Annotated in this window: 59 protein-coding genes and 2 tRNA genes (2 of these 61 cut by a window edge); 32 read left to right on the forward strand and 29 right to left on the reverse strand. The window is 71.9% G+C overall.

Features of this window, described 5'->3' with window-relative positions; all coding sequences use genetic code 11:
* Nucleotides 1–719, forward strand: partial view of a sugar phosphate isomerase/epimerase gene (locus A4R25_RS24180; protein ID WP_043329109.1) — the 3' portion only. 289 nt of this gene lie to the left of the window's left edge; 719 of the gene's 1,008 nt are visible here — the last part of the coding sequence; its start codon lies beyond the left edge, outside the window; its stop codon occupies nt 717–719.
* A 127-nt stretch (nt 720–846) separates the two neighbouring features.
* Here A4R25_RS24180 and A4R25_RS24185 read toward each other — a convergent pair whose 3' ends face one another.
* Together A4R25_RS24185 and A4R25_RS24190 are read right to left on the reverse strand one after the other, a co-directional pair.
* Nucleotides 847–2,031: an ROK family transcriptional regulator gene (locus tag A4R25_RS24185; protein WP_064448174.1), complete on the reverse strand. Its 1,185-nt coding sequence runs from the start codon at nt 2,029–2,031 to the stop codon at nt 847–849.
* A 96-nt stretch (nt 2,032–2,127) separates the two neighbouring features.
* A complete protein-coding gene (locus A4R25_RS24190; protein ID WP_030503967.1) occupies nt 2,128–2,523 on the reverse strand; it encodes a hypothetical protein in 396 nt (131 codons plus the stop codon).
* 268 nt (nt 2,524–2,791) lie between these two features.
* On the opposite strand from A4R25_RS24190, the gene A4R25_RS24195 reads away from it, so the two are divergent.
* From A4R25_RS24195 to A4R25_RS24210, 4 genes are all read left to right on the forward strand, one after another.
* Nucleotides 2,792–2,864: transfer RNA gene (locus A4R25_RS24195), tRNA-Asn, on the forward strand.
* 174 nt (nt 2,865–3,038) lie between these two features.
* Nucleotides 3,039–5,174, forward strand: coding sequence for an MMPL family transporter (locus A4R25_RS24200; RefSeq protein WP_064448175.1), 2,136 nt, complete (start codon nt 3,039–3,041; stop codon nt 5,172–5,174).
* Nucleotides 5,167–6,402 carry an FAD-dependent oxidoreductase gene (locus A4R25_RS24205; RefSeq protein ID WP_064448176.1) on the forward strand — a complete coding sequence of 412 codons (1,236 nt, stop codon included), beginning with the start codon at nt 5,167–5,169 and terminating at the stop codon, nt 6,400–6,402. The genes A4R25_RS24200 and A4R25_RS24205 overlap by 8 nt, the downstream gene beginning before the upstream one ends.
* Before the next feature lie 125 nt (nt 6,403–6,527).
* Nucleotides 6,528–6,604, forward strand: a tRNA-Ile gene (locus A4R25_RS24210).
* 14 nt (nt 6,605–6,618) lie between these two features.
* On the opposite strand, the gene A4R25_RS24215 is transcribed toward A4R25_RS24210, so the two are convergent.
* The 7 genes from A4R25_RS24215 to A4R25_RS24245 all read right to left on the reverse strand — a co-directional run bounded on the left by A4R25_RS24215 (nt 6,619) and on the right by A4R25_RS24245 (nt 12,739).
* Entirely contained in the window at nt 6,619–7,752 is a 1,134-nt protein-coding gene (locus A4R25_RS24215; protein WP_082931123.1) for a site-specific integrase, read from the reverse strand.
* Nucleotides 7,749–7,937 carry an AlpA family transcriptional regulator gene (locus A4R25_RS24220; RefSeq protein ID WP_064448178.1) on the reverse strand — a complete coding sequence of 63 codons (189 nt, stop codon included), beginning with the start codon at nt 7,935–7,937 and terminating at the stop codon, nt 7,749–7,751. Before A4R25_RS24220 ends, A4R25_RS24215 begins: the two co-directional genes overlap by 4 nt.
* Nucleotides 7,934–9,655: a replication initiator gene (locus A4R25_RS24225; RefSeq protein ID WP_064448179.1), complete on the reverse strand. Its 1,722-nt coding sequence runs from the start codon at nt 9,653–9,655 to the stop codon at nt 7,934–7,936. Before A4R25_RS24225 ends, A4R25_RS24220 begins: the two co-directional genes overlap by 4 nt.
* The gene (locus A4R25_RS24230; protein ID WP_064448180.1) at nt 9,652–10,326 is read right to left on the reverse strand and encodes a hypothetical protein; all 675 of its coding nucleotides are present in this window, start codon (nt 10,324–10,326) and stop codon (nt 9,652–9,654) included. The genes A4R25_RS24225 and A4R25_RS24230 overlap by 4 nt, the downstream gene beginning before the upstream one ends.
* Complete coding sequence (locus A4R25_RS24235; RefSeq protein WP_064448181.1) at nt 10,323–11,753, reverse strand: FtsK/SpoIIIE domain-containing protein; 1,431 nt, start codon at nt 11,751–11,753, stop codon at nt 10,323–10,325. The genes A4R25_RS24230 and A4R25_RS24235 overlap by 4 nt, the downstream gene beginning before the upstream one ends.
* A 3-nt stretch (nt 11,754–11,756) precedes the next feature.
* Entirely contained in the window at nt 11,757–12,218 is a 462-nt protein-coding gene (locus A4R25_RS24240; protein WP_157539156.1) for a hypothetical protein, read from the reverse strand.
* 89 nt (nt 12,219–12,307) lie between these two features.
* The gene (locus A4R25_RS24245; protein ID WP_064448183.1) at nt 12,308–12,739 is read right to left on the reverse strand and encodes a hypothetical protein; all 432 of its coding nucleotides are present in this window, start codon (nt 12,737–12,739) and stop codon (nt 12,308–12,310) included.
* Between the two features lie 196 nt (nt 12,740–12,935).
* On the opposite strand from A4R25_RS24245, the gene A4R25_RS24250 reads away from it, so the two are divergent.
* Entirely contained in the window at nt 12,936–13,721 is a 786-nt protein-coding gene (locus tag A4R25_RS24250) for a GntR family transcriptional regulator (protein WP_064448184.1), read from the forward strand.
* Nucleotides 13,722–13,732: 11 nt separating this feature from the next.
* A complete protein-coding gene (locus A4R25_RS24255; protein WP_064448185.1) occupies nt 13,733–14,380 on the forward strand; it encodes a 2'-5' RNA ligase family protein in 648 nt (215 codons plus the stop codon).
* A gap of 380 nt (nt 14,381–14,760) precedes the next feature.
* Here the strand turns inward: A4R25_RS24255 and A4R25_RS24260 are convergent, their stop codons facing one another.
* Nucleotides 14,761–14,976, reverse strand: a complete 216-nt coding sequence (locus A4R25_RS24260; protein WP_064448186.1) for a hypothetical protein — start codon at nt 14,974–14,976, stop codon at nt 14,761–14,763.
* A gap of 672 nt (nt 14,977–15,648) precedes the next feature.
* Nucleotides 15,649–16,188, reverse strand: a complete 540-nt coding sequence (locus A4R25_RS24265; protein ID WP_064448187.1) for an ATP-binding protein — start codon at nt 16,186–16,188, stop codon at nt 15,649–15,651.
* Between the two features lie 593 nt (nt 16,189–16,781).
* Between A4R25_RS24265 and A4R25_RS24270 the strand changes: the two genes are divergently transcribed.
* Nucleotides 16,782–17,123 (forward strand): hypothetical protein, encoded by a 342-nt coding sequence (locus A4R25_RS24270; RefSeq protein WP_231915629.1) that lies wholly within the window; start codon nt 16,782–16,784, stop codon nt 17,121–17,123.
* Between the two features lie 226 nt (nt 17,124–17,349).
* On the opposite strand, the gene A4R25_RS24275 is transcribed toward A4R25_RS24270, so the two are convergent.
* Nucleotides 17,350–18,057, reverse strand: a complete 708-nt coding sequence (locus A4R25_RS24275) for a DUF899 family protein (RefSeq protein ID WP_064448313.1) — start codon at nt 18,055–18,057, stop codon at nt 17,350–17,352.
* A 137-nt stretch (nt 18,058–18,194) separates the two neighbouring features.
* Here A4R25_RS24275 and A4R25_RS24280 point away from each other — a divergent pair, with 137 nt between their 5' ends.
* The 5 genes from A4R25_RS24280 (at nt 18,195) to A4R25_RS24305 (ending at nt 23,145) form a co-directional block, all read left to right on the forward strand.
* Nucleotides 18,195–19,115, forward strand: coding sequence for an RNA polymerase subunit sigma-70 (locus tag A4R25_RS24280; protein ID WP_064448189.1), 921 nt, complete (start codon nt 18,195–18,197; stop codon nt 19,113–19,115).
* Between the two features lie 907 nt (nt 19,116–20,022).
* The gene (locus tag A4R25_RS24290) at nt 20,023–20,418 is read left to right on the forward strand and encodes a hypothetical protein (protein ID WP_064448191.1); all 396 of its coding nucleotides are present in this window, start codon (nt 20,023–20,025) and stop codon (nt 20,416–20,418) included.
* 290 nt (nt 20,419–20,708) lie between these two features.
* Nucleotides 20,709–21,050: a CU044_2847 family protein gene (locus tag A4R25_RS24295; RefSeq protein WP_064448192.1), complete on the forward strand. Its 342-nt coding sequence runs from the start codon at nt 20,709–20,711 to the stop codon at nt 21,048–21,050.
* Nucleotides 21,047–22,111: a serine protease gene (locus tag A4R25_RS24300; RefSeq protein WP_082931125.1), complete on the forward strand. Its 1,065-nt coding sequence runs from the start codon at nt 21,047–21,049 to the stop codon at nt 22,109–22,111. Before A4R25_RS24295 ends, A4R25_RS24300 begins: the two co-directional genes overlap by 4 nt.
* On the forward strand, nt 22,111–23,145 hold the full coding sequence (locus A4R25_RS24305) for a hypothetical protein (protein ID WP_124778941.1): 1,035 nt from the start codon (nt 22,111–22,113) through the stop codon (nt 23,143–23,145). The genes A4R25_RS24300 and A4R25_RS24305 overlap by 1 nt, the downstream gene beginning before the upstream one ends.
* A gap of 51 nt (nt 23,146–23,196) precedes the next feature.
* Here A4R25_RS24305 and A4R25_RS24310 read toward each other — a convergent pair whose 3' ends face one another.
* Nucleotides 23,197–23,988, reverse strand: a complete 792-nt coding sequence (locus tag A4R25_RS24310) for an aminoglycoside N(3)-acetyltransferase (RefSeq protein WP_064448195.1) — start codon at nt 23,986–23,988, stop codon at nt 23,197–23,199.
* A gap of 568 nt (nt 23,989–24,556) precedes the next feature.
* Here A4R25_RS24310 and A4R25_RS24315 point away from each other — a divergent pair.
* Entirely contained in the window at nt 24,557–25,141 is a 585-nt protein-coding gene (locus tag A4R25_RS24315) for a GNAT family N-acetyltransferase (protein WP_043329118.1), read from the forward strand.
* 5 nt (nt 25,142–25,146) lie between these two features.
* On the opposite strand, the gene A4R25_RS24320 is transcribed toward A4R25_RS24315, so the two are convergent.
* Both A4R25_RS24320 and A4R25_RS24325 read right to left on the reverse strand, forming a co-directional pair.
* Nucleotides 25,147–26,334 (reverse strand): aromatic acid exporter family protein, encoded by a 1,188-nt coding sequence (locus A4R25_RS24320; protein WP_064448196.1) that lies wholly within the window; start codon nt 26,332–26,334, stop codon nt 25,147–25,149.
* Nucleotides 26,335–26,384: 50 nt separating this feature from the next.
* Entirely contained in the window at nt 26,385–26,852 is a 468-nt protein-coding gene (locus A4R25_RS24325) for an SRPBCC family protein (RefSeq protein WP_043329119.1), read from the reverse strand.
* A 160-nt stretch (nt 26,853–27,012) separates the two neighbouring features.
* Between A4R25_RS24325 and A4R25_RS24330 the strand changes: the two genes are divergently transcribed.
* A complete protein-coding gene (locus tag A4R25_RS24330; protein ID WP_064448197.1) occupies nt 27,013–27,783 on the forward strand; it encodes a GNAT family N-acetyltransferase in 771 nt (256 codons plus the stop codon).
* Between the two features lie 15 nt (nt 27,784–27,798).
* On the opposite strand, the gene A4R25_RS24335 is transcribed toward A4R25_RS24330, so the two are convergent.
* Complete coding sequence (locus A4R25_RS24335) at nt 27,799–28,491, reverse strand: hypothetical protein (protein WP_373888015.1); 693 nt, start codon at nt 28,489–28,491, stop codon at nt 27,799–27,801.
* Between the two features lie 47 nt (nt 28,492–28,538).
* Here A4R25_RS24335 and A4R25_RS24340 point away from each other — a divergent pair, with 47 nt between their 5' ends.
* Nucleotides 28,539–31,679 (forward strand): BTAD domain-containing putative transcriptional regulator, encoded by a 3,141-nt coding sequence (locus A4R25_RS24340; protein WP_082931126.1) that lies wholly within the window; start codon nt 28,539–28,541, stop codon nt 31,677–31,679.
* A 7-nt stretch (nt 31,680–31,686) separates the two neighbouring features.
* On the opposite strand, the gene A4R25_RS24345 is transcribed toward A4R25_RS24340, so the two are convergent.
* Entirely contained in the window at nt 31,687–32,511 is an 825-nt protein-coding gene (locus A4R25_RS24345; protein ID WP_064448199.1) for an ABC transporter permease, read from the reverse strand.
* Complete coding sequence (locus A4R25_RS24350) at nt 32,508–33,464, reverse strand: daunorubicin resistance protein DrrA family ABC transporter ATP-binding protein (protein ID WP_043331034.1); 957 nt, start codon at nt 33,462–33,464, stop codon at nt 32,508–32,510. Before A4R25_RS24350 ends, A4R25_RS24345 begins: the two co-directional genes overlap by 4 nt.
* A gap of 126 nt (nt 33,465–33,590) precedes the next feature.
* On the opposite strand from A4R25_RS24350, the gene A4R25_RS24355 reads away from it, so the two are divergent.
* Entirely contained in the window at nt 33,591–33,974 is a 384-nt protein-coding gene (locus A4R25_RS24355; protein WP_043329122.1) for a hypothetical protein, read from the forward strand.
* A 9-nt stretch (nt 33,975–33,983) separates the two neighbouring features.
* Here A4R25_RS24355 and A4R25_RS24360 read toward each other — a convergent pair whose 3' ends face one another.
* Both A4R25_RS24360 and A4R25_RS24365 read right to left on the reverse strand, forming a co-directional pair.
* On the reverse strand, nt 33,984–34,505 hold the full coding sequence (locus A4R25_RS24360) for an SRPBCC family protein (protein WP_064448200.1): 522 nt from the start codon (nt 34,503–34,505) through the stop codon (nt 33,984–33,986).
* 3 nt (nt 34,506–34,508) lie between these two features.
* Complete coding sequence (locus A4R25_RS24365; protein ID WP_104115004.1) at nt 34,509–34,817, reverse strand: helix-turn-helix transcriptional regulator; 309 nt, start codon at nt 34,815–34,817, stop codon at nt 34,509–34,511.
* Nucleotides 34,818–34,904: 87 nt separating this feature from the next.
* Here A4R25_RS24365 and A4R25_RS24370 point away from each other — a divergent pair, with 87 nt between their 5' ends.
* The gene (locus A4R25_RS24370) at nt 34,905–35,834 is read left to right on the forward strand and encodes an LLM class F420-dependent oxidoreductase (protein ID WP_064448202.1); all 930 of its coding nucleotides are present in this window, start codon (nt 34,905–34,907) and stop codon (nt 35,832–35,834) included.
* A 301-nt stretch (nt 35,835–36,135) separates the two neighbouring features.
* Here A4R25_RS24370 and A4R25_RS24375 read toward each other — a convergent pair whose 3' ends face one another.
* Complete coding sequence (locus tag A4R25_RS24375; RefSeq protein WP_064448203.1) at nt 36,136–36,543, reverse strand: hypothetical protein; 408 nt, start codon at nt 36,541–36,543, stop codon at nt 36,136–36,138.
* A gap of 67 nt (nt 36,544–36,610) precedes the next feature.
* Between A4R25_RS24375 and A4R25_RS24380 the strand changes: the two genes are divergently transcribed.
* Nucleotides 36,611–37,837 (forward strand): FAD-binding protein, encoded by a 1,227-nt coding sequence (locus A4R25_RS24380; RefSeq protein ID WP_064448315.1) that lies wholly within the window; start codon nt 36,611–36,613, stop codon nt 37,835–37,837.
* A 1-nt stretch (nt 37,838) separates the two neighbouring features.
* Here A4R25_RS24380 and A4R25_RS24385 read toward each other — a convergent pair whose 3' ends face one another.
* The gene (locus A4R25_RS24385) at nt 37,839–38,978 is read right to left on the reverse strand and encodes a site-2 protease family protein (protein WP_064448204.1); all 1,140 of its coding nucleotides are present in this window, start codon (nt 38,976–38,978) and stop codon (nt 37,839–37,841) included.
* A 151-nt stretch (nt 38,979–39,129) separates the two neighbouring features.
* Here A4R25_RS24385 and A4R25_RS24390 point away from each other — a divergent pair, with 151 nt between their 5' ends.
* Nucleotides 39,130–39,744 (forward strand): DUF6082 family protein, encoded by a 615-nt coding sequence (locus tag A4R25_RS24390; protein ID WP_064448205.1) that lies wholly within the window; start codon nt 39,130–39,132, stop codon nt 39,742–39,744.
* Between the two features lie 31 nt (nt 39,745–39,775).
* Here A4R25_RS24390 and A4R25_RS24395 read toward each other — a convergent pair whose 3' ends face one another.
* Together A4R25_RS24395 and A4R25_RS24400 are read right to left on the reverse strand one after the other, a co-directional pair.
* Entirely contained in the window at nt 39,776–39,982 is a 207-nt protein-coding gene (locus tag A4R25_RS24395; protein WP_064448206.1) for a DUF397 domain-containing protein, read from the reverse strand.
* Nucleotides 39,983–39,995: 13 nt separating this feature from the next.
* Complete coding sequence (locus A4R25_RS24400; RefSeq protein ID WP_064448207.1) at nt 39,996–40,832, reverse strand: helix-turn-helix transcriptional regulator; 837 nt, start codon at nt 40,830–40,832, stop codon at nt 39,996–39,998.
* A 270-nt stretch (nt 40,833–41,102) separates the two neighbouring features.
* Here A4R25_RS24400 and A4R25_RS24405 point away from each other — a divergent pair, with 270 nt between their 5' ends.
* The 4 genes from A4R25_RS24405 (at nt 41,103) to A4R25_RS24420 (ending at nt 42,425) form a co-directional block, all read left to right on the forward strand.
* A complete protein-coding gene (locus A4R25_RS24405) occupies nt 41,103–41,417 on the forward strand; it encodes a DivIVA domain-containing protein (RefSeq protein WP_064448208.1) in 315 nt (104 codons plus the stop codon).
* On the forward strand, nt 41,414–41,668 hold the full coding sequence (locus tag A4R25_RS24410) for a hypothetical protein (protein ID WP_043329135.1): 255 nt from the start codon (nt 41,414–41,416) through the stop codon (nt 41,666–41,668). Before A4R25_RS24405 ends, A4R25_RS24410 begins: the two co-directional genes overlap by 4 nt.
* Nucleotides 41,669–41,733: 65 nt before the next feature.
* Nucleotides 41,734–42,018: a hypothetical protein gene (locus tag A4R25_RS24415; protein WP_121685563.1), complete on the forward strand. Its 285-nt coding sequence runs from the start codon at nt 41,734–41,736 to the stop codon at nt 42,016–42,018.
* Nucleotides 42,015–42,425 carry a type II toxin-antitoxin system VapC family toxin gene (locus A4R25_RS24420; protein ID WP_043329139.1) on the forward strand — a complete coding sequence of 137 codons (411 nt, stop codon included), beginning with the start codon at nt 42,015–42,017 and terminating at the stop codon, nt 42,423–42,425. The genes A4R25_RS24415 and A4R25_RS24420 overlap by 4 nt, the downstream gene beginning before the upstream one ends.
* Nucleotides 42,426–42,438: 13 nt before the next feature.
* On the opposite strand, the gene A4R25_RS24425 is transcribed toward A4R25_RS24420, so the two are convergent.
* The 3 genes from A4R25_RS24425 to A4R25_RS24435 form a co-directional block, all read right to left on the reverse strand.
* Complete coding sequence (locus A4R25_RS24425) at nt 42,439–42,858, reverse strand: PIN domain nuclease (RefSeq protein WP_064448209.1); 420 nt, start codon at nt 42,856–42,858, stop codon at nt 42,439–42,441.
* Nucleotides 42,855–43,064, reverse strand: coding sequence for a type II toxin-antitoxin system VapB family antitoxin (locus tag A4R25_RS24430; RefSeq protein ID WP_043329142.1), 210 nt, complete (start codon nt 43,062–43,064; stop codon nt 42,855–42,857). The genes A4R25_RS24425 and A4R25_RS24430 overlap by 4 nt, the downstream gene beginning before the upstream one ends.
* Before the next feature lie 72 nt (nt 43,065–43,136).
* The gene (locus A4R25_RS24435) at nt 43,137–43,988 is read right to left on the reverse strand and encodes an alpha/beta hydrolase (protein WP_064448210.1); all 852 of its coding nucleotides are present in this window, start codon (nt 43,986–43,988) and stop codon (nt 43,137–43,139) included.
* A 137-nt stretch (nt 43,989–44,125) separates the two neighbouring features.
* Here A4R25_RS24435 and A4R25_RS24440 point away from each other — a divergent pair, with 137 nt between their 5' ends.
* The 5 genes from A4R25_RS24440 to A4R25_RS24460 all read left to right on the forward strand — a co-directional run bounded on the left by A4R25_RS24440 (nt 44,126) and on the right by A4R25_RS24460 (nt 48,473).
* Nucleotides 44,126–44,869 (forward strand): SDR family NAD(P)-dependent oxidoreductase, encoded by a 744-nt coding sequence (locus A4R25_RS24440; protein WP_043329146.1) that lies wholly within the window; start codon nt 44,126–44,128, stop codon nt 44,867–44,869.
* Nucleotides 44,870–44,978: 109 nt separating this feature from the next.
* A complete protein-coding gene (locus A4R25_RS24445) occupies nt 44,979–45,863 on the forward strand; it encodes an ABC transporter ATP-binding protein (protein WP_064448211.1) in 885 nt (294 codons plus the stop codon).
* Between the two features lie 16 nt (nt 45,864–45,879).
* Entirely contained in the window at nt 45,880–46,677 is a 798-nt protein-coding gene (locus A4R25_RS24450; protein WP_043329148.1) for an ABC transporter permease, read from the forward strand.
* A 21-nt stretch (nt 46,678–46,698) separates the two neighbouring features.
* Complete coding sequence (locus A4R25_RS24455; protein ID WP_064448316.1) at nt 46,699–47,856, forward strand: sensor histidine kinase; 1,158 nt, start codon at nt 46,699–46,701, stop codon at nt 47,854–47,856.
* On the forward strand, nt 47,853–48,473 hold the full coding sequence (locus A4R25_RS24460; protein ID WP_064448212.1) for a response regulator: 621 nt from the start codon (nt 47,853–47,855) through the stop codon (nt 48,471–48,473). The genes A4R25_RS24455 and A4R25_RS24460 overlap by 4 nt, the downstream gene beginning before the upstream one ends.
* 6 nt (nt 48,474–48,479) lie before the next feature.
* Here the strand turns inward: A4R25_RS24460 and A4R25_RS24465 are convergent, their stop codons facing one another.
* Together A4R25_RS24465 and A4R25_RS24470 are read right to left on the reverse strand one after the other, a co-directional pair.
* Entirely contained in the window at nt 48,480–49,370 is an 891-nt protein-coding gene (locus tag A4R25_RS24465; protein WP_043329151.1) for a L,D-transpeptidase family protein, read from the reverse strand.
* Between the two features lie 73 nt (nt 49,371–49,443).
* Nucleotides 49,444–50,889 (reverse strand): alpha-amylase family protein, encoded by a 1,446-nt coding sequence (locus A4R25_RS24470; protein ID WP_064448213.1) that lies wholly within the window; start codon nt 50,887–50,889, stop codon nt 49,444–49,446.
* A 239-nt stretch (nt 50,890–51,128) separates the two neighbouring features.
* Here A4R25_RS24470 and A4R25_RS24475 point away from each other — a divergent pair, with 239 nt between their 5' ends.
* The 3 genes in view from A4R25_RS24475 to A4R25_RS24485 are tightly spaced (at most 16 nt apart) and all read left to right on the forward strand, a layout consistent with a single transcriptional unit that may run on beyond the window.
* A complete protein-coding gene (locus tag A4R25_RS24475; RefSeq protein ID WP_231915620.1) occupies nt 51,129–52,883 on the forward strand; it encodes a hypothetical protein in 1,755 nt (584 codons plus the stop codon).
* Nucleotides 52,880–54,349, forward strand: a complete 1,470-nt coding sequence (locus A4R25_RS24480) for an NADH-quinone oxidoreductase subunit NuoF family protein (protein ID WP_064448215.1) — start codon at nt 52,880–52,882, stop codon at nt 54,347–54,349. Before A4R25_RS24475 ends, A4R25_RS24480 begins: the two co-directional genes overlap by 4 nt.
* A gap of 16 nt (nt 54,350–54,365) precedes the next feature.
* Nucleotides 54,366–54,676, forward strand: the 5' portion of a protein-coding gene (locus A4R25_RS24485; RefSeq protein ID WP_064448216.1) for a redoxin family protein. The gene runs 274 nt beyond the window's last position; the window shows 311 of its 585 coding nt (coding positions 1–311); its start codon is at nt 54,366–54,368; the stop codon falls past the right edge of the window.

Below are 54,676 nucleotides of genomic sequence, written 5' to 3' on the forward strand. Positions count from 1 at the left end.
GGGGCGACGGCGAGCCGGAAGGGGTGCGGCAGCGGGCCGCCGAGGAGATCAAGGACACCGCGCGGGCGGCGGCGAAACTCGGCGTACGCACCGTCGTCGGCTTCACCGGCTCGTCCATCTGGCACACGGTGGCCATGTTCCCGCCGGTGCCACCGGCCATGATCGAGCGCGGCTACCAGGACTTCGCCGACAGGTGGAACCCGATCCTGGACGTGTTCGACGAGGTGGGCGTGCGGTTCGCGCACGAGGTGCACCCCAGCGAGATCGCGTACGACTACTGGACCACGAAGCGCACGCTGGAGGCGATCGGGCACCGGGAGGCGTTCGGGCTCAACTGGGACCCGTCGCACTTCGTCTGGCAGGAGCTGGACCCGGTGAACTTCATCTTCGACTTCGCCGACCGGATCTACCACGTCGACTGCAAGGACGCGAAGGTCCGTACCGGGGACGGCCGCCGCGGCCGGCTCTCCTCCCACCTGCCCTGGGCCGACCTGCGGCGCGGCTGGGACTTCGTCTCCACCGGCCACGGTGACGTGCCGTGGGAGGACTGCTTCCGGGCGCTGAACGCGATCGGCTACGACGGCCCGATCTCGGTCGAGTGGGAGGACGCCGGCATGGACCGCCTGGTCGGCGCGCCGGAGGCGCTCCAGTTCGTCCGCCGCCTGGCCTTCGACGCCCCGAGCGCCGCCTTCGACGCCGCCTTCAGCAGCCGCGACTGACCCTGTCCTCGCCCCGCCCTCCTCTGCCCCGCGATCTTGCAGTTGCGGCCCTCCCGAAACGGGCATAAGTGGCATCACGTGGACCGCAAGTGCAAGATCGACGCGGTGAGGGCGGGGTGGGGCGGGGTCAGCGGGCGGCGTAGGTCTGGGTGCTGACCAGGTGGGCCGCGCCGATCAGGGCGGCGGTGTCGCCGAGGTCGGACAGGACGATCGGCAGGCTGCCGGTGGCCAGCGGCGTGGAGCGCCGGTAGACCACGCCCCGGATCTCGGCGAGCAGGACCGGCCCGATCCCGGCCGGCGCGCCCCCGATGATGACGATGGCCGGGTTGACGAAGCTGACCAGCCCGACCAGCACCTGCCCGAGCCGGCGGGCGGCGTCGCGGACGATGGTCTGCGCCGCCGGGTCGCCCTCGGTGGCCGCCGCCGCCACGTCGGCCACCGCCAGCGTCCCGGCCGCGGCCAGCCGGTCCGCGAGCACCGTCGAGCGCCCGGTCCGCGCGGCCGTCACCGCCTCCCGCACCAGCGCGGCATCCCCGCAGTACGCCTCGACGCACCCGTTGTTGCCGCAGCCGCAGAGCGGCCCGTCCTCGCTGAGCTGGAGGTGGCCGATGTCGCCGGCCCCGCTGGCCGCGCCCCGGTAGAGCGAACCGGCGAGCACCAGCCCGCAGCCGACCGCGTCGCCCAGCTTGACGGCGAGGAAGTCGTCGAACGGGCGGCCGGTGCCGGCGTGCCGTTCACCGAGGGCCATCGCGTTGGCGTCGTTGTCGACCTGCACCGGGCAGCCCAGCTCGGCGGCGAGCGTGTCGCGTACCGGGAAGCGGTGCCAGCCGGGCAGGGCCGGCGGGGAGACCGGCGTGCCGTCGCGGACCTCGACCGGCGCGGGCAGCGCGACACCGACGCCGGTCAGCGACGTCAGCCCCGCCTCGACGCGCAGCTTGCCGAGCAGCTCGACCATGCGTCCGACCACCACGTCCGGGCCGAGCCGGACGTCCACCGGCTCGTCGTGCCGGGCCAGCGGGTTCAGCTCGCCGTCGGTGAGCGCGACCCGCAGCGTGCCGCCGCCGACGAGCACTGCGCCGAACCGGACCTGCGCGCCGATGCGCAGCAGCGACGACCGTCGCCCGCCCCGCGAGGCAGCCGGGCCGGCGCTCTCCACCAGGCCCAGCGCGGTCAACCGGTCCACCTCGGCGGCGAAACGGGCCCGCGGCAGGCCGAGGAGGTCGGTCAGCTCGACCCGGGACCGCGGGCCGTCGTCGCGCAGCAGGCGCAGCAGCCGCGCCTGATCCGCCGTTTCCGGTCCGACCATCGGCATGTGGTCACCTCCCCACGGAGAATGTGCCACATCGGCGCCCGAGCACACGGGAGCGGGCCGGTCACCCGGAGGTGACCGGCCCGCTGTCCGCTTGCGTCAGAGCGTGTTGCCGGTGGACGGCTTGGTGCTCGTGCCGGTCGTGGTCGAGCCGGACGCGCTGGTCGAACTGGTCGAGCCCGTGCCGTTGGCGCTGCGGCTGCCGACCGCGGCCGGCGTGCCCGCGAACGGCTTGTCGGCCTCGGTCATGCCCGGCTTGCCACCGTTGCCGGTGGCGAGCTTCTCACCCAGCTTGGTCTGCCCCAGCTTGTCCTTGCCCTCGGAGTAGAGCCGGGTCGCCTGGGCCTGCGCGACCCCGGCCGCCTCCTGGACGGTCGGGTGGTCGAGCACCTTGCGCCCCCGGACCACCAGCTCCTCGTACTTCTCCCGGCCGGCACGGGCGCCCAGGACGAATCCCGCAGCCAGCCCGCCAAGAAACATGATCTTTCCGCGCATGGCGGCTCCTTCCGTACCTGACGCTCTTGCCGATTTCCGCCGGCTCGGCGGAACGACCATCTTGCGCCTGCGTTCTCTGTCGACGGCTAACTACCCATCCTGCTCTCCGCTCATGCCTCCCTGTGCCGAGATGACGATTTGTCCGTAATCCTGGCGCGTCCGCCGGCCCGGTCCTCCTCCGGTAACCCCCTGGCGCACAACCCCCCGATGTCCTGTACTCTTGTCCCCGTCGCACGGAGCGGAGAGATCCGATCCGAGCGGTGCACGGTCCCCTGTAGCTCAATTGGCAGAGCAGCCGGCTGTTAACCGGCAGGTTATTGGTTCGAGTCCAATCGGGGGAGCTTCGCTCCACGTCACGCCCGTCGGCCCTGCCGGCGGGCGTTTCCCGTTCCGGCCCCTCGCGTGTCCCGGCTGCCCGGTTTCCGCCCGCGAGTCGTCACTCGCCCGGCAGGATGGTCGGCGTCGACCTAGACTCCCGCTGCGTCGATTGTTGCGTCGATTCGAGGACGGTGGAGATGGCCGCAGGACGCAGCCGCTGGACCGCGACGCTGATCGCGGTAGCCGTGGTGCTCGGCTGGCTGATCATCGGCGGCGTCGCCGGGCCGTACTCGGGCAAGCTCGGCGAGGTCTCCACCAACGACAACGCCTCCTTCCTGCCGGCCGACGCCGAGGCCACCCGCGCGCAGGACCTGGCCGCCGGATTCGTCGACCGGGAGACCACGCCGGCGCTCGTGGTCTACGAACGCGCCGGTGGCCTCACCCCGGCCGACCAGCAACGGATCCAGGCCGACGCGGCCCGCTTCGCCGACGTACCGGGCGTGGTCGGCCCGCTGCCGCCACCGGTCGTCAGCCAGGACCGGCAGGCCGCCCAGGTGATCGTGCCGATCGACAGCGGCGAGGGCGAACAGATCCGCGCGGTGGTGGAACGCCTGCGCGACATCGCCGGCCCGGACCGCGACGGGCTCACCGTCGACGTCGCCGGACCCGCCGGGCTGCTCGGCGACCTGATCGAGGTGTTCGGCGCGATCGACGGACCGCTGCTGCTCGTCACCCTCACCGTGGTCCTGGTCATCCTCCTCGTCGTCTACCGCAGCCCGGTGCTGTGGATCTTCCCGCTGCTGGCCGCCGGGATGTCGTACTCGCTGGCGGCCGTCTTCGTCTACCTGCTCGCCGACCACGACATCGTCAAGCTCAACGGGCAGGCGCAGGGCATCCTCACCGTGCTCGTGTTCGGCGCCGGCACCGACTACGCGCTGCTGCTCATCGCCCGCTACCGGGAGGAACTGCACCGGCACGAGCGGCCCTGGGACGCGATGAAGACCGCCTGGAAGGGCGCCGCGCCCGCCATCGTCGCCTCCGGCGCCACAGTCATCGTCAGCCTGCTCTGCCTGCTGCTGTCCAGTCTCAACTCCAACCGGGCGCTCGGCCCGGTGAGCGCCGTCGGCATCGCCGCCACGCTGCTGGTGATGCTCACGTTCCTGCCCGCGCTGCTGGTCCTCGGCGGCAGGTGGGCGTTCTGGCCCCGGCGGCCCCGGCACGACGAGGCCGACCCGCGCGCCGAGCACGGCATCTGGGCGCGGATCGCCGGCTTCGTGGCGCGCCGCTCCCGTACGGTCTGGGTCGTCACCGCCGTGGCGCTCGCCGTGCTCGCGATCGGGGTGACCCAGCTCGGCGCCACCACGCTCGGCCAGTCCCAGCTGTTCACCCAGCGCACCGACTCGGTGGCCGGGCAGGAGGTCATCGACAGGCACTTCCCGGCCGGCACCGGCAGCCCCGCCACCATCTTCACCACCCAGGACACCGCGCGGCAGGTCGCCCAGGTGGCGCAGGGCGTACCGGGAGTCGCCTCGGTGCTGCCGCTCGGCCAGCGCGGCGAGAACGCGCCGCCCGACCCGAACGCGCCCCCCAAGGTGGTCGACGGGCGGGTGCAGCTCAACGTCACGCTCGCCGACGCGCCGGACAGCAACGGCGCCGAGCGGACCATCCGCGACCTGCGCGAGGCGGTGCACCGGGTGCCCGGCGCGGACGCCGTGGTCGGCGGCTTCACCGCGATCAACGTGGACACCGCCGACGCCTCCGTCCGCGACCGCAACGTGATCATCCCGGTGGTGCTGCTGGTCATCGCGGTCATCCTGGCCGTGCTGCTGCGCGCCCTGGTCGCCCCGGTGCTGCTGATCGCCACGGTGGTGCTGTCGTTCCTGGCCACGCTCGGCCTCTGCGCGCTGCTGTTCAAGTACGTGTTCGACTTCCCCGGCGTCGACCAGTCGTTCCCGCTGTTCGCGTTCGTCTTCCTGGTCGCGCTCGGCATCGACTACAACATCTTCCTGATGAGCCGGGTCCGGGAGGAATCGGTACGCCGCGGCACCCGCGCCGGTGTGCTCGTCGGCCTGGCCGTCACCGGCGGCGTGATCACCTCCGCCGGCATCGTGCTCGCCGCCACGTTCTCCGCGCTCGCCGTACTGCCGCTCGTCGTGCTCGTCGAGCTGGGCGTGGCCGTCGCCGTCGGCGTCCTGCTCGACACCATAGTGGTCCGCTCGCTGCTGGTGCCCGCGCTCGCGTACGACATCGGGCCGAAGGTCTGGTGGCCGGGCCGGTTGTCGCGGTCGCACCGCGAGGGCGACCGGGCCGGCGCGGGGGTGGACCGTGCCTGACACCGACGTGGTGGTCGTCGGCGGCGGCCTGGCCGGTCTCGCCGCCGCCCGGAGGCTGCACCGGGCCGGCGTGCCCTGGCGGCTGCTGGAGGCGAGCGACCGGCTCGGCGGGCGGGTCGCCACCGACCGCGTCGACGGGTTCCTGCTGGACCGCGGCTTCCAGGTGCTGAACACCGCGTACCCACGGCTGGCCGGCCTGGTCGACGTCGGCGCCCTCGGAATAGGCTGGTTCACACCCGGCGTCCTGGTGCGCCGCGGCGACCGGCTGGAACGACTCGTCAACCCGCTGCGCGAGCCCGCCGGCGCGCCCGCCACGCTCACCGCCGGCATCGGGACACTGACCGACCGGCTGCGCTTCGGCGCGCTCGCCGCCGGCTACGCGACGCTGCCGGTCGGGCGGCTGCTCAACACACCCGAGACCAGCGCCGAGAAGGCGCTGCGCCGGGCCGGGCTCTCCGACACGATCATCGAGGAACTGCTCCGGCCGTTCCTGTCCGGCGTGCTGCTCGACCGCGAGCTGGCCACCTCCAGCCACGTCCTCGCGGTCATCATGCGCTCCTTCGCCCGGGGCCGCATCGGCCTGCCCGCCGACGGCATGGCGGCGCTGCCCCGGGCGCTCGCCGCGCCGCTGCCCGCCGAGCTGATCGACCTGAACACCCCGGTCACCGAGGTCGCGCCCGGCCGCGTCCGCACCCCGTCCGGCGAGATCACCTGCCGCGCCGTCGTGGTCGCGGCCGACCCGCCGGCGGCGGCCACGCTGCTGCCCGGGCTGCCGAGGGTACGCATGCACGCCTACACCACCTACTACCACCGCACCGGCACGGCGCCACTGGACGAGCCGATCCTGCTGCTCGACGGCGACCGGCGGGAAACGATCGCCAACACGGTGGTGGTGAGCCGGGCCGCGCCCACGTACGCCCCGGATGGCCAGCACCTGGTCGCCACCTCGGTGGTCGGCCCGCAGACCCCACCCGAACCGGTGATCCGCCGCGAACTGGACCGCCTCTACGGCCGCTCCACCGCCGACTGGACCCACCTCACCACCATCACCGTGCCGGACGCGCTGCCCGCCGCCCCGCCGCCGCAGGGCCGCCTGCGCAAGCCGGTCGCGCTCGGCGGCGGCCTGTACGTGGCCGGGGACCACCGGGACAGCCCGTCCATCCAGGGCGCGCTCGCCAGCGGCTGGCGCACGGTCGGCGCCGTCATCGCCGATCTCCGGCGCGCGTAGAGCCGTTGGCCGGTGGGTTGCGCGTTGTTATCCTCGCGTAGCCCATCGTGCTGTCGCGGTAGTCTTTCCGCCCGGCCGGTGGTGGTCCGCGAAACGATCGGCGGGTTACGATCCGGCGCGGTGACGGGGCGGTAGCTCAGCCGGTTAGAGCAGGGGACTCATAATCCCTCGGTCGCGGGTTCGAACCCCGCCCGCCCCACCAGCCGTTTTCCCAGCTCAGCCATGCTGGGGACGACCCAGGCGAACCGCGTCCAGGTCCGGACCCAGGCTCACAGTCCGCACTGAGTCCGCAGCGGCACGACCCGCCGCCCGGTCGAGGCGATCCGCCACCTGGTCCAGGTCGTCCTCGAACAGGTCCGCGTACACGTCCAGCGTCATGGCCGCCGAGGCGTGCCCGAGCATCCGCTGCACCGCCTTGACGTTGGCGCCCTCAGCCACCGCGAGACTGGCCGCCGTATGCCGCAGCTCGTGCGGAGTCAGGCCCGCGAGCCCGACCGACACCGCAGCCCGATCGAAGACGCGGCGACGGAAGTTGTTGTTACGCAACACCTCGCCGGTCGGGGAGGTGAACACCAGCTCGTCACCGGAACGACCGGCGATCTGCGCGGCGATCGGCTCGACCAGGAACCGGGGGAGCGGCACCGACCGCCGCTGATGAGTCTTGGGCGTACCGAACACCGCCCGACCGTTGACCTCGGTCACCGACTCCGCCACCAGCAGCCGGCGCTTCACCAGGTCCACCCGCCGCACGCGCAGCGCGGCCAGCTCGCCCCACCGCAACCCGGTGTAGGCCAGCACCCGGATGATCAGCCCGTGAGGCTCTGCCGCTGCCGCCAGCTCGCCCACCTGGCCGTGCGACAGGAACACCTTCTCAGCCCTGCCGATCCGTGGCAGCCGCACACCTGACGCGACGTTGCGAGTCAGCCGACCATCCCGAACGGCGAGGGCCAGCAGCAGCGAGAACACCCGGTGCGCTTGCCGAACGGTGGACGGCGCAAGACCGGCCTGCGTCATCCGGCGCACCCACTCACCAACGTCGGCGTGCGTGACTGCCGAAAGCGCGACGCGTTCCCACACCGGAAGCACCTGCCGGCGCAGAAGACTGCCGTACCGCTGGCGAGTCGACGGCTTGAGCTGCACCTGATTGGCGAACCACCGGGCAGCCCAGTCACCAACCGTGACCCGCGACAGAGCCGGATCCACCCACTCACCGCGGGCAAGTGCCGTCTTCATCGAGGCATGCCACCTGTCGGCGTCGACCTTGCGGTCAAAGTGCCGAGCGTGCTCCCTGCCGGCGGCATCCCGGTACCGAGCACGCCACTTGCCGTTCGGCCGCTTGACCACGCTCACCGCTCTGCCGCCTCATCGAGCCAGGCCCGCACGTCGACCGGGTCATAGCGCAGATGACGGCCCACCTTCCGGGCACGCGGCCCCAGACGCCGATACCGCCACTGGTACAGCGTGCTCACCGGCACGCCCAGGAACGTCGACACGTCCTCAGCCGTCCACAACGGCTCGATGGTCCCGGTCTTCATACTGCTCCTCCCTGAGCGGTGGCGGTTGCCGAAACGTCGGGCGGGTCGGCGGCGGCGCGTCTGGCGGCGTCGAGCTGGGCGCGCCATTGGATGCGCTCGGAGATGGCCCGCAGGACCCGGTGGCCGATCGGTGGGACGTCGGGGTCGGTGGGCTTGGCGAGTTCCCAGGCGTGGCGTTGCTCGCCGCCGGCCGGGGCGGTGTCGGCGTCGGTGGTGATGCCGAGGAGGGCTTTGACCCAGTCGCGGCGGTCGGCCCGGTGGTCGGTGAGGGTTTTGCCGGACCACTGGCGGGAGATCAGGACGCGGCGCCCGCCGATGCCGAGGGTGTCGCGCTTGTGGACCTTGTTCTTGCAGTTGCCGGGCTTCAACCCGGGTCGGGCCTTCTTGGGCTGGATGCCGTAGAGCAGCCAGTTGGCGCACCGCTCCGAACACGGCGTGTGCCGCAGTTCCTGCCAGAGCCGTTCCAGGTGGGCGCGTTGCCGGCCGGTGGTGGCCTCGTGGCAGTCGGCGGCCTGCTTGGTGAGGTACTTGGTGATGTAGCCGACGCACCGATCCGCGTCCTTGGTCCCGGCGAGCACACCCTTGGCGTCGACCTGGCTACCGAAGCGGACGACGTGCACCGGTTGGGCGTCGGGGTCGGCGTCGACCAGGTCCAGGGCGTCATCCCACGACGGCAGGAGTCGGCCGGTGGTCGGGTCGGTGTAGCCGGCGGCGTCGGCGTCCCATCGCGGCGCCCGCCCCGGTTCGTAGACCAGCTCGTCAACGGGCGGCCACCACACCTGGTGATACGTCGCAGCGGCGACCTGGCGCACGAGGGCGCGGGGGATCGTGCCGCGCATGGCGAAGTGCGCGTGCGGAGCGAGACGGCGTTGCGGCTCGACCGCGCCCGCGTACTGCACGTTCCAGCCGACCGCCCGGCGCAGGTTCTGCCAGAACCGGTCCAGGAGCCGGGGGAAGTGCACCGCGTCCCACGCGGCCCGCCGGTAGTCGTAGGTGTCCGGGTCGACGGGCGTGCCGTCGGAGTGGACGCGGCCGTAGGAGCCGAGGGTGAGGGTCAGGAACATCGACGGCCGGAACACCTGCCCGCCGCGACCGGAGTAGGTCCGCCCGAGCGTGCGGTTTTCCACGGGCAGCCGGGGCAGGTCCGGTGCGTCCTGGCGCCGCTTGGTCGAGCGGACCCGCCGCTTGCCGTCGCCGTCGTCGGAGTCGTCGCTGGCGTGGGGTGGGGCAGGTCGGCCGCGCATGCCCTCGGTGGTGATCTCGGCTTCCAGTTCCCCGATCGCATCGTCCAGGTCGGCGACCTGATCCCACTGCGAGGCGCGGGCGGCTTCGTCGCGGGCGAATTCCAGGTGAGCGCGGGCGACGATCAGCGCCTGTTGCGCCTCGGTCGCCGGCCGGGGGCCGGGGTCGGGTTCGTCGTCCCGGTGCCAGCCCTCGCGGATCTGCTGCTGCCGTAGCCGGCGGGCGCGGGTGGCGCAGGCGGGGCACTTGGCTTCCTGCGTGGCGCCGCACGGCAGGTCGATCACCTCGGTCTGCCCGGAGCCGAGGTCAGTGCGGCGCAGGGATACGGGGCGGGTACAGACGCCGTAGTCGGCGGCCAGATCCTTGACGACGTCGATGGAGCGGGGCATGAGCATGCGGGCGGCCCGGGAGCCCGGCCTCGGAGAATCCGCCGGGGTGGCGGGTTCGAGGCCGGGCAGCGTCGGAGTCAGCGTCATCGGCCCACCCCCAGCGTCGGGACGCCGTTGCGGCGGGCGAACGCAGATGGCGGAACCGGCGCGAGCGGACCCTGACGGATCGGCTCGACGGGAGCCGGGCGGGTCGGCTCGGCGGGGTCGGCGTCGACCAGGGCGACGGGCTCAGGCACGACCGGGACGGGAGCCGGCGGGACGGCCGGAATCGGGGCGGGGGCCGGCGGCGGGACCGGGGCAGGAGCCGGCGGCGAGACCGGCCGGGCCGGAGCCGGGGTCGATGCGGGCGCAGTGGCCGCCGCCGGGGTGGTGAGCACGAGCTTGGACAGGCCCATGAACGCCAGCGCCGGCACGGCCGACAGCAGCCAGCCGGTGGGGCCGGGCTTGGCCACGGCGAGCTGCGCGGCCAGGGACAGGAGCACGGCGGCGACGAGGAGGAACAGCGGGTAGCCGACCGGCTGACGGTTGCGGCGTCGGCGGCGGATGGTCAGCAGCGCGGCGACCGGGACGAGTTCGGAGATGACGGCGTTGGCCCAACCGAACCACGCCCCGGTCCCGGGCGGAGAGTTGTCGAGGGTCCATTCCTTGACGTGGGTGAACGACGCGGCGCCCGCGAAGCCGGCGACGGTGAGCAAGATGACGACGAGGACCAGGCCTTCAACACGGTCGGTGCGGGTCGCGGTGGGGTGAGGCTTCATGCGGCACCTCCGAGGACTTCGCCGTCGATGACCCGCAGCCGGCCGTAGGTGTGGGCCATGTCGCGGATCTCGTCATCGGTCAGGTAGGAGAAGCGGACCCGCATAGGGGTGGGGTCGCCGTCGATGACCACGAACGCCACCCCCGGCAGGCTCTGCGGGATCCGGTCGCACAGCGCGCCCCGGTCCCGCATCCCCTCACCGAGGACCAGGTCCACCTGAGCGGCTTCGGCCAGGCGCAGGCCGATGCGGGTGGGGAACAGGTCCCGGAACGGCAGCACCTCCTTACGCGGATCCTGAATCGCCGCGACCACGTGCACGCCGACCGCCCGGCCCTGCGAGAGCAGGATCGACAAGGCGGCCTTGACGCGGTCCTTCAACTGCCGGTCAGTCAGGTACGCGGTCAGGTTTGCCAGCTCGTCAATCACGACGACGATCAGCGGCTCATCCGGCGTCGGGACGTGCTGGCGGGTACGGCCGTAGAGCTTCCCGGCGCGGTCCTTTGCGACGGTGGCGGCTTCCTCGATCAGCTCGACCATGGCCGGGTAGTCCTTGCGGGCGAAGCGGGCGAACATCGGCGCACCCATCCCCAACTCCATCCCGCCCTTGGGGTCCAGGCCCCAGAGCTGCACGAGGCCCGAGGTGACGCCGTTGGCCAGGGAGCGGACCACGGACCAGATGACCGAGCCCTTCCCCGCACCCGTGGCCCCCACGACGAGGACCTGCGTGCCGAACAGGCGAAGGTCGTAACCCTCGCCGTCCTCACGCCGGCCGACCGGCAAGGCGGTGAACTCCGGCACCGCAGGCACCGGCAGCGGGCGGACGAGCTTGGCGAGGGGGTCACCGCGGAACAGGTGCAGCAGCACCACATCCGGCCGCGACCCGGGGACCGCCTTCACCTGGCGGACGCCGAAGGTATGCGCGAGGCGTTCGGCGACCTTGGCGAAGTCGTCGGGGATCTGCCCGGTGACCATCCGCACCGTCACCACATCGACGCCGCCCGTGCACTGCACCTTGCGCAGCACCGGCAGCACCGTGTGCGCGTCGAAGGAGACGGCCAGCTTCGCCGTGACCATCGCGGCGTGCCAGTTGCGCCGGTACAGCCAGCGGCGGATGCGAGCCAGGATCGGCCACCACCCGAACCGCAGCCACGACGACCGATGCCCGAAGCCCCACCCGGCGGCGACGACGGCGACCAGGACCACGACGCCGACTGGCCCAGCCCAGCCGAACCGCAGGTACAGCCAGGCGAAGAACACCACCGGGGCAGTGACGTACCAGAACCGAACGAGCACCACGGCCAAGCGGGCGAGGCCCTTCAGGGTCCACCACGACAGGGCCAGCCACAGCGGGATGCGAACGAACGGAGTCCGCACGTTGAGCGGGGCAGCGTCGATCCGCTCACCCCGGATCACGTTGACCAACGGCATACCTCAGCCCTCCCCACCAGCAGCGGCGAACAGGAAGCCCTGACCCGGCGAGCCGCCACGGCGGCGAACCACCCGGCGGACCGGACGCACCGGTCGGGCCGGCATGAGTTCGGCAAGGTCGACCGGCCCCGACTGCGGGGCGGGAACGTGGCGGGTCATGGTCGGAAGCCACCGGCCACGGCCGAGCACCGCGCGCAGGTCGACCCGGTCGGACACGTGCGGGGCGATCAGGTCCGGGTCAAGGTGGCGCAGCTTCACCACCGTCCGCGCCAGAGCAGCAGCAGCGGCGGAAATCTCGACCAGCACGGCCACCCGGACGGCGTCGGACGGGACGGTGGTGTAGACCTCGCGGACCGCCCGGATACCGGAACCGGCGAGGCGCATCACGGTACGGCGGTGGGTCGTGCGGCGGGGGGCGGGGCGCGGGTTCCCGACGATGCGGGCAGCGTCAGCTAGCGTGGGCATCAGCCCAACTCCTTCCAGGGAGAACGGGTCAGGGCGCGGGGCGGGAATCGACTTGGCGGTAGAGGCCCGCCCCGCGCGTCGAGTTCTGGTCAGGCCGCCTGCTTCGTCGCGGCGGCGGTCGGCTCGGTCATGGCGCCCGCGCGGATCGACCACGCCTGACGCGCCCGGCACTTCCCCGAGCCCTTGCACCGCTGGCTGTCGACGTACGGCGTCAGGGTCACGTCCGAGAACGTCACCGCCGGCGGATAGCCCGGGATCTTCGACGCCGGCGGAACCGGCTGCACCGGCGCGGCGATCTTCACCTTGACCTCCTTCGACCCGCCGAACTTCCCGGCCTCCGGGTCCAGGTCCAGCACCTTGACCACCCACAGCCGCTCGCCCGTGTCCTTGTCACGCGCCTGGTCATCGCCCTGGCCGCGCTTGTCGAAGTCCGTCACCGCTTCCACACCCAGGCACAGCGCACCCGCCGGGAAGACGTAATCGAACGGAACCGGAACCTTGATCGAGTTCGGGACAGCCATCTCGGCACTCCTTGGTGTCGCCGCCGGCCCTCTGCCGGTCTTGGCGGGTCCGAAGACCTATAGAGGACTGTAGGTGCTCACCGCCCGGTCATCAAGACCTCTATAGGACGATGTTGCCGAGAAGTGTGGTCGGCATCAGCGCTACCGTGGTCAAGAGGGGTAGACCTCCATAGGACCGGCCCAGGATGGGGCAGACATGACGGACGACCTTGGTGCAAAGGCACCCAAGTACTTGCAGATCGCGGCCCAGCTACGCCGGGAAGTCCGCGACGGCAAGTTCAAGCCGGACAACCGGCTTCCTGCTGAGACCGCTCTTGCAGAGCGCTTCCGAGTCAGCCCGATCACTCTCAGGAACGCCATTGGCGTGCTTCGGGCCGAAGGGCTGATCGAGTCCCGTCACGGCGTCGGCACGTTTGTGCGCGAGAGCCGCCGGCTGCACCGTCGATCCCGCGACCGCTACGGGCGGGCGCGCAAGGATCAGCGGCTGCTCACCTCGCATCTTCGGCATGAGATCGTCTTTGCCGGACGCGTCCCGGTGCCCGCGCACATCGCCGAAGTGATGGACATCGAGCCGGGCACCGAGATCGTGGTTCGCCGTCGCAACCTCTACGACCGCGAGACGGGCAAGCCCGAGGAGATCGGCGCTAGCTACATCCCGGCCGAATTTGCCGCTGGCACCTACCTAGAGGAACCCACCGTGGTCCCCAAGGGCCTGTTCCTGTGCGTGGAAGACCTCAGCGGCAAGCGCTACACGAGCGCGCGAGACCAGTGGGTGGCCCGCCTTCCTACCGCCGATGAAGCCGCGGCCCTTGCGCTCCCCATGGGTGCCCCGGTCATGCACGTCATCCACACGGCCCGAGCCGAGGACGGCAGCATCCTCGAAGTATCAGAGTCCGTATGGCCGGCCGACCGAATCATGGTCATCGACGACTACCGGGTAGAACCAACGGCCACCGAGCCCGAAGCGCCCTCGGAAGTCTGACAGGAGAAGTCGTGTCATTCGCAGACCTTGCACCCGGGCAGCACGCCGGCCACGTTCGCGACCACTGGTGGTGGCGGCCCGGTTGGCGTGTCGGGCGCCGCTTCTACGCCTTCCATGTGACCTTCGAGGACCAACCCGAGCTGTACCGCCTGGCGGACTCGTACCGGTCGGCGCTGGCCGCAGCTCCCCCCGCAACGCTGATCCCGGATCAGTGGCTACACCTCACCATGCAGGGCATCGGCTTCACCGACGAGACCAGCGAAGCGACACTGTCCGCAGTCATCGAGGAAGCGGGCAAGCAGCTCGCGCGACTGCCCGCGGTCGCCGTCGAGTTCGGGGAGATCGTTGTGGCTGACGAGGCAATCGTCATGCCCGCGTTGCCTGCCGAGCCTGTCCAAGGGCTACGAGCCGCTACCCGGACCGCCATCGGGCACGTCGTCGGTGAGGACCAGGTCCCCGAGGACCCCAGCCGATACCGGCCTCACGTAAGCGTCGCCTACCTGACTACCGATGGCCCATCCGAGCCTTACGTCCAGGCGGTGCAGTCCGTGGCTCCTGAGCCCGCCACCGTCTCGATCAGCCACGTAGATCTCATCGAGATGCACCGGGACCGACGCATGTACGAATGGCGAGTCGTCGCTCGGATTCCGCTCGGCTAGCCCGTGGCAGTCTGCGTTGCCGAATTCCGCTCTATCAGATCAAGGCGGCCCGCAAGCGGGCCGCGCCGGCCGCGCTCGGCCTGCTGGCGGCGCAAGCGCCGGCATCGGCCGGCGCGCCGGCCGTTAAGAGCCTTTGCCTCCGGCGGGGGGCCAGACGACTCCGAGATGGAGTTGCCGAACGGTTCAGGTTCGTGGGTGGTGGGATGCCATCCCGCCAGCCACCGACCCAGGCAGAGCCGAGCAGACCAGGGCCAGGGTGACAAGGTCGTTCGTCCGATAGGGCGCTCCACCTTGTCACCCTGGCCCTGGCCCGCTCCACGGTGTGTGGGTCGGCGGCAGACGGGATGGCAGATATGAGGTTGTCGGAGCGTGAGGTGCGCCTACAGGCCGGTGCCGCCGTCGGGCATCTTGTTCCTCTCCGACATGCCGGAGGCGAAGCGCTCTGCGTCGCGCCGATGCTGTTCGCTGGCGGCTCGGCGGGAAGCAGTCGAATCCACATCCGAAGAGAGCTGATTGCGCTGCCGCCGACTTAAGAGAGCGACGATTCCGCCAGCCAGCACCAAAAGCACCACGAGAGAAACCACCACCGTCGTCATACCATCGACGCTACGTCACGCGCGCCACTTTTTGCCATCACCGATGGCCGTACAGCCATCCGTACAGCCAAGCCGGCCGACCTGCCCGGTCGGAGGCCGACCAAAGGCGACATGACGAGCAGGTCAATGGCGGTCACCGATACTGGCCGACAGCGGGCTTGATCTTTGCAATGCAGGTCTGGCGAGCGCCGTTCTCGTGGCGGGGAGCAGTCCGCATCCAGTCCGCAAGAGGTCGACGGACGGTGGGGGAGTGGTGAGAGACGTCGAGAGGTGTTTCCGCTGGTAGGAGCCCACTCGGGCAGGTCACCGGGTCGCCCATCTTGATCTCATAATCCCTCGGTCGCGGGTTCGAACCCCGCCCGCCCCACCAAGCCGTTTCTCCAGCTCAGCCATGGTGCCGACGGCTCGGGTGCACTGCGTCGAGGTCATGGCCGCCTTCACATTGGCCCCTCCGCCACCGCGACACTGGCCGCCGTTGTGCCGCAGCTCGTGCGGCGTCCGGTTCGCAAGCTCGATCGACGCCGAAGCCCGGTCGAAGACCCGGCGACGGAAGTTGTTGTTACGCAACACCTCGCCCGTTGGGGATGTGAACACCAGCTCGTCACCGGGGCACATCAGTGGGCGTCGGGACGTGCGGTCTGCCGATGGGTGGTTGGTTCGGAATCCTTGGTGTCAGGGGACCGACGGTGGCCAGCGATGCCTGCGCCAGTCCTCCCACGTCGCGAATTCTTCCGGCGGGCAGTCGACGGGTTCACTGCCGTCGAGTTCCCCTTCGGTCGGGATGCTGATGAGGGCAGCCCACCTGTCGAGTTCCTCGTCGGACATGTGCCACGTCGTGTGCGGCTCTTCGGTTTGGCGTTGGTCGAGTCGTCTCCGTTGCTCGGCCGGTGGGAGTTCGAAGTAGCGCATCTCCACCGCCGCGCCGAGGTCGGCAGCTGCCTGCCGTAGCGCGGAGCGCTCATCTCGACCCCAGAGACCGAAGTCGATGACGACGTTGATGCCGAGATTGAGGGCGCGCAGCCCAATCTCGATGAGCCGTCCTTCGATCACGTCCGAGGCCGACGGCGGGTTCGCGAGGCCGTACAGGGCCTTTACCCACTCGTCCTTCGTGAGGCGAAGAGCCTGCTCCTCGACTTCTATGCGCCGCGCTTCTGTGGTCTTCCCGGTGCCTGGCAGTCCTACCGTCAGGAACAGAGTCGGTCGTGTCGTCATCGTTTCCCCATCTGAACGGTCGCGCCATCATCGCTGACGCTCGCTCATGCCGCGACCAGCGCGTAGGTGTCGCCGATCAGTTGGCGGACGGGTGTCGCGCATCAGCCGACGGAAGACAAGAGTTCTACACCGCGAACTGCCGAATTGGCCTCTTTAGGATCAAGGCGGCCTGCTGGCGGCGCAAGCGCCGGCATCGGCCTGGCCGGCCGGCCACGCTGACGGGGCCTACCAAGGGCTTGAAGGGCTGTGAGGCGGGACGATCGGCGTAGGCGTCGCTCCCAGTTGAGGTTGGGGCGATCGGCTGCCGCGCAGCGGAGCTGCTTGCCCCCGGCCTCTCGTAGGTCGCCGAATGCGGTTTGACGACGATGAGGACCAGGGCGTGAACCGTCCCCGGGTGCCCGATCCTCTACGCCACCCGCCCGGCATCAAGGGCGCTGCGCGTCGGTATGCCGATGGCCTACAGCCATCCTTGACCCCAACCGGGCACCGCAGTTTTTGGCACCTATCCGGGGGACGGGGGCAGACTGGCGGCTATCCGTCGAGGATCTGGACGGTCTGCGACGGCATCTTGATCCAGAGGGGCAGCCTTGGATGTGAACCGCGACGAATCAACGGTGACCGTCCCACTTGACCGGGCGATTGAGGTAGCTCGCTTCCTTGAGTGCCTCACCCGCTCGATTGACCGGATCGGTTCAAGGATGGCAGGCGGCCATGCAGACGCCGAGACCGTCGACCGCTTCATCGACGAGTGGCTGATCGGCCCTCAAGCGTCTCGGGCGCGAAGGGTCCTATGGGATGCCATCAGTCAGGTGATCGGTGAGGAGGCGGTGGAGGGAATCGCTGAAGCAGTGCCCAGATTCCCGGACGCCCCACCTGATGAGGTGGGACGGCTTCGACAGGAGCTGTCGGCGGGGCAGAAGGCGCTCGATGGGTAGCCGCCTCTTGCGGGACGAGAGGCTTGCGGGCAGTTCGCACCCAGTCCGCAAGAGGCCGACCGCCTCTGGGGGAGTGGTGAGAGATATCGAGAGGTGTTTCCGCTGGTGAGAGCCCCATTCAGGCAGGTCGCTGGGTCGCCCATCTTGATCTCATGATTCCTCGGTGGCGGGATCGAAACCCGCCCGCCCCACCAGCCGTTTCCCCAGCTCAACTACGATCAGGACGTCATCGCGGTGCGACGCCGGGGCGCGACCATTGCGCGGTGGGGCGGCCGTCGAGACGCCACGGGTGCCCGGCGACCCGCGGCCAGCCTTCAGGCGAGTTCTCCCAGTTCTCCTGCCGGCCGTACACCGTGAGATCCAGAGCGTGGTAGGTGGTCGTCAACGCCTCCACGCCCCGCCCGGTGGTCCAGTAGGTCTCGTAGACCTTGTCGCCGTCGCGCAGGTAGCACGCGATGAACCCGAAGTGACGACCGTCGGCCAGAGCCGGGTCGGAGTCTTTCGCCGAATACCAGGGGAACCGGTAGCCCATGAACTCCGCGAACGGGGCGCTTTCGTCGTAGGGACCCTCGCAGAAGACGGCGTAGGTGACGTCCCGAGCATGCAGGTAGTCCAGCGTCTGCATGTGACAGGTCGAGAAGGTGCACCCCTCACACTGATGCTCGTACGGATTGCCGTCGTGCCACATATGGAAGTAGGCGATGAGCATCCGGCGGCCCTCGAACACCTCCACCAGTGGGGTGTCCCCGCCCGGGCCCCGCACCGTCACCGTCGGCATCAAGGTCATCGGTAGCTGACGACGAGCGGCTGCGATCGCGTCTCCTTCGCGGGTGTGGGCCTTCTCCCGTACGAGCAGTTCGTCGCGCTTGCGCAGCCAGGTCTCCCGGTCGACGACCGGGGGCGCGGCGGCGCTGGACGCGGGGGTTGCCGTCATGGCTGTCTCCTTCGTGGAGTGGGGATCGGTCACAGGTACAGACGACCGAGTCGGCGAGTGTCATCGGTGACCGATGACGGATGCGGTCCGCGGTCGTCAGTACGGTTGTGAGCACCACTCAGCCCCGGGGAAATCACATGTCCGACTCGCCTGACGAGCAGGCGGTCTGGCTGCAGCGCGCCTTCGACGAGCACCGGCGTGAGCTGCACCTCCACTGCTACCGCCTCGTCGGGAACGTCACCGACGCGGACGACCTGGTGCAGGAGACCTTCCTGCGTGCCTGGCAGGCTCGCCACCGCTTCGAGGGTCGGGCGTCGGCGCGCACCTGGTTGTACCGGATCGCCACGAACGTCTTCCTCGACAGCCGCAAGGCGGCCGGTCACCGGACGGTGCCGTACGGTGATCCGCTGGAGTGGTCCACCGAGCTCGGTCCCTATCCCGACGCCCTGCTGGCCGACGACGCGCAGGCCGGTCTCGCCGCTCGGGAGACCGTCGAGCTGGCCGTGATCGCGGCGCTCATGTACCTGCCGCCGCGGCAGCGGGCGGCCTTCGTGCTGCGCGACGTCCACGGCTGGACGCCGCAGGAGATCGCCGTCGCGCTCGACACCGCCGTAGCGGCCGTCAACAGCCTCCTCCAGCGGGCCCGCCACACCCTCCGGGGGCGCGCTCCGTCGGACCCGAAGGAATGGCGCCGCCCGCAGCTCACCAGTGAGGACGAAGAGATCCTGCGCCGCTACGCCGACGCGAAGGACCCGGAGACGATACGGGAACTGCTCGCCGAGGACGTACGGATCACGATGCCGCCCGAGCCGCCGGTCGTCGGGATCGACGCGGCCGCGGAGTTCCTCGGCCGACCGCTCGACTGGCGTACCTTCCCCACCTCGGCCAACGGGCGCCCGGCACTGATCAACTATCTCCGCCGGCCCGGCAGCCGGCACTACGAGGCGTTGGTCGTCGACGTACTCCGGATCGAGAACGGGAAGATCGTAGAAAGCAACGCCTTCATCGGTGCCCGTCACGTCGCCGCCTTCGGCATGCCCACCACGCTCGAGGCCTAGACAAGTAAGCCTCAAGCTCAGGATTCCTACGAACTCGGCGGCGTGGTTCCGTCGCAGGGGACACCGACACCTAGTTGTACGTGCGCCGTCTGCCCCCGCGACGTGATGGTGAGCGGTAGGCAGGCCGGCCGCGCAACCCACGTGCCGCCGACGAAGGCCAGCCACTGAGGTCGGTCATCGACAGGTGCGCAGGCGCGCACGTGGGCGCTCACGGCCGGCACCACTGACGAGCCCCATCCGAGACGCGCCTTGTCCTCCCAGCCGGATGCCACCCGAAGATCGACCACTGCGCCGCCGCGTACGACCAGGCCCCATTTGGCGAACAGCCGGGCTGCCGGGTCCGGTTGCCCCGATTCCGCTACTTGAAGCACCGGCCGGGCAGGTACCGCGACGTCCTCTCCCACGAGCCGATAACCCGCCGGCGGTTCCGTGATCGTATCGACCGATTTGGTGCACGACTCCTGCCCGGCGCCCACGTCAGCTGACGGGGTCGCGCTGGGGTCGGTGCCCAGAGACGCAGTTGGCGTGGGTGGTCTGGCCCCACCCTGGCCGGTACCGCTTGAGGACGTACAGGCTGCCGGCGCCGCCATCAGGAAGATGCTGAGCGGCCACCACACCATGCGGCTGGTCCTTCTCACGCGCGTCACCTCCTGAACGGCGAGGCCATCACCGGTAAGGGCACGACTCGTGAAGCGTCACCGTACCCGAGGGCGGGTGCGTTCGATGCCGCCCATCTGAGCCTGCGGCAGCCCGACCAGCTAGACGCGGGCCAGTTCCGCGATGTGCGGACCCACCGCGGAGATGAGCTGAGGCGAGGAATGGTTGGCGGCATCACCGCCTACGCTGCCGGGATGAAGGCGGAAGCGGCGCCGGCCATGCCGACGGCGGACATCGACAGGAGACGGGCGTGAGCAGGCGAAAGGTCTTGCTTGTGGCCGTCGGCCTACTGATCGCGCTGCTGCCGTGTGCCCTGGCCTGGAGGTCACTGTGGCCGGTCCGCATCGACGCTCTGTGCGGCGTTTTCCAGTCCCGGCAGGGTGGGGTCGTCAAGATCGAGCCAGACCGTTCCTTCACGGTCTCTGCGGCCGTGTTCGGTCCGAACGACACGGTTTCCGGGAGCGGCCAGCTGCGCCCGGGTGACCTGGCAGCGGACGGCCATCTAATCCTGACGATGAAGGATGCCAAGGTAAGCCTTGAGCTGGATACGCGGCGCAGTTGGCGAGGGAATGTGAGCCTGTGGCACTGGGCCGACGACCCGGACACCGGGGAACGCGAGACCTTCGTCCAGAAGTCTGCCTGCTAGTCCGCGTCCAGTCCGCAGGGGTCCACCAGGAGTAGTGATCGATGCGAGATGCCGTAAGGCATCGGCCCAGTCCTCAGTAGAGCGCGATATTCGACCAGAAGTCGTGTTGCTGACATCCGAACCGGCCGAATGCCTGATCCTGGCATCAGTGCGCGAACGCCAGGATCTTTTTCAAGCCGGTTGAACGATCCTCGCAAGTTGCGGGTGTGCTGCCGGTCGATCCTCGACGCATTGTCGCGTCGTCTGCATTGTCCCGCTGACCTCTTTTTCCTTCCGTCCGAAGGAGTGCTGTGCCAGTTACCAGGCAATTCGCGGTGCATGGAGCGGATCCGGTCCTCATCGAGGTCAATGGCCAGGACCTGGATATTCGTGGCGAGAGCGCCGGCATCGGACCGGTGGGCCGCAGCGGTCGTACCGAACCGAGATCCTTCGAAGAGTCCCTTCGGAGCGTACGCGCGGCGGCTCTGGAGGCCATGCGCGTGTTCCGCGAGGACCTGGGGCCGAGCGAGGTCAAGCTCACCTTCGCGGTGAAGATGACGGCTGAGATGAACGCCGTCATCGCGAAGACCGCGTACGAAGGAAACCTCGGTGTCGAACTGGTCTGGCGACGGGAAGACTCCGCACCGAAATGATCACCTCCTCTGAACCCTGGCGGCTGCGGATCCGAGCCACGACGAATGATGGTGCTCCGTCGGAGGTGCTGGGAACCGCATTCGTCGTGGCGCCGGGCGTGGCCCTCACGTGCGCTCACGTGGTCGAGGGCCGGGTCCGGTGCTGGGCGGAGGCGCCGGGGGGCTGGGGCTCGGGCCAGGTCTGTTCCACCCGCTACGCGGTGCCGGGCTGGAGTCCGGGCCGGTACGACGGGACCGACGTGGCAGTCGTCGACGTGCCGGAGAGCTGGCCTGCGGCGCCGCTCGGGCCCAGTGCGCCGCCGCGGCCGGAGACGCCGCTCGACGCGCTCGGCTTTCCGGAACAGTATTCGGCGGCGGACGACCGCGGTCAGCGGACCCGGGTCCAGGTCATCGGGCCTGATGAGACCGGGAAGCTCATCCAGGTGAACGGTCTGCCCGGATTCGACGGCCAGATCCAGCGCGGATACAGCGGCGGCCCCGTTGTCGACGTCACGTCGGGCCGCGTCGTCGGCATGGTTTCGACCGCCGACATGGACAAGAGCCTGCGGATCTCGTGGATCATCCCGCTCGCCACGCTGGCTGAGGCCTGGCCGCCGTTGGCGGACCTGCTCCCGGAGCAGATCCGCGTCGACCCGGAATTCGTCGAGGCGGTCGCTGCTCTCAACAATGGGGCGTACGCGCGGGCCCTGGAGCGCTTCAACACGCTCGTGAACATGTATCCACGCGAAGTCGATGTCTACTACTACCGGGTGCTGGCCGCTCTCGGCGGCCGACGCCCCGGCGGGTACCGGTACGAGGTGATCCGGGCGATGGAGAATCTGCTGCAGATCGGCATTCAGATCGAGCCCGGCTATACGAGCAACCATTTGCGAGCCCTCTGGGCGCTGATCATCGAAGACTACTACGAAATCCGTGGCATTCCGACCGACCGTTCCAGGCTGCGCGGCCTTCAGGCGGCGCTGTCGGGCGTCCGCAGTGATCGCGCCCGCGAGATCATCAACCACGTTCCTGCTGTCGAGTGCCCGACCTGGCAGGGGCTCAGCCGAAACCAGGGGATCTGATGCATCCTGAACAACGCGCAGAGCGAGCCGGCAAGTATTTCGCGCCCGAACCGTCCACGCCGGTAGCCCAGTACGTCAAGCTGGCATTCGGTGGCGGACTCCTGCTGATGGCCCTGGTGATGTTCGCCGTCGGTGACGCGGCGATCTGTCTCGGATTCCTCTGTGGGGTCGGCGGCGCCGTGCTCGTCGTCCTGGGGCTCATCGGGCTCTTGAACTATGCGGAGGCGCGCCGGCGCGCCTATCCCCGGGCGACCGATCAGGAGATGGACGCCTGGCTGTACGGGGCCGAGGAAGCCATCGCGCAGATGGGCTACCGGCGGCTGAACATCCACCCCACCGAGCTTTCCCAGGGCAGGCAGCCCTATCTCGTCTTCTACGGAATCCCCGAGCTGTTCTCGGTTCTCCCGTTCCACTGGAACAGGGGACGGGACGGCAAACTCCGCTACTCCGCGTACAAGATCATGATCGTCTACATGTCGAACTGGCGCCTGCCGGTGTACGAGTGCGTGCTCGACATCGCCACCGGGTTCACGATCCGCGACTCCACGAAGGAGTACGCGCTCGGCAACGTGGACGGGATGGAGACGTCCGCGGACCGGGTGAGCGTCTTCAACGAGCAGTGGAAACCCGGCTCCGACGGCAACAGCGGCGGGGTCTTCTCGGGAGCCATCGGCAACGGGCCGAACATGGGTGCACAGTTCGGGCACTACACGCAGCGCCAGATCATCAAACTGCTCGTCTCCGGCCGGGTGGCTGTCGACCTCTGGCTGGGGATCGCGCCCAACGAGGCGATGGGTATCCAGGGTGTGACGGAGCCGTCCTCCGTGGACAGGATGATCTCCCAACTCCGCGAGCACTTGCGGGAACACAGCGGCGCCGCGTATCCCGACGCGCCCGCGGCGTTGAGTGGACCCGCTGTACCGTCGGGTGCGGACCCGACCGCGCTGTTGATGCCGCCGCCGTCCGAAGGCCACACGACCGAGCCGCTCCGCCAGCGTCCTCCTGGCGAGGAGAACGAACAACGCCCCGCGTGAGTCGAGCGCCTCGTCCGTCGTGCGAGTCCGGGCGGCGGACGGGGACGGCGATCAGCCCGTGCGGTTGGTGGCCATCCACGCGGTCGCGAAGTCGACCTGGGCGCGTTGGCGCATCAGCCTGGCCGTCGCGCTGCCGACCCGGCCGACCGTCGCGCCGCCGGTGGCCTCGAAGTCGGCGCCCAGCCGGTCGAAGTCGTCCTCGTCGGTGACGACGTCGGTCCACGTGGTCCACCGGCTCGTTCCGTCCGGCAGCCGTACCGCCGAACCCGTCACCGCCCGCGGCGGCGACGCCTGCCGCCATTCCGCCAGGTGCAGCGAGGTGTTGGAGCTGTGTTCGCAGCCGAGCAGCAGCACCTTGCCGCCGAGCCGGTAGACCGCGCCCAGCGGTGAGCCCTCGCCCAGCGCGTCGTCGAGGCGGTGTCCGTCCACGACATCGGCGGCGTGCGCGCCGAGCGCGGCGAACGACACCTGCGGATGGTCGCTGCGGCGGGCGCCCGGCCAGGTGCGTACCGTCTCGGCGACGGCGCCCATCCACCGGCTCGGCGTGCGCGCCGGGTCGAAGCCCGGGGTGTGCTCGCGGATGACGGGCCACCACGCCTCCGGTACGGGCGGATGCCGCCACCCGGCCGGATCCGTGTTCTCCGGCGTGTGCGTCGGCACCACGAGGGTGCCCTCCGAACCGAGCGCCTCCAGCAGCGCCAGCACCACCGCGTGGGTGCCCCCGGCGACGAACCCGAGACTCCGGTACGACGAGTGCAGCAGCAGGACGTCACCGGAGGTGACGCCGAGCGTGCGCAGGTCGTGCGCGATCGAGGCGACGGTGTGCGGTGCGGCCTGGTCCACGCGGCGCAGTGTAGGCGAGGCCCTGAGCAGGATTCTCGCCGATTCCGGGATAGCGGCGGCGTGCCCGCGCGTCTGTCACTGGTGAACGAGGAGACGAGGGCGGTGCGGTGGACGAGGACGAACGGGCGGTGCTGGCCGAGTTCGTGGCGAGCCGTGCGCCGGCGCTGATACGGGTCGCCTACCTGCTCACCGGCGGGGGATGCCGGTTCACGTAGTCGCGGGCGCGGGGGGAGCGGATCACCCTAGTACTGGTGCGGCATGCGGTGATGGCGAGCAGGTGCGCCTCCCGGTTCCACCCGGCGTGGTCGAACGCCCAGCCCGCCCAGGTCGCGTACACGTGGAAGACCTGGCTCTGACCCGCGAACCGCAACCCCGCGACGCCGATCGGCCGGTCCGGGTAGGTGTCCCGGCACACCCAGGCCGTTCCCGCGGCGTACGCCGGAAGACGCCCGCTGCCGTCACTGCCACCAGCGCACCCTAGCCGAGCGGCCACGTGACGCGTGGACCCTCGCACGTGCCGATCTGAACCCGATTGACATGTGGGGTGGTCGGCGGGGGAGAGTCGGGCATGCGCTTTCAGGTGTCCACACCGCCCGCCGTTCCCGCCGGTACGTTGGCCGCCGGCCCGCAACCGACGTTGCCCGCCGAGGGCGGCCTGGTCCTGCGCCCCTGGGCGGACGGGGACGCGCCGACCGTCCTGGCCGCGTACCAGGATCCGGAGATCCGCCGCTGGCACACCCGCCGGCCCGCGTCGCCGGAGCAGGTCCTCCAGTGGTTCGCCCACTCCCGTCGATCGTGGCAGGAGGAGACGGGCGCGAGCTGGGCGGTGACCCGGGGCGACGAGGTGGTGGGGCGCATGACGTTGGGCGGCGTCAACCTCGACGACGGCGAGGCCGCGTGCGCGTACTGGGTGGTTCCGGCCGCCCGCGGCACCGGCGTGGCCTCCGGCGCGCTGCGGGCGCTGAGCGCGTGGGCGCTCGCGGACGGCCGGCTGCACCGGCTCTGGCTGGACCACTCGACCGGCAACGTCGCGTCGTGCCGGGTGGCGGTCAAGGCCGGGTTCCGGCTGGAGGGCACCAAGCGCAGCGCGGCCGTGCACGACGACGGACGGCACGACATGCACCTGCACGCCCGCGTACGCGGGGACGACTGACCGGGTCACGACTGCGCGGCGGCCACCTCCCGGATGCGCCGCAGCGCCTCCTCCCGCTCCATCCCGGTCGCCTGGAGGATGTCGCTCGCGGCGGTCCGGACCTGCCCCACGATCACCGTGCCGGACAGCCCGGTCCCGGCCAGCTCCGCGCGCGTCGCCGCCGCCACCGCGCTCAGCGCGTGCCGGCGGGCGTCCTCCGGACCCTGGTCCGCGAGAACCTCCTCCTGTACGGCGTGCACCGCCGCGCCGAGCGCCTCCACGGCGTCCGGCAGGCTCTCCGGGATCGGCTCCCCGTCCTCGATCAGCACCACGGCCCGCCGGGCCAGCACCCGGGTGTTCCAGACCGCCTGGTCCACGTCCGGCGCGCCGAGCTGGTAATGCTGAACGGATTGCCGCCTCGGCCACCGGGCCGGGGCGAGGTCGACGGTTTCCTTCGCGCCGCCGAAGACGTCCCAGAACCGGCCCAGGTCCGTGCCGATCGCCTGCGACCGGCTCAGCGCCCGGTCGGCCAGTTCGTGGTCGCGTCGCCGTAGGGCGGTGGCGGTCGCCGCGAGCTGGTCGGCGAGCTGCCGCAACGTCGGCGCGGCCACCCGCCGCATGACCCGCAGCGGGTTGATCGGCACCAGCAGCAGCGTCACCACCAGGCCCACGCCGCCGCCGATCAGCGCGTCCACGAAGCGGGGGAACTCCAGCGTGTGCCGGGACGAGGAGAGCGCGCCGAGCAGCACCGCCGTACCGCTGGCGTTGCCCACGATCCCGCCCCGCGTACTCAATGCCAGCGCGACCAGGACGGACGCCGCGACGATCACGCCGGTCTGCCACACCCCGGCGCCGACGGCACCGATCAGCAGGTCCGACACGATGATGCCGAGCGTCACCCCGGCGAGCAGCTCGACGGTGTTGGAGAGGCGCCGTCCGAACGACGAGGTGATCACCGCGACCGCGGCCGCCGGGGCGAAGATCGGGCTCGGCATGCCGGTGACCCAGCGCGCGACGGCCCAGGCCAGCGCCGCCGCCAGCCCGGCCTGCACGGCGAGTACGGACTTGACCCGCAGCTGCTGCATCCGGTCCCGCCCGGCGGCCCGGCCGCGCTCGTTCACGCGCTCCCACGCCTCGTCGAACCGTTCCGCGTCCAGGCCGGCGCGCCGCGACGACCCCCGCCGGCCGCCGCGCCCCTCCCGCTGCCCGGTCACCGCCGGCGGCTACCCGCAAAAACCGCCGCCAATCCCGGCGTCCGCCGAGGTCAGCCGCCCGGTTCGAGGTACGCGGCCAGGTGCGCCAGCGAGGACGCGATGCCCTCCTCGTGCACCGCCTGGTCGATGCCCGGTGGTACGCCGGTGGCCGTGACCGTCACCTCGGTGCCGTCGCCGGCCGCCGCGAGGTGCCAGGTCATGGTCATGGTGCCCGCGTACGCGGGGTCGTCGGCCTGGAACACGGCGGTCTGCACGACCCGGCGCGCCGGTACGAGTTCGGCGAACCCGACGTCGACCACGTCGGTGGCGTCCGACGTCTTGCCCGGGCTGCCCGCCGGATCGAGATAGGTGAGCACCATCCGGAACCCGCCACCGGGCCGAGGATCCCACCGCTCGATCCGCCCGCGCATCCCGTCCGGCGGCAACCAAGCCTCCAGGGCCGCTCGATCCACGAGCGCCCCGTACACCGCTGCCGGCGCGGCCCCGATCGTCCTGCTGCCCCGATCGACCCTGCTCACCCCCCAACCCTAGGCGCCTCCCACCGCTCGCCGGTCCCGCCCGACGCCGATCTTGGAGTTGTGGCGGTTGACAAATGTCACCGAGTAGGGCGATTCAGGCACCACAACTCCAAGATCGGCGGGGAAGCGGGGGCGGGGCGCGCCGGGTACGCTGCCGCGAATGCCGGTACTACCGCACCCCGACGCCCCTGACGACTCGCTGCTGTTCGATGCCGACGACGTGCCGCTGGCCCGGATGCGGCTGCGGGACGACGACGGCACGCGGGTCGCGGCCGACGTCCGGGCGCTACCCGGGGCGCCGTTCACCCGGCTCGTCGCGCAGGTGCGGCGTGACCTCGCCGGGCATCGGCTGGAGACGCCGGACGAGGCGCTGGCGGCGGCGCTGGTGGCCGACGGGCTGAAGCTGAGCCGGGCCGCCACTGACATGCGGCACGACCTGACCGACGTGCCCGAGCCGGTGGCGCTGCCGGACGGCTGGTCGCTCGGCGCCCCCGGCTGGGACGACGACCTCGCCGCAGGGCTGGACGCGGCGTACGGCCCGGACCACCCGGACGGCCGCTGGCAGCCCAGCGACACCGAACAGGTGCGGGCGATGTTCGACACCGGTGAGCCGGTGCCGCCCCTGGTGCCCGCCTCGGCCCGGCTGATCGACCCGGACGGCCGCAGCGCCGGGCACGTGCTGTGCGCCGGGCCGGTGCCGTGGACCGACGACGACTGCGTCTGGATCCTCAACCTCGGTGTCGCGCCCCGGGCACAGCGGCGCGGGTTCGGGCGGGCGCTGCTCGTCCACGCGTTGCGCGGGGCGCGGGAGGCGGGGCTGCCGTCCGTCGGCCTGTCGGTGGTCGACGGCAACCCGGCCCGCAGGATGTACGACGCGGCCGGTTTCCGCGTCCTCACCCGGGTGCTCACCGTCCGGATCCCCGACGCGTAGCCCGCCGGGGAACCTTCAGGCGCCGGTGAGCAGAGGGTGGTGCTCGGACCAGAGCCAGCGCAGGTAGTCGCGTAGCCGTTCCGGGGTGGCGATCCACCCCTGGCCGGGATAGCGGAGCAGACGGCTGACCTCGCCGGCCACCAGGTCGTACCCGGCCGCGCCGGTCTCCGGCACCGGGGCGTCCGGTGCGACAGCCACTGGTAGCGGCACCATCGGGATCCGCAGGCCGGCGTCGTCGCAGGCCCGCAGCACGGTGAGATAGACCCGGACCAGGTGGTACGGCGAGACGACGAGCGCGACGCTGCCGATGCCCAGCGCCCGTACCTGCTCCACGACCCAGGTGGCCTGCCGGCCGGTGCCGGTGACCGGCTCGGCCTGGAGCACGACCCCGTCGACCCGGCGCAGACCGAGTCCGCGCAGCCGGTCCAGTGTGAGCGGGCGGTACGTCCGCTCGGCCGAGTCGGTGTTCGCCACCAGCAGGTGCCGCAGCGCCGGGCCGGTCTCCCAGGCGCGGATCGCGTCGGTGAGACGCCAGTCCTCGCCCTGGCCGGTGGCCACCACCAGCGCGTCCACCCGCTCGGCGGCGCGGTGGGGGAGCGTGAGGACCATCGTGACCGCCTCCAGCACCGCCAGGAGCCGGTCGGCGGGGACGTCCGCGAACGCCTCCGGCCCCACGAGCCGTGGCAGCGGGCGGGACACACTCGTCACGCCCGCGATCTTGCCACCATCGGTTCGCCGGCGGGTGAGAGAGTGGCATGGTGCGGGTGGGGATCCTCGGGCCGCTTGAGGTCCGCGACGGCGACCGGCCGCTCGACGTCGCCGGGGCGCGGCTGCGGGCGCTGCTGATCCGCCTCGCGCTGGACCCGGGCCGGCCGGTGAGCGTACCCGCGCTGGCCGAGGCGCTCTGGGGCGACGAGCCGCCCACCGACACCGCCAACGCGGTGCAGACGCTCGTGTCGCGGCTGCGCCGGGCGGTGCCCGGGCTCGGGGTACGCAGCAGCCCGGCGGGCTACCGGCTCGACCTGGACCCGGACGACGTGGACGCCGGGCGGTTCGAGCGGCTGACCCGGCAGGGGCGGGCGGCGCTGCGCGACGGGGACGCGGCGACGGCGCGGACGACGTTGCGCGACGCGCTCGCGCTGTGGCGGGGGCCGGCGCTGGCCGAGGTCGCCGACGCGCCGTACGCGGCGGCAGCGGTGGCGCGGCTGGCGGAACTGCGGCTCACCGCGCAGGAGGACCGGATCGAGGCGGAGCTGCGCGCCGGGCGGCCGGAACTGCTGGTCGCCGAGCTGGAGGAGCTGACCGCCGCGCATCCGCTGCGGGAGCGGCTGGCCGAACTGCACCTGCGTACGCTCGCCGCCGCCGGGCGGCCCGCCGAGGCGCTCGCCGCGTACGAGCGGATCCGGCAGCGGCTCGCCGACGAGCTGGGCGTCGACCCGTCGCCGCAGTTGCGGGCCGCGCACCTGGAGCTGCTGCGCGGCGAGGCGGCCCCGCCGCAGCCGACGGCCGTGACGCGGGGCAACCTGCGGGCCGCGCTCACCACGTTCGTCGGGCGCGACGAGGACCTGCGCCGGCTCACCGGGCTGCTCGCCGGCAACCGGCTGGTCACCCTGCTCGGGCCGGGCGGAGCCGGCAAGACGCGGCTGGCGAGCGTGGCGGCGGGCCGGCTCGCCGACGGCGTACCCGGCGGGGCGTGGCTGGTCGAGCTGGCACCGATCACCGACCCGGCGGACGTGCCCCGGGCCGTGCTCGACACGCTCGGGCGGCGGGACCGGAAGCTGGAACCGGTACGCCAGCCGGCCCGCGACACGCTCGGCCGCCTGGTGGACACGATCGCCACCGACGAGACGCTGATCGTGCTGGACAACTGCGAACACGTCGTCGAGGCCGCCGCCCGGCTCGCCGAGGACCTGCTCGGCCACTGTCCGGGGCTGCGCGTGCTGGCCACCTCCCGGGAGCCGCTCGGCATCGTCGGCGAGGTGCTGGAACCCGTACCCCCGTTGCGGCTGCCACCGGCGGACGCCACGCCGGGCGACGCGCTCGCGTACCCGTCGGTGCAGTTGCTGCGCGACCGGGCCGCCGCCGTGCGGCCCGGGTTCGCGGTGACCGGCGAGAACGTGGCGGCAGTGGTGGAGATCTGCCGGCGGCTCGACGGCCTGCCGCTGGCCATCGAACTCGCGGCGGCGCGCCTGCGGACGCTGTCGCCGCGGCAGGTCGCGGCCGGTCTGGACGACCGGTTCCGGCTGCTGACCGGCGGCAGCCGCACCGCGCTGCCCCGGCACCGCACGCTGCGGGCGGTGGTGGACTGGAGCTGGGGGCTGCTCACCGACGACGAGCGGCAGCTCGCCGAACGGCTCGCGGTCTTCCCGGCGTCGGTCACCGCCGACTCGGCGGCCGGCGTCGCCGGCCCGGCCGCCGTCGCGCTGCTCGACGCGCTCGTGGACAAGTCGCTGCTCCAGGTGGTCGGCGACGGGCGGTTCCGGATGCTGGAGACCATCCGGGAGTACGGGCTGGAACGGCTCGCCGCCGCCGGGGCGTCGGCCGGGGCGCGCGCCGCGCACGCGGCGTACTTCCGGGAGCTGGTCCGGACCGCGGAGCCGCACCTGCGCACGGCCGGTCAGCTGCCGTGGCTGCGGCTGCTGGAGGCGGAACGGGAGAACATCGTCGGCGCGCTGCACTACGCCTGCGACGCCGGTGACGCCGACACCGCGCTGCGCATCGGCGCGGGGCTGGCGTTGCCGCTGGTGATCTGGGGCGACGGCGGCATCGGCGGTGACGTGCTGGCCCGCGCGCTGGCGCTGCCCGGCCCGGCCCCGGCGGAGGAGCGGGCGGTGGTGCTCGCCATCCGCATCGGTTCGGAGCTGGCAGGCGGCGAGCGGGGGCCGACGCCGGAGCAGATCGCCGAGCTGACCACGACCCTGCGGGCGGTGGAGGGGACCAAGCATCCGATCGTGGGGCTGCTCGCGCCGATGCTGTCGATCTTCGACGACGACACGGCGGCCGGGATCGCGGCGATCGACCGGGCGCGCGGGCATCCCGACCCGTGGACCGACGGCACGCTGCTGGGGGTACGCGGCAAGTTCAAGGAGAACGACGGCGACGCCGACGGCATGCTGCGTGACCTGACCGACGCCGCCGCGGAGCTGCGCGCGGTCGGCGAGCGGATGAGCCTGTCGCACGTGCTCAGCGAGTACGCCGACGCGCTCACCAAACGCGGCGACTTCGAGGCGGCGACCGCGGCGCTGGAGGAGTCGGTGCGGCTGGCCCGGGAACTCAACCCGGCCTCCGAGCCCGGCTTCCAGCTGATCTGGCTCGCCGCCATCCGGGCCCGCTCCGGCGACGTGGCCGGCGCCAAGGCCGAACTGCGCCGGTTCGTGACCGACCGGGACGGCCGGGACGGCGCGTTCGGGCTGATGATGCTCGGCAGCATCGCCCGCTCCGAGGGGTCGCTGGACGAGGCGCAGGAGTGCCTCGCCGAGGCGACGCGCCGCCAGGACGAGACGCCGTTGGCCGCCCCGCAGTTCCGTGCCCTGCTGCTGACCGAGACGGGCCATCTGGCGCTGGCCCGCGGTGACCTGCCGGGTGCGCGTCGCTGTCTCGACGATGCGACCACGCGCAGCCTCGCCGCCCGGGACATGCCGGTGGTCGCGATCGTCACTGTCGGCTGGGTGGCGTTGGCGGTGGCCGATGGCCGGTACGAGCGCGCGGCCGAACTGCTCGGCGTCTCCGACTCGCTGCGCGGGCGGCCGGACCGCTCCAATCCCGACGCGCAGCGGCTCGCCGAGCGGCTGCGCGCCGAGCTGGGCGAGGAGAGCTACGCCGCCGCGTACGCCCGGGGTAACGGCCGCAGCCGGGCCGACGCCCTCGCGTTCGTGGGCGGCGACCCGGCTGGATGAGGCGCCCTCAGGCGCGGCGGCGGTAGGCGCGGACGGCGAGCGGCGCGAACACCGCGATGATCGCCACGGTCCAGAGCAGCGACCGGGTCACCGGCCCGGCCACCGGGCCGCCGATCATCAGACCCCGGGCCGCCTCCATCACGTCGGCCACCGGGTTGACCCCGACCCACCACTGCAACCAGCCGGGCAGCGTGTCCGTCGGCACCATCATGTTGGTGCCGAAGGTCAGCGGGAACAGCAGCAGGAACGCCGTGCCCTGCACCGCGCCCGGGCTGCGCATCAGCACCCCGAGCAGCACGCCGATCCAGCTGACCGCGAACGCGAACGCGATGGTCAGCAGGCAGGCGGCGAGCGCGGACAGCGGGTCGGTGCCGATCCGGAAGCCGAGCGCGTAGCCGAACCCCAGCAGCACCGCGATGGAGACCACGAACCGGACCAGGTCGCCGACCACCGAGCCGACGAGCGGCGCGGACCGGGCGATCGGCAGGCTGCGGAACCTGTCGAAGACGCCCTTCTCGACGTCGGTGTTGAGGCTGACGCCGGTGGCGATGGACGCGAACAGCACGGTCTGCACCATGATCGCGGGCAGCAGGAACTGCAGGTACTCGTGCTGCGAGCCGGCGACCGCGCCGCCGAGCAGGTAGACGAAGATCAGCACGAAGACGACCGGCTGGAGCGTGACGTCGAGCAGTTGTTCCGGGGTCCGGATCGTCTTGACCAGGCTGCGGCCGGCCAGCGCGAGACTGTGCCGGACCAGCCCGAACGGACGGGCGGAGGCGCGGGGCGTGCCGGTCCGGGGCGGCGGCGTCGCCGTACGGGTCGTCGTGGTCATGCCGCCACCTCCGCCTGCTCCTCGGCGCCGTGGCCGGTCAACGTGAAGAACACCTCGTCGAGGCTGGGCAGCCGCAGCGCCAGCTCGACCACTCCGATGCCGGCGTCGTCGAGCCGGCGGACCACAGCGGTGAACGGGGTGTCGTCGTCCACCGGCACGGTGAGCACGCCCGGCCGGGGCAGCTCGGGATCGGTCCCGGTGGCGGCGCGCAGGATCTCGGCGACCGCGCCGATCCGGCCCGGATCGGTCGGCCGGACCACGATCGTCTGGCTGCCGGCGATCCGCTTCAGCTCGCCCGGCGTGCCGTGCGCGATCACCCGGCCGTGGTCGATCACCGAGATCTCGTCGGCGAGCGCGTCGGCCTCGTCCAGGTACTGCGTGGTCAGCAGCACCGTCGACCCGTCGTCGACGAGCGAGCGGACCACGCCCCACATCTCCTCCCGCTTCGCCGGGTCCAGCCCGGTCGTCGGCTCGTCCAGGTAGATCACCTCCGGCCGGCCGACCAGGCTCGCGGCCAGGTCCAGGCGGCGGCGCATACCCCCGGAGTACGTCTTGGCCGGGCGTCCGGCCGCGTCGGTCAGGCCGAACCAGGCGAGCAGCTCCGCCGCCCGCGCCCGCGCCTCGTGGCGGCTCAGGTCGAGCAGCCGGCCGATCAGCACCAGGTTCTGGGTGCCGGTCAGGTCCTCGTCCACCGAGGCGTACTGGCCGGTCAGCCCGATCAGCCGCCGTACCCGGGCGGCGTCGGTGACCACGTCGTAGCCGCCGACAGTCGCGCGCCCCCCGTCCGGGCGCAACAGCGTGGCGAGGATCCGTACCGCAGTGGTCTTGCCGGCGCCGTTGGGCCCCAACACCCCCAGCACGGTCCCCCGGCGTGCGGCGAGGTCGATCCCGGCCAGCGCGGTGGTCGTACCGAACCGCTTGACCAGGCCCTCCGCTTCGAATGCGTAACTCATGACGCCGACGATGGCCGGGGCCGCTGGCACCGGGCGCACACGCCGCGCACACCGCCGTGTGCGCGGCGGCGAAATCGAGTACGCGTGCTCATTCGCCAGCCCCGCCGGCCGGGCAGGATCGAAGGCGTGACGACGAGACGTACGCTGCTCGGCGGTCTGTTCCTGGCGCTGGCCACGGCCGGCGCCTGGGTGGCCTGGCTGAGCTGGGAGTCCGGCTGGACCGTGGACCCGCAGACCGGCGACATGAGCGGGCCGTACGCGGTCTGGCAGGTCGCCGCCGCGGTGCTGACCCTGGGCGCGCTGGCCGCCGTCGCCGGCTGGTGGCTGAACATCTGGCTGGTGGCGACCGTGATGACAGTGGCGTTCACCGTTCCGTGGGCGGTGCACGCCGCCTCGACCGACGACACCGGCCTGTGGGCGGTCGGGGCGGCGCTGGTGGCGATCGGCACCACCATCGGAACGACGCTTGTCGGCGGCGCCGCCGGGTGGCTGCGCCGCCGGACCGGGTGACCGCAGTCGTCAGTCGCGGTTCAGGCGTTCGGCGTACGCGTCGCGCAGGTCCGCCCAGCCGAAGTCCTTCGCCTCCGCGCCCCGGATCGGGCCGACCGGGTCGTCGTCGAGCAGATGCGCGGCGACGTCGAGGCAGATGTGCCAGCCGGCGGCAGTCATCGGGGCGAGGTCGGGACCGCCGACCCGGTGCCGCAGCGTGAGCGTGGTGCCGTCGCCGTTGGCGGCCAGCTCCCAGCGCAGCAGGTCGTCGCCCCAGGTGTACTCCAGCAGGTGCGGCCGGTCGGCGCGCAGCACCCGGGCCGGCGCCGGGTAGCTCTGGTCGCCGTCGACGGCGCTGAGTACGGCGTCGCCGGGGCGGCCCAGGTCACGGTCGGCCAGGAACGGCGCCCACTCGGCGAGCCGATCCGGGTCGGTGAGCGCGGCCCACACGGTTTCCGGCGGGTGCCGCAGGTCGCGGACGAAGACCAGTTCGCTTTCGGGTGTCAGCCTCACCCGGGCGAGTGGGCCGGGGCGGAACGTGGCGCGGTCCATCTGTCACTCCTGACTGTCGAGATGGCGTTCCAGGGCGTCGAGATGCGTGGTCCACATCGACCGGTAGGGCTCGAGCCAGTCGTCGACTGCTCGTAGCGGCGCGGTGTCGACCCGGTAGATCCGCCGCTGCGCGGCAGTACGGCAGGTGACCAGGCCGGCGTCGCGGAGCACGCGCAGATGCTTGGAGACGGCCGGCTGGCTCATGCCCAGCGCGTCCACCAGCTCGCCGACGCTGCTCTCGGTCCGGCGCAGCCGGTCCAGGATGCGGCGCCGGGAGGGCTCGGCCAGCACGGCGAAAGCGTCGACTGTCACGCCTTCAATATGCCTCATCGGTTATATGCTCGGCAAGGAATGGCAGGTCGCGCTGCCCCGCCCCGGCCGGCTCCATATGCTCGGGGCATGGAACTGCGGATCTTCACCGAACCCCAGCAGGGCGCCACGTACGACCAGCTCCTCGCCGTGGCCCGGCGCGCGGAGGAGACCGGCTTCGCCGCGTTCTTCCGCTCCGACCACTACCTGAAGATGGGCTCGGTGAGCGGTGACCCCGGCCCGACCGACGCCTGGACCACGCTCGCCGGGCTGGCCCGCGACACCACCCGGATCCGGCTCGGCACGCTGATGACCGCCGCCACGTTCCGGCTCCCCGGCCCGCTGGCGATCACGGTGGCGCAGGTCGACCAGATGAGCGGCGGCCGGGTCGAGCTGGGCATCGGCACCGGCTGGTACGCCGAGGAGCACACCGCGTACGGCATCCCGTTCCCGCCGCTGGGGGAGCGGTTCGACCGGCTGGAGGAGCAGCTCGCGGTGATCACCGGGCTCTGGTCCACCCCGGCGGGCTCCACGTTCGACTTCCCCGGCACGTACTACCCGGTCAGCGACTCGCCGGCGCTGCCCAAGCCGGTGCAGAGCCCCCGCCCGCCGATCCTGCTCGGCGGCATGGGACCGAAGCGCACGCCCCGCCTGGCCGCCCGGTACGCCGACGAGTTCAACCTGCCGTTCGTCTCGGTCGAGGACACCGTCACGCAGTTCCAGCGGGTACGCGACGCCTGCGCCGAGATCGACCGCGATCCGTCCACGATGGCTTGGTCCAACGCGCTCGTGCTGTGCTGCGGCCGCAACGAGGCCGAGGTGAAGCGGCGCGCCGAGGCGATCGGTCGTGACCCGGACGAGTTGCGCGCCAACGGCGCCGCCGGCACGCCCGCCGAGGTGGTCGAGACGCTCGGCCGGTACGCCGAGGCGGGCAGCTCCCGGGCCTACCTCCAGGTGCTGGACCTGACCGACCTGGACCACCTGGAGCTGGTAGCCGCCGAGGTGATGCCCCACATCTGACCGGGGTTGGCGTCCCCCGCCCCGCCTCCCGCCTCCCGCCTCCCGTCGAGATCTTGGTACGGAACGGCCCCTATAGGGGCCGTTCCGTACCAAGATCTCCAGCGGTCCCACCTTGCGGAACAACAATCTCGCGTTACGGGAGGCACTCCCGCGCCGCCCCCCACAAACCCCGCGATCTTGCGGTTGCGGCCCTTCCGGTGCCGGATTTACGGCTCTTGTCGGGGCGGCAACCGCATGATCAACGGCGGTGTGGACGCCAGAACTCCAAGATCGTCGCCGAGTCGCGTGGGCGGCGGGCGGGTCAGCTTGTTGTGGCGCGGCGGACCGTGTCGAGGCGGCCGTCGCGGTCGCTGTCCAGGTACGTCACGTCGGGTACGCCGTCGCCGTCCAGGTCGATCTGCACCACGTCGGCCACACCGTCGCCGTCCAGATCCGTGACCACCTCGACGGAACCGTCCAGGTGCCGGGTCACGATCGACCGGCCCGCCCCCTGGCGCGGCGGCGGCCCCGGGTGGGGCACCGGCGCGGGCTCGGGCTCCGGCGTGGGCCCCGGAACCGGGGCGGTCGCGGCGGGCGTCACCCCCACACCGGCGGGTCCCACACCGGCGGGCGGCATCTCCGCAGCGTCGGGGTCCACGCCGGTCGGGTCGATCTCCTCCTCCGACGGGTACACGTCGCCGCGGAGGCTCGGGTCGCGGTAGCTGCTCATCCCGCCAGGATTCCCGCCGAGTGGCCGGGGCAACCCTGCCGGCGCATGATGGCGGATGATGCAGCGCATGACGGACACGAACTGGGCCGGAAACGTCAGCTGGTCGGCGCGTACCCGATCGCGGCCGACCTCGACCGACGAACTGCGGCGGCTGGTCGCGGAGGCCGACCTGGTCCGGGCCGTCGGCACCGGCCACTCGTTCAACCGGCTCGGCGACACCACCGGCACCCAGATCGCGCTGGACGGCCTGCCACCCGCCGTCGCGCTCGACCCCGACCGCGGCGCCGTCACCGTCGCGGCGGGCGTCCGCTACGGCGACCTGGCCACCGCGCTCCAGGCCCAGGGGTACGCGCTGGCGAACCTCGCGTCGCTGCCGCACATCTCGGTGGCCGGCTCGGTCGCCACCGCCACCCACGGCTCCGGCGCGCGGAACCGCAACCTGGCCGCCGCCGTCGCCGCGCTGGAACTCGTCACCGCCGACGGCGACCTGATCACCGTCGACCGGGCCGACCCGCGGTTCGCCGGGCTGGTGGTCAACCTGGGCGCGCTGGGCGTGGTCACCCGGCTCACGCTCGACGTGGTGCCCACGTACGAGATCCGGCAGCACGTCCGTCTGGGCCTGCCCCGCGCCGCGCTGGACGAGGCGCTCGACGCCGCGTACAGCGTCAGCGTCTTCACCTCGTGGCGCTCGGAGCGCTTCGACCAGGTGTGGGTGAAGCAGTACGCCGACGAGGCCCCGCCGCCCGCCGACTGGCTGGACACGGTGGCCGCCGACTCGCCCCGGCACCCGGTGCCCGGCATGTCGCCGGAGCACTGCACCGCTCAGCTCGGCGAGCCGGGGCCGTGGCACGAGCGGCTGCCGCACTTCCGGCTCGGCTTCACCCCCAGCAGCGGCGAGGAGCTGCAGTCGGAGTGGCACGTGGCCCGGGCCGACGCGTCGGCGGCGCTCGCCGCGCTCGACCCGGTCGCCGACCGCATCGCCGCCGTGCTCCAGATCTGCGAGCTGCGTACGGTCGCCGCCGACGAGCTGTGGCTGAGCCCGAACTTCCGGCGCGACTCGCTGGCGCTGCACTTCACCTGGATCGGCGATCCGGTCGCTGTCGCGCCGGTGCTAACCGAGGTGGAGGAGCGGCTCGCCCCGTTCGCGCCGCGCCCGCACTGGGGCAAGCTGTTCGAGCGCGATCCCGCCGCCGCGTACCCCCGGCACGCCGACTTCGCCGCGCTGCTGCGCGAGTTCGACCCGAAGGGGAAGTTCCGCACCGCCGAGATGGACCGCTACTTCCCCCGGGACTGACTCAGCGTCCGGCCGGCATCTGCTGGCGCAGGCTGCCGCGCTGCACCGCGCGGCTGATGTCGCTGGGCGAGACGATGCCGACAAGCTGGTTGTCGACCACCACGAGAGCGCGGCCGTCGGTGCACTCGTTGAGCCGGGGCAGCAGGTCGGTGAGCTGCTCGTCCGGGCGGGCGAGCACCAGCTCGTCGGCCCGGCAGGACACCTCGGCCAGCGTGGTCGACGCACGGCGGTCGGCCGCGATGCCGCGTACCCGATCGAGCGTGACCAGACCGACCGGCCTGCCGTCGACGGTCAGTGGGAGCGCGGAGTGCCGGTACGCGAAAAGGTAGTGGTCGACGAAGTCGGCCACTGTGAGGTCGCCGGACGCGGTCTGCGGCTGCGGCGTCATCACGTCGCCGACCCGGATGCCGCGCAGCGCGTCGCCCATCCGGGCGGCGCGTTCCTCCTGGCCGGCGGCGCCGAGCAGGAACCAGCCGATCAGCGCCAGCCACAACCCGCCGAACCCGGCGCCGGTGAAGAACCGCCACAGCCCCAGCCCGATCAGCACGACGCCGAGCACCCAGCCCGCGCGGGCCGCCACCACCGACGCCTTGGTTCGGTCGCCGGTGAACTTCCACACCGCCGCGCGCAGCAGCCGCCCGCCGTCCAGCGGGGCGGCCGGCAGCACGTTGAAGATCGCCAGCAGTACGTTGATGCCCGCCAGCCAGGCCAGCGCGCCGAGCAGCAGCCCGTGCCCGCCCGCGGCGGCCACCGCCACCGCGATCGCCGCGAAGAACACGCCGATGATCAGGCTGACCAGCGGCCCGACCCCGGCGATCCGCAGCTCGGCGCCCGGGTCCTTCGCCTCGCCCTTCAGCTCGGCGACACCGCCGAACAGCCAGAGCGTGATGCCCTCGACCTCGATGCCGTTGCGCTTGGCGACCACCGCGTGCGCCACCTCGTGGGCGAGCAGGCCGAGGAAGAAGACCACGGCGGCGGCCAGGCCGGCCGCGACGTAGGCGACGGGGGAGTGACCGGGGTACGAGGCGGGGAACAGGCTCGCCGACAGCGCCCACGCGATCAGCACGAAGATGACCAGGACACTCCAGTTGACGCCGACCGGTACGCCGGCGATCCGACCCAGACGGAAACTCGCCCTCATGTTTCCGTCATACCCGGCGCACCCACCCGCACACCAGAACCTGCCGCACGGCGTGCCGGTTCTGCGGTGGGTGCAGAGCCAGGAGGATCGGGGTGCCAGGTGGCGGCGCGTTCGATTGATCAACTTTGATGGGAGAACTAGCCTTGCGTAGATGAGGAGTGTTCGCGGCGTAGCCGTCTGGGCGTTGTTGGTCTTCTTGGGAGGGCTTGCGCTGCTGCTCTCCCCGCCCCTGATCGACTACGCCTTCGATCCGAGTACCGACTGGGAGCGCTTGGCGAATATCGGCCAAGCCTACGGCTCGGTCTCCATGCTTCTGTCCGCGCTGGCTCTCGTGGGTGTGGTCGCCACCACCATCAGTCAAAACAGGCAGGACCGCATCGCATTGGAATACGCGCAACGTGACCAGCACGCCTTGTTGCTCAAGATGGCCATAGATGATGCCGTGCTGATGGAGTGCTGGGGGTCGCTGACCCAGGACCCTGCCCCTGAACGGCGGAGGCAGCGGGCCTACATCAATCTGATCCTCAACTTCTGGGCCACGACCTGGCAACTGGGCGGGATGCCTGAGAGCCAGTTGCGAGGACTGCTGGCGGCTGACATCTTCGCCACCGAGATCGGCTTGAGGTTCTGGGAGCAGGCGCGGCTTACGCGGAAGGTCGTGCACGCGGGGGCGCAGCCAGCAGCGTTCGACCGGATTGTAGAGGACGAGTACCTGCGCGCCCTGGCGAAGCTACGAAGCACGGAGGCTTCGGGCGTTGGATCGTAGGGTCAGGGTGCGCAGGCGATGCCTGCCGCGTTCAGTTCCGGAACGTCTCGTGCTTGACGCCCGCGACGAAGGTCGACCAGGCTGCCGGGTCGAAGGCGAGGATAGGACCTCGCGGGTCCTTGCTGTCGCGTAGCCCGACCACGCCGGGCAGGTTGTCGGCGACCTCGACGCAGTTTCCGGAGCCGTTGCTGCGGGTGCTCTTGCGCCAGGTCACCGCCGCCTGGTTGGCCTCTTCCACCCGCGCCGTCCTCTCATAGCTCGTCGATCGCCCCCAGGATCAGGTCGTGCGACTCGCGGGCGCCGGCCGCCGTGGCGACCAGGTGCTCGAAGACGCGGCTGTACTCCCTGACCTGTTGGCCTTCGAGGTAGAGGCTACCCGCGCGGGTCTCGACGTAGACGACCCCCGGATCGGCCGGCTCGGGGAAGGTCAGCACGCTGAAGGCACTGCCCATCGACCCGTACTCGCCCGCGCCGAAGGTCAGGATCTGAATGGTGCGGCCAGGTCGGTCGGCCTCCTCGGCCAGTCGCCGCAACTGCGCCGCGAACAGCTCCGCGCCGCCGACCGGCCGCCGTAGTGCGGCTTCGTCCAGCACCACCCAGAGCTTCGGCGGAGTCTCGGTGTCCTGTCGCCGCATGCGCAACTCCACCCGCCGGTCCACCTCGTCGGTCGGGGCGTCCGGGTGCTCGGCGCGGATGATCGCGCGGGCGTAGTCGGCGGTCTGGAGTAGACCCGGAATCAGTTGTGGCTCGAACGCGCGGATCTCGGACGCCTCGGCCTCCAGCCCGACGTAGACCTCGAACCAGTCCGGCAGCACGTCGTCGTACGCCTGCCACCAGCCGCGCTTGCGGGCATCGCGGGCGACCTGGACGAGCGCGTCCACCTCGTCGCCTTCCACCCCGTACAGCTCAAGAAGTCCACGGGCGACCGGCGGCATGACGGACACCTGGGCGTTCTCGATGCGGCTGATCGCCGACTTCGAGATCCCCACCTCCTTGGCGGCCTGGTCGGCGGTCATGCCGGTCTGCTCACGGAGGCGACGGAGGGCAGCGGCCAGGCGTCGACGTCGGACGGTCGGGCTTCCAGTCATGCCGGTCAGTGTGGCGGAAGCGGACGAGCTTCGCAATGACATCATCCCGAATCGGGAGTTGCGCAAAGGGTGCGGTCCACTGCACGATGAGTGAGTGGCCGGATCGGCTGGGTCATCGGGTGTCGACCTGGGCCACGCGTTGTGCCCTGCTGACGTACTGCTGGTCGAAGGCTGCGGTGGCAGGTGCCGGGGTGGGTCCGCCGGTGCGCGGCGGGCCGGTGGGCCCGCCCTTCCACGGTTCGATCTCGACGGTGAGGGGCAGGTCCTGTCATGCGCGTCTTCCTCCGGCGTGTCCGGCGTCGCCGGCGGTCGGTCCTCGGATCGACCTGCTACCGCTCGTCCACCTACCAGCCCCTGCGTCCGTGGCAGGTCCGTGAGCGGAGCTTCCGGACGACCCAGCTGGGCCGGCGCGGGCTCGATCCGCAGGAGGTGCGGGAGTTCCTCGACCGCGTCGCCGGTGACCTGGCCACTGTTTACGACGCGCTGGCGCAGAGCCGCCGGGAGACCGACCGGATCAAGAACGCGCTGCGTCGCTGGCAGTCGGAGCAGGCCCGGGCCCGCAACGAACGGGGGTACGACAGGTGACCGAGCGCTGGGTGATCCACCTGCCGGTCGTCGTCAACGACCTGCTTTCCGCTCAGCGGCTGGCCCGGGTGGTGGCGCACTGGTCGCACGTCCTGCCGCAGACCGAGCCCGGCGGCACCACGGTCTCGGCGGAGGACGACCAGAACGTCCGCCACTGGGTGTTCTGCGACCTGTTGCTATCCGGCGGGCAGCGGTGTCTGCTCCGGCCCGGACACGACGGTGAGTGCTCCCGGCGGTTCCGGCCGCGATGAGCACCCGCTCGACCGGCACCGCGTGCCGCACCGAAAGCGGAGTATGCATGAGCTATGGTGAGAGTATGACGCGGCGCATCACGATCAGCCTGCCCGACGACGTGGCCGAGTACGTCGAGCGGTCGCAGGGCACGACGTCCGGCTTCATCGCCGACGTGCTCCGGCGGAAGATGCGAGCGGACGGTCTGCGTGCCCGATGGGCTGAGCACGGCTATGTGGTGACCGACGAGGACGTCGAGCGGGCTCGCCGGAGGCTGGCACAACAGCCGCCGATCACCGACGAGCAACACGATCGGAACATGGAGTGGCTACGCCAGTTCGGGGACGGTGACGGGGCGGCTGCCGCGTGAACGGGCTCGTCCTGGACACGTCCGCACTGCTCGCGTACGCCGCTGGGGACAGCGTCGAGCCGGGTGCGCTGCTGACCCTCGCGCAGGAGGATCCCGAGCAGGAGGTGTGGATCCCGGCGCTGTGCCTGGGGCAGGCGCAGCTTCAGGTAGCGGGTACTCCGGCCGCCGATCTGCTGGACCTGCTCCTCGACACGGACCGGGACATCCGGATCGCGGTATACGACGGTCCGACCAGCCGGCGGGTGGCCCGGATCGCGGCGAGCCGCAAGGTGCCGCTCGACGTGGCCCACGCGATCGCCACCGCCGTGCTCTACCGGTGCTACCTGGTCACACGGGACGTCGGGACGGTAGCGGCGGCGGCCCCGCCCGACCTCGAGGTCCTCGACATCTCCGACTCCTGGGAATGAGGACCGTAGTCGGTCAGTCGGCCTTTCCGGCCGGGACGACCCACGTCGTCGGCTGGCCGGTGATCGCGGTGATCAGGTCGAAGTCACCGTCGTAGTGCAGAACGGTCACGCCATGCCGTTCGGCCGTCGCGGCGATCAGCAGATCGGCCATCGAAAGCGCGCGGTGGTTGCCCTTGTGCAGCGCCTGCACCTGGACGTCGATCGCACGATCCCAGATGTCGTCCGGCATGGCGAGCCAGTCGAAGCCGCGAAGCAGCCATCGAGCGCGCTGCGCGTCCTTGGCCGAGCGGGCGCTGTGCACCACCTCGATCTCGACCGCCCCGCAGACCGCCAGCAGACCGCGCTCGGACAACTCGTCCAGGACGGGTGCCACGGCGGGCTTCGGCCACCTGGCGAGCGCCGACTTGTCGAGAAGGTAGCGCTCCCGCGTCATGCCGCTTCGGGCTTCGACGCCTGCTGCGGGTCGGTGAGGTCCGGCAGGCCGCCGCTCTTGAGCCAGTCGGCGAACTCCCGGCGCTTCTCCCGGTTGACCACTTCCTGCAGCGCGGCGTTGACGGTGGCCTTCTTGGTGCCGGTACCGAGGATCTCGGCGGCCTCGGCCAGGAGGTCGTCGTCGACGTCAAGGATGGTCCGGGACACGTGCGCCTCCTCGTCCGAGCACTCGAACGAGGTGATGATATCAATTTTCGCTGATCTTGATATCTTCGTCGGTCAACGCCGTCGAGGGGCCTCGGCGACCACTGTCGGGGAATACTCGTTCGCCGCCTCGACCGCCCACTCCAGCGCGTAGTCCGCCTCCTCCTCCCAGCCCGGTTCGCCGCCGACGAAGTGCGACCGGCCGGGGAACTCCCGGTAGCCGGTGAGCGCCGTCGAACTCCGGTAGAGGTTGGCGATCGAGCTGGCCAAGGACGCGGGCACCACGTGGTCCTCGCCGCCCGCGGTGATCAGCAGCGGGGCGCGGTCGCTGCGCTTCTTGTCGATCTCGGTGGCGGAGTTCGGGTCCAGGTTGGCGAACGCGGCCTCGAACAGCACGTGCCCGGCGCCCGGTACGGCGTACCGCTCCCAGGCGGCGTCGGACTCCTGCTGGCTGATGGTGTTGCCGAAGGCGTACCGGAAGTCCTCCGGGGTGAACGGCACGGCGCGGTGCCGGTTGGCCGGGTTGTGCAGGATCGAATACCCGGAGCGAAGCGTGCTGGGCGGCAGCTTGAGCACACCCCGTACCGGCGCGGGGTGCACGGCGACCACCGCGGCGCCGAGGCGGCGGTCCGCCAGCAACTGGGCGATCAGGCCGCCGAACGAGTGGCCCATGATGATCGGCGGGCGCGGCAGGCCCTTGACGATCGCCGCGTAGTGGTCGGTGATGTCGGCGATGCGCTGCGCGGCGATCGGGGCCGGGTCGGCCCGCAGCTCCTGCACCTCGCGGTCCATCCCGGGCCAGGCGGGCGTGAGCACCTGGAAGCCGCGCGCTGAGTACCGCTGCGCCCAGTGCTCCCAGCTCCGCGAGGTCATCCAGAGCCCGTGGATGAGCACGATCGTGTCGACCCGTCCCGTCGGTGCGCTCATGTCCGCCTCCCCGTTTCGCCGCTGGACGGCCCGCGCGTACCCGGACTGGGCGCCGGCAATCCTGCCTGACCGGCCGGACAGGAATTGACGGCTGACCCGGATGATCAGCGTCCTGAGTCGACTGTCAGGATGACGACATGACGGTCAGACTTGCCGACAGGGTCGCCCTGGTGACGGGCGGGAGCCGGGGTATCGGCGCCGCCGTCGCGCGCCGGCTGGCCGAGGACGGCATCCACGTCGCGTTCACCTACCGCACCGCGCAGGACAGCGCGAAGTCCGTGGTGGCCGAGATCGAGGCGTACGGGCGGACCGGCCTGGCGATCAACGCGGACAGCGCCGACGCGACGGCCGTGATCGGCGCAGTGGACCGGACCGTCGCCGAGTTGGGGCGGCTGGACATCCTGGTCAACAACGCCGGGGTGTTCGCGGGTGGGCCGATCGAGTCGGTCAGCCTCGACGCCCTGGACCGGGCGATCGCGGTGAACGTGCGCGGGGTCTACCTCGCCACCCAGGCGGCGGTACGCCACATGGGCGCGGGTGGGCGGATCGTCAACATTGGCAGCAGCTTCGCCAGCCGCGTCCCGGCACCGGGGGTGAGCGCGTACGCGATGACCAAGAGCGCCGTGAACGGGCTGACCCGGGCGCTCGCCCGCGAACTCGGTCCGCGTGGGATCACCGTCAACCTGATCCTGCCCGGCTCGACCGACACCGACATGAACCCGGCGGACAGCGCGGGCGCGGACGGGCAGCGGTCGCACATCGCCCTCGGCCGGTACGCGACCCCGGACGACGTGGCGGCGACTGTCAGTCACCTGGTAGGCCCCGGCGGACGGCACGTCACCGGCGCGTCGATCGCGATCGACGGCGGCGCGACGGCCTGAGCGGCCCCAGAGCTTCCGGCGTCGGCGGCGTGACCGCCTGACAAATGTCACGGCCGGAAGGTGACTGCCGCTCCGGGGAACCGGACACCGCACGCCGGAGCATCGGGACATGACCGATTCCGCACCGGCCGTGGACCTGGCCGGACTCACCAAGACCTTCGGCCCGGTGACCGCCGTCGACGGGCTCGACCTGCGGATCGCCGCCGGTGAGGTGGTGGCGTTCCTCGGCCCCAACGGCGCCGGCAAGACCACCACAGTCGACATGCTGCTCGGGCTGGCCCGCCCGGACGCCGGCACGGTCCGCCTCTTCGGCGGCGAGCCGGCCGACGCCGTCCGGCACGGCCGGATCGCCGCCGTGATGCAGACCGGTGGCCTGCTCAAGGACCTCACCGTCGCCGAGACGGTACGGATGACCGCGCACTTCTACGGCCACACCCGGCCGGTGGCGGAGGTGCTGGAGCGCGCCGGCATCGCCGGGATCGCCGACCGCGCGGTGGGCAAGTGCTCGGGCGGGCAGCAGCAGCGCCTGCGGTTCGCGCTCGCGCTGCTGCCCGACCCGGACCTGATGGTGCTGGACGAGCCGACCACCGGCATGGACGTCGAGGGCCGGCGCGACTTCTGGCAGGCGATCCGGGCCGACGCCCGCTCCGGCCGGACCGTCCTGTTCGCCACCCACTACCTGGACGAGGCCGACGCGTACGCGGACCGGATCGTGCTGATCCGCCAGGGCCGCGTGGTCGCCGACGGCACCACCGCCGAGATCAAGAACCTTGCCGCCGGGCGGGTGGTGCGGGCGACGCTGCCCGGCGCCGACCAGGCCGCGCTCGCCGCGCTGCCGGGCGTCCGCTCGGTCGAGGTACGCGGCGACGCGGTCCTCGTGCACACCGGGGACTCCGATGTGGTCGCCCGGCACCTGCTGACCCGCACGGACGCCCGGGACCTGGAGATCACCTCACGCAACCTCGAGGACGCCTTCCTCACCCTGACCGCCTGAACCGGGGAGCCTCGCCATGACCGCCACGACCTCGTCCACCACCGCCCGCGCCGTCGACCGCCGGCCGCCCATGCTCGGCGGGTTCTGCGCGCCGGTGCTCGCCATCGAGATACGCCGGGTGCTGCGCAACCGCCGTACGCTGCTGTTCATCCTCGTCATGCCGGCCGTGTTCTTCCTGCTGTTCGGGCTGCCCACGCGCGGGGAGAAGCTGGACAACGGGCTGCCGGTCACCGGCTGGATCATGATCAGCCTGGCCGTGTACGCGGCGATGGTCGCCACCACCAGCGCCGGCGCGGCCGTCGCCACCGAACGCGCGCTGGGCTGGAGCCGGCAACTGCGGCTCACTCCGCTGCGCCCCGCCGCGTACGTGGCGACGAAGGTGGCCACCGCGATGGTGCTCGGCCTGCTCGGCGTACTCGTGGAGTTCGCCGTCGGCGCGGCCTCCGGAGTGCGGCTGCCGGCCCACGTCTGGGTCGAGTCCGGCCTGACCGCCTGGGTCGGCGCGCTCGTGTTCGCCGCGTTCGGGCTGTTCGTCGGCTACCTCGCCCCGGCCGAGAACGTCATGCAGTTCATGGGCCCGGCGCTGGCCATCCTGGCCATGCTGGGCGGCCTGTTCGTCCCGCTGGAGCTGCTGCCCGACGTGATGCAGCAGATCGCCAAGTTCACCCCGGTGTACGGGGTCGGTCAGCTCGCCCGCGCGCCGCTGACCGGCACCGGGGTGGACTGGGCGGCGGTGGCGAACGTGACCGCCTGGACCGTGTTCTTCGGCCTCGGCGCGGCCCGGCTGTTCCGCCGGGACACCACCCGTGTCTGAGCGGGGTCTAGCGTGGTCGGCGTGACGTCGCCGCCCGGTCCGGCCCGGCCGGTGAACCGCCACTGGCGGTTCACCGGCTGGCTGCTGGCGGCGGTCTGGCTGTTCTTCCTCAACATCCCGCTCGGCACCGCACTGCACCAGCCCCAACTGTGGCGGCGGCTGGTCGGGATCGGCGCGCTCGTCGCGTTCGCCGTGGCGTACGTGCTGATCTTCGAATGGGCCCGGGGCCGACGGCAGCGCCATCGGCCGGTGCCGCCCGGCCGGGCCCGGCTGCTGATCGCCGTGCTGCTCGCGCTCGGGCTGGCCGGGATCCCCGGCACCGGCGGCGACTGGCTGACCACACTGGTCTTCGTCGGGGCAGCCGCGGTGTTCCTGCTGCCGTCGGCAGAGGCGCTGGTCGTGGTGGTGCTGGCCGCGGCGGCGCCGCCGGTGACCGCGCGTCTGGTGCCCGGCTGGGAGCACGAGAGCACGCTCGTCTTCGCGGTGCTGCTCGCCTCGTTCGCGATGTTCGGGGTGAGCCGGCTGGCCCAGCGCAACGGCGAACTCCAGGCCGCGCAGCAGGAGATCCGCCGGCTGGCGGTGGCCGAGGAACGCGCCCGCGCCGCCCGGGACCTGCACGACATCCTCGGGCACTCGCTCACCGTGGTGGCGGTCAAGGCCGAACTGGCCGGCCGGCTGCTGGAGCTGGACCCGGCCCGCGCCGCCACCGAGGTCGCCGACATCGAGCGGCTGGCCCGGGAGGCGCTGGCGGACGTGCGGAGCACCGTCGGGGCGTACCGCGGGGTGGATCTGGCCTCCGAACTGGCCGGCGCGCGGTCGGCGCTGACCGCCGCGGGCGTCGTCGCGGAGCTGCCGGAGTCGGTGCCGCCGCTGCCGGCGGACCGCGACGAGCTGTTCGGCTGGGCGGTCCGCGAGGGGGTGACGAACGTGGTGCGGCACAGCGGCGCCCGCCACTGCCTCATCCGGGTGGAACCGTCGGCGGTGGAGGTACGCGACGACGGCCGGGGCCCGGCGGACCAGCATGGCCCGGCCGGGCACGGGCTGGCCGGGCTGCGGGAGCGGGCCCGGCGGCTGGACGCGACGGTGACGGTGACGGTGGCGCGGCCGGACGACGGGCGTGGCTTCCTGCTCCGGGTGACGGTGCCCGCAGCGGATCCGGACGGAGGGACGCGCCCGTGACCGAGCCGATCAGGCTGCTGCTCGCCGACGACCAGGCGCTGGTCCGGGGCGCGCTCGCAGCGCTGCTGTCGCTGGAGCCGGACCTGACTGTGGTGGCCGAGGTGAGCCGCGGCGACGAGGTGGTGCCGGAGGCGCTGCGCGCCGGCCCGGACGTGGCGCTGCTCGACGTGGAGATGCCGGGCCTGGACGGGGTGGCCGCGACCGCCGCGCTGCGGGCCGCGCTGCCGTCCTGCCGGGTGCTCGTGGTGACCACGTTCGGGCGGCCCGGCTACCTGCGCCGGGCGATGGAGGCGGGCGCGAACGGCTTCGTGGTCAAGGACACCCCGGCCCGGCAGCTCGCCGACGCGGTCCGCCGGGTGCACGCCGGGCTGCGGGTGGTCGACCCGGCGCTCGCCGCCGAGACGCTCGCCACCGGGCCGAGCCCGCTCACCGAGCGGGAGACCGAGGTGCTGCGTACGGCGCGCGGCGGCGGCACGGTGGCGGAGCTGGCGGCGACGTTGCACCTGTCCGAGGGGACCGTACGCAATCATCTTTCCGCAGCCATCGGCAAGACCGGCGCCCGCAACCGGGCCGACGCGGTGCGGGTGGCCGAGGCCAACGGCTGGCTGCTGGGCTGAGCCCGGTCAGGGCAGGCGGTCCACCACGACGAAGGCGGTGCCCGGCTCGACCTCGGTCAGCAGCAGGCGCTGGGCGCTGCGGGTCAGCCGGATGCAGCCGTTCGTGACGTTCTTGCCGAGCGTGTCGTCGTTGTACCAGCTGTGCAGTCCGATGTGGGCGCCGCGCAGCCCGGTCGGCACCGCACCCGGGTCGTCCGGGATCGCGCCGAGGGCGAATATGTCGACGCCGCCGTAGACGGCCTCCGGAGGCGGGGTGCGGCCCAGCACGAACGTGCGGCCCAGTGGCGTGAGCTGCCCGGACATGCCGAGGCTGACCGGCCAGGTGCGCATCGCGCGCCCGTCCCGGCTCCAGGTGAGGCGGTGGGTGCGCCGTTCCACCACGATCTGGTCGCGCAGCGCCACCGTGGTCCAGCCGCCCGAGGGCAGCCAGGCGATGGTGCGGTTGGCCGACGGGAGCAGCACGGCGGTCCAGCCGGAGCGGCGTTCGACGATCGGCACGGTGAGCCGTACGCCGTTGATGGTCGGCGCGAGGAAGGCCAGCGGACGGCCGCCCGGCGCGTCGTACGCGGCCACGTTGCGGTTCGGGCGCAGCCCTTCGCCGAGCTGGCGGGTGTCGGCCGGATCCGGGTCGGGCGGGAAGCCGCGCGGCGCCGGGTCGTAGGTGATCACCGGCAGGTCGTCCGGCGGGCGCGCGGCGGGCGGCACCGACTCGTACGGCGACGGGCTCGGCGCGGCGGTCGTGCTCGTGGGCGCGGCGACGACCGGCGTTGACGGGCGCGCGGGCGTGACGGTGAGCGCGCGGCCGACCAGCAGCGCGGTGACGAGCAGCAGCGGTACGGCGAGCGCGGCGATCAGCCAACCGGGAGGTCGGCGCGCGGCAAACCGGTCGAACAGCACGAAACTGACTGTAACCGACCGGAAGCCCCCGTACCCGGTACTACGGGTACGGGGGCTTCGCGGCCCGGGTGGCTCAGCTGAGCTTCGCGCCGATGTGGATGGCGATCGCGTCGTGCGCGGGGACGTTCGCGGCGAACCAGCCGGACGAGTCCACCGTGATCACCGGACCGCTGCACGAGCCGTTGCTGAACGTGCCGTGGACGACGTCGCAGTAGCGGCCGGCCGGCAACCCGGTGTAGTACGAGCGGCCGTTCACCGCGCTGCCCTCGTCGTTGATCGTCAGGTAGCCCTTGCCGGTACGGCTGAACGCGATGTGCTGGTAGCCGTTGTCGTACCAGTTGGAGACCCCGGCGCCCTCGGTGGCGTTGCGGAAGCCGACCATGTTGGCGATGACCGGCCAGCGGTGCTCGCACTCCCAGCCCGAGTAGCAGGTGACGTTGGTGATCCGGTTGCTGCCGTCGGCGGGCGGGCCCTGGTCCCGGCCGCTGTAGGTGAAGCTCGACATCACCGCCGGGGTGCCGTACGGCCAGGCCAGCATGAACGCGTTGGCCAGCGCGTACGTGCCGCGGTCGCGGTAGGTGAGCACGCCGCCCTCGCGCTGGGTGTCGTGGTTGTCGGTGAAGACCACCGCCTTCGCGCTCGACAGGTAGCCCCAGGACTCACCGAAGGTCTTCAGGTACGCCAGCCGCTCGTTGTTGAACATCCGGGCCAGGTCCTTGCCGTACCGGAACTCGTGCACGTCACCGTTGCCGGTGTACTCGGTCGGCTGGATCGGCTCGCCCGCGCCGTAGATGACCTCCTGCACCAGGTACGCGCTGCGGTTCAGCTTGGCCTTGATCGCGGCGATGTCGGCGGCCGGCATGTGCTTGCTGCCGTCCAGGCGGAACCCGTCGACGCCGAGGGAGAGCAGGTCGTTGAGGTACGCGGCGAGCCGGCCGCGCACGTACTCCGACTCGGTCTTGAGGTCGGCGAGGTTGACCAGCTCGCAGTTCTGCACCTCGTACCGGTCGTTGTAGTTGGCGATGTCGTTGTTGCCGTTGCGCCCGCAGTAGTGGAAGTCCTGCGCCGAGTAGATGCCGGGATAGTTGTAGTGGCCGTACGACGAGCCGGCCCAGCCGGTGCCGCCGTTCTCCTGCCCGGACATGTGGTTGACCACGGCGTCGACGATCACCTTCACGCCCGCCGCGTGGCACGTGTTCACCATGGACTGGAACTGCGCGCGGGTGCCCTTGCGGGACTCGATCCGGTAGCTGACCGGCTGGTACGACACCCACCACGGGCTGCTGTTGACGTGCTCCTGGGGCGGGGACACCTGCACGTAGCCGTAGCCCTTCGGGCCCAGCGTGCTGGTGCACTCGGCGGCCACCGACGTCCAGTTCCACTCGAAGAGCTGGACGATGACCTTCTTGGCGCCCGGGGTGGCGGCGGTGGCCGGGGGAGCCGCCGCCGTGATCGGGACGAGCAGGCTGGCGGCCAGGCCCAGGGCGAGCGCCGCGGCGCGGAATCGGCGTCGATGCATCAGGACTCCTGCGGGGGTGCGGGGGATGCGGGGGAGTGGAGCCTGTCTCAGTGCTGGCTTCTTGCAGCCCGCGCTGAAATTTTGCGGCAAGGTTACGAGAATGTTGCAAGGACTGTCAACGTATGGGCATTCGTCGTTGCGTCAGGCGCTACACGCGCGTCCGGACCGGACGGTTCGAAAAACCGGCCGAGAAATTCGCCACCGGAGGTGATCCGTCCGCGCCGTCGCTCCGTACCTGAGTGGGGAGCAGGGTCGGCCGGTGGGGGCGCCGCCGCGAGACGATCGAGGAGCAGATGGCCCGGGCACAGCAGAACGAGAAGACGACGACCGTCCGGACCACCACCAGCAGCCGTGGTGCCCGGACCATGTCGAAGTCCGCGATCGCGGCGCTGACCGCTTCCGCACTCGGCCTCGCGTGGGCCGGAGTGGAGCTGGCCGGCGCCGGCGGGCTCATGTACTCGTACGGATTCTTCTTCACCGAGTTCTTCGCCGGGGTGGTCGCCCTGGTCGCGCTCAGCATCACCGTCATGCTGGGCCTGCTCGCCACCGACCGCCTCGTGCTGCTCATCCGGCACCGCGTGCTGCTCCAGTCCGCGCACCGCGCCACCGGCGTGCTCGGCGTGGCCGGACTGGTCTTCCACGTCATCACCAAGGTGGCCATCGGCCGGGCCGGCCCCACCGACGCGGTGGTGCCGTTCATCGGCGGCGCCGGCCTCTACGTCGGACTGGGCACCGTCGCCGCGCTGCTGATGGTGGGCGTGCTCTGGACCGGAATCGTCCGGGTCCGGTTCGCCGGCGTCGGTCCCAAGTGGTTCTGGCGGGCGCTGCACTCGATGGCCTACGTGTCCTGGCCGTTCGCGCTGGTGCACGGCCTCAACGCCGGCCGGCCCGCGGCGACCTGGGTGCTGCTCAGCTACCTCGCCTGCGTGCTGGCCGTGGTGCTGGCGCTGATGGTGCGGCTCTCCGTCCACCTGGGCAAGCGCAGCCGGGAACAGCACCAGGCCGCCGCGCTCAACAAGGCCATGGCCGGCAAGGCCGAGGAGCGGACCGGCGTGTTCGCCGTGCTCACCCGCAAGAAGGACAGCGCCAAGGAGGACAGCGGCACCGGCCGGGGGCGCTGGGCCGAGGCCACCGCCACCTGGACCGCGCCGGCCGGCACCGCCCGGCGGCGCGACCCCGAGCGGTTCGCCGTACCCGTGGTGCCGGAACCCGGCTCGCTGCGCGAACCGGTCCGTGCGGCCGCCCGCCGCCGCGACGAGGAGCGGGTCGCCACCCGGGTACGCGAGGAGGAGCGCGAGCCGGTCCTCTTCGACCGGGACGAGGAACTGGTGCCGGCACGCCGGTCCGACAGTGAACGCTCCCGCCGTCGTCGCCGGTCCGAGGAGGAGCCGGCGGGCCGCCGGTCCCGCACCGACGAGGAGCGGGTGAGCCGCCGGTCCCGGACCGACGAGGAACGGGTCGGTCGCCGCTCCCGGGCCGACGAGGACGTCGCCGCCCGCTACTCGGCCCCGCCGGAGAGCGGTGGCCGCCACTCCGCGCCCCCGGACACCGGTGGCCGCCACTCCGCCCCGCCGGACAGCAGCCGGTACGCCACCCCGGCCGAGGTGGTCCGCTACTCCGCGCCGCCGCGTGCCGGCAGCGAGCCGGAGGAGCCGTGGGACAGCCCGCGCCGCTGGGAGACCCGCCCGGTCTCCGGTGAGCCGATCTCGGCCGGGCCGATCTCCGGCAGCCCGATGTCGGCGCAGCCGCTCAGCGGATCCGGCCGGCGCTACCGGGACGAGGAGGACGTGCCGGAGGAGCCGGACTACTGGCGCCCGCCGGCCCGCTACGACGCCGACGAGGCGTTCGTGGACGACACCCCGACGCTCGTCGACCTCGCCTCCCGTCGCGCCATGCGGGCCGGCAAGGACAGCCGGTCCGGCCGGCGCAAGCGGGCCGACGCGGACGCGGTCGACGGGGCGTACTGGGCCGGGCTGCGGGGTGAGGCCCGGTGACGCGGCAGACCACGGTCCCACCGGTCGCCTGCGTCGGCGAGCCCCGCCTGACCGCCGGGTTCGCCGAGTTCGGCCGGCTCGACCTGCTCGCCCACGAGGAGGTGCACGGCCCGATCGGCCCGATGGAACCGGCGGCGCTGCTGCGGCTCGCCGAAGCCATCGACCTCAAGGGCAAGGGCGGCGCGGGCTTCCCGTTCGCCCGCAAGCTGCGCGCGGTGCTGGAGTCCTGCGAGCGGCAGGACCTCTCCGCCGTGGTCGTCGTCAACGCCACCGAGGGGGAACCGGCGAGCTGGAAGGACAAGGTGCTGCTCACCCGCGCCCCGCACCTGATCCTGGACGGCGCCGCGCTGGCCGCGTTCGCGCTGGACGCGGAGGAGATCGTCATCGGCGTCGCCGACGACGACGTGGGCCGGCCCTCGCTGGCCGAGGCGCTGAAGGAACGCCGGATGCCGGTGCCCACCACGATCGTCACGGTGCCGCACCGGTTCATCTCCGGCGAGGGCGGCGCGCTCGTCAACGGCATCAACGGCCTGCCGCACATCCCGCCCGGCACCAAGAAGCGCTCCAGCGACTCCGGCGTCGGCGGGCTGCCCACCCTGCTGTCGAACGCCGAGACGTACTCCCAGCTCGCCGTCGCCGCCCGGATCGGCCCGTACGAGTACGCCGCGCTCGGCACCGACGACGAGCCCGGCACCGTGCTGCTCACCGTCACCGGGTCGGCGAAGCGGCCCGCCGTGGTGGAGTGCGCCGCGGGCACCCCGCTGCGCGAGATCCTCGACCTGTGCGAGGTGCCGCCCGGCCCCGGCATCCTGATGGGCGGCTACCACGGCAAGTGGATCACCGCGGCGGCGGCGGACCGGGCCGAGGTGTCCCGCAAGGGGCTCACCGCCGTCGGCGGCACGCTCGGCGCCGGCATCATCGTGCCGCTCGGCGCCGACACCTGCCCGCTCGGCGAGGCCGCCCAGGTCGTGCGGTACCTGGCCGGTGAGTCCGCCGGGCAGTGCGGCCCGTGCAAGATGGGCCTGCCCGACCTGGCCCGCTCGGTCGACCTCGCGGTCTCCGGCAGCGCCCCGGTCGAGCTGGTCCGCGCCGCGGCCGGGGACGTCAAGGGACGCGGCGCGTGCAGCCACCCGGACGGCACCGCCCGGTTCGCGCTGTCCGCCATGGAGGTGTTCGCCGACGACCTGCGGCTGCACGCCACCGGCGAGGGCTGCGGCAAGCGGGTCAAGGGCATGATGGGCCTGCCCGGCGCGCCCGACGCCAACCCGCAGAAGCTCACGCTCGACTGGTCCCGCTGCGACGGCCACGGGCTCTGCGCGCACGTGGTGCCGGACTTCATCCGGCTCGACGGCAACGGCTACCCGGCGTTCCCGCCCACCCCGGTGCCGACGTGGCTGCGCGAAGGCGCGCTCAAGGCGGTAAAGGTCTGTCCCGAACTCGCGCTTCGCCTGGTCCGGGCCGAGTAGAACCCAGGAGCCGCCGATGCGTACCGCCGTTCGTGTGACCGCCGCCGTCGTACTCGCAGCCACGCTCGCCACCGGCTGCGCGGCCGGACCCGAGGCCGGGGCGGTGCCACCCGCGGCCCCCGCCGCCGCGCCCCCGGACGTCGCGTCCCCCGCCGCGACGCCGGGCGGGCCGACGTCCGCGCCACCGGCCGCGGTGCCGGCCACGCTGACGTTCACCGGCAAGACCCTCGACGGTACGGCGTTCTCCGCCGCCGACCTGGCCGGGCGGCCGGTGCTGCTCTGGTTCTGGGCGCCCTGGTGCGCCACCTGCGCCAGCCAGGCGTGGAC

The sequence above is a fragment of the Micromonospora sp. NBRC 110037 genome, from assembly GCF_001652995.1.
GTDB classification, from domain to species: domain Bacteria; phylum Actinomycetota; class Actinomycetes; order Mycobacteriales; family Micromonosporaceae; genus Micromonospora; species Micromonospora chalcea.

Coding starts and splice junctions, on each gene's coding strand:
- A4R25_RS24185 (WP_064448174.1), bottom strand. CDS start 2,031: ATGCCGATGGTCGGACCGGAAACGGCGGATCAGGCGCGGCTGCTGCGC.
- A4R25_RS24190 (WP_030503967.1), bottom strand. CDS start 2,523: ATGCGCGGAAAGATCATGTTTCTTGGCGGGCTGGCTGCGGGATTCGTC.
- A4R25_RS24200 (WP_064448175.1), top strand. CDS start 3,039: ATGGCCGCAGGACGCAGCCGCTGGACCGCGACGCTGATCGCGGTAGCC.
- A4R25_RS24220 (WP_064448178.1), bottom strand. CDS start 7,937: ATGAAGACCGGGACCATCGAGCCGTTGTGGACGGCTGAGGACGTGTCG.
- A4R25_RS24225 (WP_064448179.1), bottom strand. CDS start 9,655: ATGACGCTGACTCCGACGCTGCCCGGCCTCGAACCCGCCACCCCGGCG.
- A4R25_RS24230 (WP_064448180.1), bottom strand. CDS start 10,326: ATGAAGCCTCACCCCACCGCGACCCGCACCGACCGTGTTGAAGGCCTG.
- A4R25_RS24235 (WP_064448181.1), bottom strand. CDS start 11,753: ATGCCGTTGGTCAACGTGATCCGGGGTGAGCGGATCGACGCTGCCCCG.
- A4R25_RS24240 (WP_157539156.1), bottom strand. CDS start 12,218: ATGCCCACGCTAGCTGACGCTGCCCGCATCGTCGGGAACCCGCGCCCC.
- A4R25_RS24245 (WP_064448183.1), bottom strand. CDS start 12,739: ATGGCTGTCCCGAACTCGATCAAGGTTCCGGTTCCGTTCGATTACGTC.
- A4R25_RS24250 (WP_064448184.1), top strand. CDS start 12,936: ATGACGGACGACCTTGGTGCAAAGGCACCCAAGTACTTGCAGATCGCG.
- A4R25_RS24260 (WP_064448186.1), bottom strand. CDS start 14,976: ATGACGACGGTGGTGGTTTCTCTCGTGGTGCTTTTGGTGCTGGCTGGC.
- A4R25_RS24265 (WP_064448187.1), bottom strand. CDS start 16,188: ATGACGACACGACCGACTCTGTTCCTGACGGTAGGACTGCCAGGCACC.
- A4R25_RS24275 (WP_064448313.1), bottom strand. CDS start 18,057: ATGACGGCAACCCCCGCGTCCAGCGCCGCCGCGCCCCCGGTCGTCGAC.
- A4R25_RS24280 (WP_064448189.1), top strand. CDS start 18,195: ATGTCCGACTCGCCTGACGAGCAGGCGGTCTGGCTGCAGCGCGCCTTC.
- A4R25_RS24300 (WP_082931125.1), top strand. CDS start 21,047: ATGATCACCTCCTCTGAACCCTGGCGGCTGCGGATCCGAGCCACGACG.
- A4R25_RS24305 (WP_124778941.1), top strand. CDS start 22,111: ATGCATCCTGAACAACGCGCAGAGCGAGCCGGCAAGTATTTCGCGCCC.
- A4R25_RS24315 (WP_043329118.1), top strand. CDS start 24,557: ATGCGCTTTCAGGTGTCCACACCGCCCGCCGTTCCCGCCGGTACGTTG.
- A4R25_RS24330 (WP_064448197.1), top strand. CDS start 27,013: ATGCCGGTACTACCGCACCCCGACGCCCCTGACGACTCGCTGCTGTTC.
- A4R25_RS24340 (WP_082931126.1), top strand. CDS start 28,539: ATGGTGCGGGTGGGGATCCTCGGGCCGCTTGAGGTCCGCGACGGCGAC.
- A4R25_RS24345 (WP_064448199.1), bottom strand. CDS start 32,511: ATGACCACGACGACCCGTACGGCGACGCCGCCGCCCCGGACCGGCACG.
- A4R25_RS24350 (WP_043331034.1), bottom strand. CDS start 33,464: ATGAGTTACGCATTCGAAGCGGAGGGCCTGGTCAAGCGGTTCGGTACG.
- A4R25_RS24360 (WP_064448200.1), bottom strand. CDS start 34,505: ATGGACCGCGCCACGTTCCGCCCCGGCCCACTCGCCCGGGTGAGGCTG.
- A4R25_RS24370 (WP_064448202.1), top strand. CDS start 34,905: ATGGAACTGCGGATCTTCACCGAACCCCAGCAGGGCGCCACGTACGAC.
- A4R25_RS24375 (WP_064448203.1), bottom strand. CDS start 36,543: ATGAGCAGCTACCGCGACCCGAGCCTCCGCGGCGACGTGTACCCGTCG.
- A4R25_RS24380 (WP_064448315.1), top strand. CDS start 36,611: ATGACGGACACGAACTGGGCCGGAAACGTCAGCTGGTCGGCGCGTACC.
- A4R25_RS24385 (WP_064448204.1), bottom strand. CDS start 38,978: ATGAGGGCGAGTTTCCGTCTGGGTCGGATCGCCGGCGTACCGGTCGGC.
- A4R25_RS24390 (WP_064448205.1), top strand. CDS start 39,130: ATGAGGAGTGTTCGCGGCGTAGCCGTCTGGGCGTTGTTGGTCTTCTTG.
- A4R25_RS24400 (WP_064448207.1), bottom strand. CDS start 40,832: ATGACTGGAAGCCCGACCGTCCGACGTCGACGCCTGGCCGCTGCCCTC.
- A4R25_RS24405 (WP_064448208.1), top strand. CDS start 41,103: ATGCGCGTCTTCCTCCGGCGTGTCCGGCGTCGCCGGCGGTCGGTCCTC.
- A4R25_RS24415 (WP_121685563.1), top strand. CDS start 41,734: ATGACGCGGCGCATCACGATCAGCCTGCCCGACGACGTGGCCGAGTAC.
- A4R25_RS24425 (WP_064448209.1), bottom strand. CDS start 42,858: ATGACGCGGGAGCGCTACCTTCTCGACAAGTCGGCGCTCGCCAGGTGG.
- A4R25_RS24435 (WP_064448210.1), bottom strand. CDS start 43,988: ATGAGCGCACCGACGGGACGGGTCGACACGATCGTGCTCATCCACGGG.
- A4R25_RS24440 (WP_043329146.1), top strand. CDS start 44,126: ATGACGGTCAGACTTGCCGACAGGGTCGCCCTGGTGACGGGCGGGAGC.
- A4R25_RS24445 (WP_064448211.1), top strand. CDS start 44,979: ATGACCGATTCCGCACCGGCCGTGGACCTGGCCGGACTCACCAAGACC.
- A4R25_RS24450 (WP_043329148.1), top strand. CDS start 45,880: ATGACCGCCACGACCTCGTCCACCACCGCCCGCGCCGTCGACCGCCGG.
- A4R25_RS24470 (WP_064448213.1), bottom strand. CDS start 50,889: ATGCATCGACGCCGATTCCGCGCCGCGGCGCTCGCCCTGGGCCTGGCC.